Here is a 55,008-nt window from a genome sequence, read left to right as displayed (position 1 = left end):
AGGCATGACCGAACGCATCGTCATCCTCGGCGGCGGGACCGGCGGCACCGTGCTCGCCAACGACCTCGCCGACCGGCTCGGCCCGGAGCTCGACGCCGGCGACGTCGAGGTCACCCTGATCAACGACGGCCCCGACCACGTGTACAAGCCCGTCTGGCTGTACGTCCCGTTCGGGCAGCGCGAACCGGCGGACGGTCGCCGCGCGCTCGACGACCTGATCGACGACGCGGTCGACCTCCGGATCGGCCGCGTGTCCGAGATCGACACGGACGCGCAGGAGCTCCGGTTCGACGGGACCGCGCCCGCGGCGGAGTACGACCACCTCGTGCTGGCGACGGGGTCGACGCTGAGACCCGAGCGGATCCCCGGGCTCGCCGAGGGCGGGCACAATTACTACAGCGAGTCGGGCGCGACCGCCCTGCGCGACGAGCTGCTGGAGTTCACCGAGGGCGAGATCGTGTTGAGCGTCGTCGGGACGCCCCACATGTGTCCCGCGGCGCCGCTGGAGTTCGTCTTCATGGTCGACGACTGGTTCCGCGAGCGCGGCCTGCGCGAGGACGTCGGGATCACCTACACGTACCCGATCCAGCGCGTCCACGGGAACCCCCACATCGCCGAGTGGGCCCGTCCCATCATGGAGGAGCGGGACATCGCCGTGGAGACGTTCTTCAACGCGGAGTCGGTCAACCCCGAGGCGGAGACGATCACGTCGATGGAGGGGACCGAGCTCGGCTACGACCTCCTCGTGTCGATCCCGCCCCACGGCGGCGTCGACCTGATCGAGGCGGCCGGGCTCGGCGACGACGGCTGGGTCGACGTCGACAAGCACACCCTGGAGGCCGAGGCCGCGGAGAACGTGTACGCGCTCGGCGACACCGCGGACACCGGCGTCCCGAACGCGGGCAGCGTGGCCCACTACCAGGCCGGGGTCGTCGGGCGGCGCCTCGCCAGCGAGGTCCGCGGACGCCCGCCCACGGCGACGTACGACGGGAAGACCCTGTGCTTCATCGAGACGGGGATGGACGCCGCCTCGTTCGTCGAGTTCGACTACGAGCGCCCGCCGTCGCCCGCGCCGCCGTCGGAGAAGCTCCACTGGTCGAAGCTGGCGTACAACGAGTCCTACTGGCTCACCGCGCGGGGGCTGCTCTGACCATGTCCGAGACGGAAGCGCCCGAGTCGACCGACCTCGAGGCCGCGATCGCGGAGAACCCGGAGGCGGTCGCCGCGTTCGTGGAGCGGCTCGACGCGGTCAACGAGCTGCTGGACGTGCTCGCGCTGGGCGAGGGCGCGCTCTCCGACGAGATGGTCCGCGAGCTCTCGGCCACGGGCGCGACGCTCGCGGAGTCCGCCGACGGCCTGGCGACCGACGAGACCGCGGCGCTGGCCGAGGCGGTCGGCGAGAACGGCGACGACCTGCGGGCGGCGCTCGACACGCTGCTCGAACTCCAGCGGGGCGGGACCCTCGACGAGCTGGCCGAGATCGCCGAGGTCGGGTCGCTGGCGACCGCGGCCCTCGACGACGAGATGGTCGCGTCGCTGGCCGGCACCGGCGCCGCGCTCGGCGAGGTGGCGCAGACGGCGGCCGACGACGACGCCCGCGACGGCGTCGAGACGCTGCTGAAGGGCGTCGGCGAGGCGGAGCGCGAGCCGCCGGAGCGGGTCGGCGCCGTCGGCCTGCTCCGCGGCGTGCGCGACCCGGAGGTCCAGTACGGGCTCGGCTACCTGCTCGCGGTGGCGGGCGCGATCGGTCGCGAGCGCGCCGGCCGCGAGGAGAGCGAGTGATCTCGCGGGCGAGGAGAGGCGCCGGTCCGGGACGCGACCGGACGCGGTTGGTCGCGGTCGCTGACGGTTCGCGGCCGGATCGGCGGTACCGGAGCGGTCGCCTCCGGTGACAGGACGGCTAAAACAGAACCGGGCGATCGCTTCGCGGCGGTCAGACGAGCAGCTGGATGTCCGCCTCGGCCATATCTTGGAGCGCGGTGGCGGCGCCGACGCCCGTGGTGACGCCGTCGTAGAAGTCGTCCTCGTCGTAGTCCATCAGGTCGATGGTCATCTGACAGGCCTGGAACTCTACGCCCATGTCGAGGCTCGTCTCGAGGAGCTCCTCGATCGTGGCGGTGTCGTTGTCCGCGATCCGGCGCTCCATCATCTTCGTCGTGACGCGGTCCATCCCGGGCAGCGCGGCGACCGCGTTGGGAACGGGCATGTTGGGGTTGCCGACGGAGCTGAGCTTGAGGCGCTTCGACCGCTCCTCGTGGAGGATGTCGAGCCCCCAGAACGTGTGGAAGACGGTCACCTCGTAGCCGAACGCGGCCGCGGTGCTGGCGAGGATGAGCGGCGGGTACGCCATGTCGAGCGTCCCCTTGGTGGCGATGATGCTCATCTTCTTGCCGCCGTCGTCGGTGGCCTCGGCGAGCGCGTCCTCGAGCTCGTCGACGCGCGCGGCCAGCTCCGCGCGGGAGGGCGCGTCGTCGGTCGGCGCGTCCTCGGCCGACGGGTCGTCGCCCGGGGCGTCGGATGTGTCCGTGCTCATCGTTACGCCGTCTTGCGGACGTAGTGTTTGTACACGTCGTCGCCCTCCGTCTGGTCGAGGAGCTCGACCCCCGCGGTGCCGTCGGCCCACCCGTCGATGTCGCTCATGCTGCCGGGGTCGGTCGCGAGCACTTCGAGGACCTCGCCCTCGGCGAGGCCGTCGATGGCGGACTTGGTCTTCACCACTGGCATGGGGCACGATGCGCCTTTCACGTCGAGCGTCTCCGCGATGTCGAATTCGGCACTCATTGTGTATCTGCTCCGGTGTCTGTATTGGAGCTATCGCACAATACCTCCCGGTGAAGTAAAACTGTGTCGGTTCTTGGGAATTCTACTAACTACTGTATAACGCCGAACCGGTTAAGACGGTTCACAAGAGCGGTAGCGACGGACCCATCCGCGTATATCCGAATCTGCGGGCGAGTAGTATTGCTTAGAAAAGGAAATACTATGAAAATGCTTTTGTGCGTCGGTCCGGTAGGAGCGACTGCGAAACATGAACGCCGACGACTTTCCGACTCCGGACGTCGACGTCGACTCCGTCGACCCGGACTCGCTCAAAGGCCGAATCGACGCCGGCGAGGACGTCACGATCCTCGACGCGCGCATGCGGTCCGACTACGAAGAGTGGCGCATCGACGGCGAGACCGTCACGTCGATCAACGTCCCGTACTTCGAGTTCCTCGACGACGAGATCGACGACGAGGTCCTCGACCGGATCCCCGACGACCGCGAGGTGACCGTCCTCTGTGCGAAGGGCGGCGCCAGCGAGTACGTCGCGGGCACGCTCGCGGAGCGGGGCTACGACGTCGACCACCTCGAGGACGGGATGAACGGCTGGGCGAGCATCTACGACGCCGTCGAGGTCGAGCGGTACGACGGCGCCGGCACGCTCCTCCAGTACCAGCGCCCCTCCTCGGGCTGTCTCGGCTACCTCCTCTACGACGGCGGCGAGGCCGCGATCATCGACCCGCTGCGCGCCTTCACCGACCGCTACCTCGACGACGCCGACGACCTCGGCGTCGAACTGAAGTACGCGATCGACACGCACGTCCACGCCGACCACATCTCGGGCGTGCGCGACCTCGACGCCCGCGGCGTCGAGGGCGTCATCCCCGCGGCCGCCGTCGACCGCGGCGTCACGTACGCCGACGAGCTGACCACGGCCGACGACGGCGACGCGTTCGCGGCCGGCGACGCCACCGTCGAGGCCGTCTACACCCCCGGCCACACGACCGGGATGACCTCCTACCTCGTCGACGGGAGCCTGCTCGCGACCGGCGACGGGCTGTTCGTCGAGAGCGTCGCCCGCCCCGACCTCGAGGAGGGCGACGAGGGCGCCCCCGACGCCGCGCGGCTGCTGTACGAGTCGCTCCAGGAGCGCGTCCTGACGCTGCCAGACGACACGCTCGTCGGCGGCGCGCACTTCAGCGACGCGGCCGTCCCGGCCGACGACGGCACCTACACGGCGCCGATCGGCGACCTCGTCGAAGAGATGGACGCGCTCACGATGGACGAGGACGACTTCGTCGACCTGGTCCTCGCGGACATGCCGCCGCGCCCGGCCAACTACGAGGACATCATCGCGACGAACCTCGGGCAGAACGCCGTCGACGACGAGGAGGCGTTCACCCTGGAGCTCGGCCCGAACAACTGCGCCGCCAGCCAGGACTCGCTCGCGGGTGACTGACGACGCCGATGGTCGCTGACCCAGTACTGCTACAGGCGGTCGCCGACCTGTTCCCGAACGGGATCAGCCGGTACGCCGTCGGGGGGTTGCTCGTCGGCCTCGGGACCGTCGCCATCTACGCCGGGACCGGCATCGCGGCCGGGGCGAGCACGTTCCTCGAATCGACGCTGTCGTACGTCTCCGACCGGTCGCGGTTCCAGCGGTACGTCGGCTCGCGCGACTGGCGGCTCGTGTTCACGGCCGGGATCGTCCTGGGCGCGCTCGCGTTCGCCGCGACGGTCCAGTCCGGCGCGGTCGCGACCTCGCTGTACGAGCCGGGAACGACCGGCCGGCTCTACGAGGTCGCCGGCGTGACGCTGTGGACAACCGACGTCCAGCCGTGGCGGCTGTTCGTCGGCGGGATCCTGGTCGGTATCGGGACCCGGATCGGCAAAGGGTGCACCTCGGGCCACGGCGTCTGCGGCGTCGGCTCGGCGTCGCGGACGTCGCTCGTCGGCGTCGCGACGTTCCTGACCGTGGCGATCGGGACCGCGCAGGTCGTCGCCGCCTTGGGGGTGAGCCCGTAGATGGCGGACCGGCATCCCCTGTTCAAGCCGCTGGTGTTCGTCGGCGGGCTCATCTTCGGCTTCGGGCTCGGCTTCAGCCACATGGCCCGGCCGGAGGTCGTGTTGAACTTCCTCCAGTTCGAGGACCTGGGGCTCCCGTTCGTGATGTTCGGGGCCGCGATCGTCTCGGGGCTCGCGTTCGCGCTGCTGCCGCGGATCCGGGACGCGGCGCCCCTCACGGGGAGCCCGTACGAGCGCCGGCTGAAGCCGTTCGACCGGAACGTGCTCGTCGGCGGGGCCGTCTTCGGCGTCGGCTGGGGACTCTCCGGCATCTGTCCGGGCGCGGCGTACGCGAGCCTCGGGGTCGGCAACGTCGCGATCCTCTGGGCGCTCGGCGGCATGTTCGTCGGCGCGTACGCGCAGGGGTACTGGCGGAGCCGGAGCGAGTCGCGCGACGCCGCCCCGGCGGGCGCGGACTGAGACGCCGCCCCCATGGACCTCGCCTTCCTCGCCCTCTTCGCCGGCGCCGCGCTCGCGAGCCTGTTCATGGCGTGGGTGATCGGCGCCGGGTCGAGCGGCGCGACACCGTTCGCCCCCGCCGTTGGCGCGAACGCCGTCTCGACGATGCGGGCCGCCCTCCTCGTCGGCGTCTTCGGCTTCGCCGGCGCCGTCACGCAGGGCGGGAACGTCTCGGAGGCCGTCGGCAGCGGCCTCGTGGGCGGGATCAGCCTGCCCGTCGCCGGCGTCATCCTCGTGCTCCTGCTGGGCGCGGGGCTGATGGCGGTCGGCATCACCACCGGGATCCCGATCGCGACCGCGTTCACCGTGACCGGCGCTGTCGTCGGCGTCGGCCTCGCGCTCGGCGGGACGCCGGTCTGGGCGAAGTACCAACAGATCGGCGCCGTCTGGGTCCTGACGCCGTTCGTCGGCGGCGGGATCGCGTTCGGGATCGCCAGCGTGCTCCCGCGGTCCGGCGTCCCCGAGCGGTACAGCGTGGCGGCGCTCGCCGGGCTCGTCGGCGCCGTCCTCGCGAACGTCCGGTTCGGTTTTCTCGGCGAGGGGGCCGCGCCGGGGACCGTCCGCGGACTCGCACAGCGCGCCTTCTCGATCGACGGACTCGCGTCGGCGGTCGCGGTCACCGGCCTCGTGGCGCTGGCCATCGCCGCCGTCGTCTGGTGGGACGTGCGCCGCGACGAGTCGGGAGGGCTGCGGCGCGTGCTGCTCGCGCTCGGCTCGCTCGTCGCGTTCTCCGCCGGCGGGAGTCAGGTCGGCCTGGCCGTCGGGCCGCTGCTGCCGCTGCTCGACGGGGTCGGGACGGTCTCGACGACGGCCGTCCTCGTCGGCGGCGGGGTCGGGATGCTGGTCGGCTCGTGGACCGGCGCGCCGCGGATGATCAAGTCGCTGGCGCGGGACTACTCCTCGCTCGGGCCGCGCCGCTCCATCTCGGCGCTCGTCCCCTCCTTCCTGATCGCGCAGCTGGCGGTGCTGCTCGGGGTCCCCGTCTCGTTCAACGAGATCGTCGTGAGCGCGATCATCGGGAGCGGCGCGGCCGTGGGCGGTCGCGACGCGGTGGACGCGCGGAAGATCCTCGCGACGGTGGGCGCGTGGGCGGGCTCGTTCGCCCTCTCGTTCGCGCTCGCGTACGCCGTCGCGGTCGCGGTCTTGTGATCGCGGTGTCGTAACCTCCCGGCGGCGACCCCGCGGTTCGCTTTTCCATCAACCGCGCCCGGACGGTCTCGGACGCCGACACCGATCGGGACCGCCGAGCGACCTAGAGATCGAACCGATCACCGGCGGGACCGTTCGGGCCGCGCGCGACCGCGCCGCGACCGCACGCCGTAGGGGCTCGCGGACCCGCGCGACGGGGATACGTTCTCCGTAAGTTATCGGTACTCCGGTCGAGGTTACCCGAATATAGTATTGTACGATAGTCCCAAAATCGTTATAGGCACGAGGTGGGTAGGTGAGGCCGAGCAGAAATGTGCCAACAGCGAAATACCGCGGTCAGCAGCGAGAGGGAGAATCGATGGCTGGACTAGAGATACCGACGTGGGACCCGGAGACGGCCCTGCTCATCGGCGCGATCCTCGTGGAGGCGTTCGTGCTGTACGTGGGCTACGCCGGCCTCGAACGGCTCGTCGGCCCCGCTCTCATGCGGCTCCTCGTCGGAGGTGACGCGAGTGCTCGGTAACCTCCTCGCCGGGCCCGGGCTCCTGGGAACGAGTCCGGAGATGCTCGCCCTGTTCGCCGGGTTCGGCCTCGTCGTCGGCGTCCTGTTCGGGTTCTTCGGCATGGGCGGGTCGTTCCTCGTCACGCCGGCCCTGCTCATGTTGGAGTACCCGGCGCCGGTCGCGGTCGGCAGCGGGATGGCGTTCGTCTTCGGGACGGCCGTCATCGCGACGCTGAAACACCACGACCTCGGGCAGGTGGACTACAAGCTCGGCGTGATCATGATCACCGGCACGACGATCGGCATCGAGGCCGGGCGCGCCAGCGTCTACTACCTCGAATCGCTCGGGCTCGCCGGCGGCGTCATCAGCATCGCCTACGTCGTCCTGCTCGGCGGCGTCGGTGCGATGGTCACCCGCGACGCCCTGAAGGGCGACGGCGGCGGCGGCGTCGACCACGAGGCCGCCGACAAGGACCTCGACGAGTACGAGATCCCCGAGGTCGCGAAGAAGATCCAACGGACCGTCCGGATCCCGCCGATGGTGACGCTCCGCGGCGACGTCCGCGTCTCCGCGTGGGTCATCACGGCCGTCGCCTTCGCGACGGGCGTCCTGTCGGGCTTCCTCGGCGTGGGCGGCGGCTTCATCCGGATGCCCGCGATGATCTACGCGATCGGCGTCCCGGTGCCCGTCGCGGTCGGCACCGACCTCTTCGAGATCGTCTTCTCCGGCGGCCTCGGGAGCTACCTCTACGGGCAGGGCGGCGGCGTCGACCTCGGGATCGTCGTGCCGCTGCTGTTCGGCAGCGCGCTCGGCGCCCGGGTCGGGTCCGCCGCGACCGCCGTCGTCGACGCCGACGGGATCAAGGTGTACTTCGGCGGGATGCTGCTGGTCGGCGCGGTCGCGGTGGGCGTCGGCGAGGTCGGCTCCTACCTGGGTAACGCGACGCTCGAACTGCTCGGGCTGGTGCTCGTCATCGGCGCGGCGGTCGTCGTCGCGGTCGCGGTCCTCTACACGGCGATAAGCTCGCTCCGCGTGTCGCGGGACCAGCGGCCCACCGCCGCGGACTGATCCGAGTCACCGCGGTCGCGGCGCCGTTCTCACAGCCCTTCTTCGCCGCCCTCCTGCGTGAGGATGACGACCATCGAGAGCCCGGAGATTAAGAGCAGGATGAGCGTTGGAACGACCGCGTACTGGTAGAGCGCGGTCGACTGCGCTCGCCAGATCTGGGTGACGATCGTGTCGAAGCCGGACGGGCGGAGCACGAGGGTGACGGGCAGCTCCTTCATCGTCGTGAGGAACACGAGCGCGGCCCCGGCGACGATCCCGGACCGAGTGAGCGGGAACGTCACGCGGCGGAAAGCGCCGGTCGGCGACTCGCCGAGCGTGCGCCCGGCCTCGACGAGCCGCCGGTCGACCTGGAGGATCGACGTGCGGGCGGAGCCGACGGCCTGCGGGAGGAAGCGGACGACGTACGCGAAGATCAGGAGCGGCAGCGTCTGGTAGATCCACGGCACGTAGCCGGAGCCGAAGTACACTAACGCGAGCGCCAGCACGATGCCGGGCACCGCGAAGCCGACGTACGTCGCGCGCTCGAAGACGACCGCGAGCGGCGAGTCGTGGTTCGCGGCGAAGTACGCGACGGGGATGGCGGCGAGCGCGGCGACGACCGCGGCGGCCGCCGAGACCGACACCGAGTTGAGCACCTGTATCGGCTCGAACGCGAGCGAGGGGCGCCGCCCGGCCTCCGAGTTGACCAGCCACAGTCCGAGGATCCACAGCGGGACCAAGAGCGCGAACGCGGAGACGCCGGCCGGGAGCAGCGTCGCCGGCCAGCGCAGCCGCCCGAGCGACACGCGGTCCTCGGTCCGGCCCGCGTCGTCGCCGCTCGTCTCCCGGTCCGAGCGGACGGCCCACTCCAGGGCGAGCACTAAGACCACGACGACGAGCAGCTGGAGCGAGAGCAGCGCCGCGTAGTCGCGGCCGAAGGCGTTGTACTCGACGTATATCTGCCGGGTGAACACCGGGAGCCGCATGATGGAGGGGGTGCCGAAGTCCGAGACCGCGTACAGCGCCGCTAACAGCGAGCCGGCGGCGATCGCGGGTCGGATCGTGGGGAGCGTCACGCGGCGGAACGCCGCGAGCCGCCCGTGGTTCAGCGTCCGGGCGGCCTCTAAGAGCGTCGTGTCGAACGACAGCAGCGCGGCCCGGGTCGTCAGGTAGACGTACGGGTACGTGTACAGCGTGATGACGAGGATCGACCCCCATAGCCCGGATATCTCCGGGACGCGCTCGACGCCGAGCGGGGCGAGCACCTCGTGGAACTCGCCCTGCGGCCCGAACGCGGAGACGAACGAGAAGGCGCCCACGTAGCTCGGGACGACGAGCGGGAGCGCGGCGGCGACCGTCCAGAACCGCCGGAAGGGGAGGTCGGTCCGGGCGGTGAGGTACGCGAGCGGGACGCCGATCAGGATCGACGCGGCCGTGACGCCCGCCATCAGGAGCAGGCTGTTGACGAGCACGTCGGCGGTCCCGGCGCTGAAGAGGAGGTCGACGGCGCGCTCGCGCTCGACGGCGACCGCCTCGATGACGAGCCACGCCAGCGGGAAGACGAGGGTGGCGGCGATCGCCGCGCAAAGCAGCGTGAGCCCCAGCGGGAGGTCGCCGTCGCCGTCTGTCAAGCGGTCGCGGATCCGGGTTCGCAGAGTCATTGTGCGGGAGGCGGGATCGGGTTGTCGAGGCGAGGGCGCGCCCGGCGTTAGGGGTTCCGATCGCGCGGCGAGCGCGCTCCGACGGATATATGAATTTAGGGCCACCTAAACTCTTTCATGGAACTGACGCGACGCGACGCGGCGGCCGCGCTGGCCGCGATCGGCGCGACCGGCGGCGTCGCGCTGGGCGTCCGTCGGACGACCGACGACGGGGGGGCCGAGGGGGAGGCGCCCGCGTGGGACGGCGACGGGACTCCCGGCGACGAGGCGGTCCGGACGGCGATGACGGCGGTCGCGCGGACCGTCTACCCCGACGCGGTCTCGGGGGTCGAAGCGTTCGTCGAGGCGTTCCTCGAGGGGCGCCTCGACGGGTCGGCGCACGGCGAGGGGATCCGGAGCGCGGTCGCCGAGGTGGAGTCGGCGGCCCGCTCGTGGTACGGCGCGCCGGTCGCGGAGCTGTCGGCCGCGGACCGCGACGCGCTGCTCCGCGAGCTCGGCGCGGACGTGGCCGAGGAGAACCCGGACGGGACGACCGCGGAGCGGGTGCGGTACTACGTCGTGAACGAGCTGCTGCTCGCGCTGTACTCGTCCCCGACCGGGGGCGAGCTCGTCGGCATCGAGAACCCGCAGGGGCACGCGGGCGGCGCCGAGAGCTACCAGCGGGGGCCGCCGTGAGCGGCGCCGAGAGCCTGGGGGACGGGCGCGCGAGCGACGGGCGCGACGTCGACCGGACGCCCGTCCCCGACGCCGACGTCTGCGTCGTCGGCGCCGGTCCCGCGGGGGCGCTCGTCGCCGACCGGCTCGCCGGCGACCGCGAGGTGGTGGTCCTCGACGCCGGGCCGCGGTTCGATCCCGAGGATCGGCTCGCCAGGCAGGAGCGGGCGATCCGGCCCTCGTACGGCCGGCCCGACGTGTGGGGCGTGGGCGGCGCGCGCGACGCCCACGAGAACGACGGCGAGTGGTTCTACCCGCTCAACCACGCCCGCGTGAAGGGGGTCGGGGGCTCGACGCTCCACTGGCAGGGGATGGTGATGCGGCTCCACGAGGACGACTTCAACTCCGCCAGCGAGCGCGGCGTCGGCGCCGACTGGCCCATCGAGTACGCCGACCTCCGCCCCTATTACGCCGAGGCCGAGCGCGAGCTGGGCGTCGCGGGCGCGTCGGACAACCCCTACGCGCCGCCGCGCGAGGAGCCGCACCCGATGCCCGCGTTCGAGCCCTCCTACAGCGACTCGCTGTTCGCCGAGGCCTGCGAGGAGCTGGGGATCGACATGCACTCGGTGCCGAACGCGCGCAACTCCGAGCCGTACGACGACCGCTCGCCGTGCGTCGGCTACGGCACCTGCCAGCCCGTCTGCCCGAGCGGCGCGAAGTACGACGCGACGGTCCACGTCGAGCGCGCGGAGGAGCGGGGCGCGACCGTCATCGACCGCGCGCCGGTCGAGCGGCTCGAACACGACGGCGACGACCGGGTGACCGCCGCCGTCTACGCGACGCCCGACGGCGAGCGCCACCGACAGGAGGCGGACGCGTTCGTCGTCGCCGCCGGCGGCGTGGAGACGCCGCGGCTCCTCCTTCTGTCCGCGTCCGACCGCTACCCGGACGGGCTCGCGAACGGGAGCGGGCACGTCGGCGAGTTCTTCATGGACCACCTGTTCGCGGGCGCCGGCGGCACGCTCGACGAGCCGACCAGACAGAACCACGTCGGCTTCTACACCAGCGCCTGCGACCAGTTCTACGACGAGGCCGACGCCGAGCAGGCGCCGTTCAAGCTGGAGTTCTTCAACTACGCCGGCCCCTCGCCGGTGGAGATGGCGCTCACGGGCGACGACTGGGGCGACGCGCTCGCGGAGCGGCTCCGCGACGGCTACGGGAACCACGTGGCGATGGGCGGGCTCGTCGAGCAGCTGCCGGACGCCGAGAGCCGGATCACCCTCGCGGACGACCGGACCGACGACCGCGGCAACCCGGTGCCGCAGATTGAGTGGACGGTCGGCGAGCGCGCGCTCGACACCATCGAGCGCGCCAACGAGATCCAGGTGTCGATCCTCGAGGAGCTCGGCGCCGACGTGGAGTGGGTCGCCGGGCCGGACGCGACCGGGCCCGCCTACCACCACATGGGCACCACCCGGATGAGCGACGACCCCGACCGGGGCGTGGTCGACGCCGACTGCCGGACCCACGACCTCGACAACTGCTGGATCGCCTCCAGCTCCGTCTTCCCCACGAGCGGCGCGATGAACCCGACGCTCACCATCGCCGCGCTCGCGCTCCGCGTCGGCGACGACGTGGCCGGGTGGCTCGCGGGGGAGTGACCGGGTCGCGGTCGGCGGAGAACCCCTCGTCACCGGTTCGTGCGACCGATTCACAGACGCTTTAGGCAAACCTAAAACTCAAGTGCGTCCGGACTGAGATGCGGGTAATGAGCGACTCAGCACACGCGACGAACGGGTCGGCGGCGTCGGTCGCGGCGGACTCGGACGACGAGACGGACGCGGCCGCGGCCGAGAGCGGAGAGGAGGCGGCGACCGACGAGTACACCTTCGACGACCTCAGCGTCGTGATGGGCACCTACAACGAGGAGGAGGCCATCGCGACGGTGCTGGAGGACATCGACGAGGTCACCGACGGGAAGGCCGAAGTCGTCTGCGTCGACGGCTCCTCGGACCGGACGCCGGAGATCGCCCGCGAGCACGGGGCGACGGTCATCGAGCAGGAGCCGCAGGGGTACGGCGTCGCCGTCCGCGAGGCGGTCCTGACGCCCGACCGGCCGGTCGTGGTCACCACCGACTGCGACGACACCTACCCGATGGAGGCGCTGCCGGAGTTCCTCGCGGAGATCAACGACGGCGCCGACGTGGTGAGCGGCGACCGGCTCTACCACGGCGCGGAGGCGATGCCGGCGTTCAACCGCTTCGGCAACCACGCGTTCGCGGCGGTCGCGAGCCTGCTCATGGGCGAGCGCGTCCACGACACCACCACCGGGATGCGCGCGTACCGCCGCGAGGTCGTCCAGGAGATCGGCTGGACGGAGAACACCGGTCTCTCCGCCGAACTGCTCATCCGTCCGCTGATGCGCGGCTACGACGTTCGCGAGCGCCCGATCCGCTACGCGGAGCGCCTCGGCGAGACGAAGCTCGACCCGATCGGGGGCGGCGCCGCCATCGCGAAGTCGATCGTCACCGTCTGTCTCGAAGAGCAACTGCGACGCTTCTGAGGGCGCGTCGCCCTCGACGCCGTCGTCGGACGGCGGTCCGGACGTACACTGTGGGCACAGTGGACCGCCGCCGGCGACGTTTGTACACTCGTGAGCGACAGCGCCACTCAGCTTCGGACCTGAGCGATGCGGTCGGCGCGTGCCGACGAGCGCCGCAACGCGGCGCGAGTCGCACGCGCGAGGGAGTCAGTCGCCGGAGCGAAGCGACGGCGACTGACGAGGCTGGGGAGGCGTGAGGTGCGGTGCTGTGCGGTCGGGTGGGACTCAAAGGGGCAGCCGCGAGGGCGGCGCAGGCGACGTAAGCACCGCAGCGAGCGAGTAGTAGCGAGCGAGCGAGGAGCGCAACGAGCGTGCGCCGCCCTCGCGGCTGGGGCTTTGGAGGTATTCGCCGTCGATCCGCTGGCAACTATTTATAAGAAATAGACGTATCAGTCGCTCGTGTCGGCGTCAGTCTCGAAGACGACCCAGTCGGGGTGCGAGTCGGGCTCGTCGGGGAGGTACGTGCCCTCGGTCCCGCACTCGGTGACGAGCCGGCAGGTCGAGCGCTCGGGCGGCCAGACGGCCTCGACGCGCTCACCGGCGGCACCCGCCTCGCCGCCCTCGGTCACCCGCACCGTCACCTCCTGTCGGTAGGTGAACGTCGCGCCCGTGGGGTCGACGAGCGTCACGGTCACGGCGACCACGTCGCCGTCGGGGTCGAACGGGACTGGCTCGCTCGCTTCGGGCGCCCCGGCAGCCGACGCGCCGGGCAGCCGGACGCCCTCGGGCGTCACCGCCCAGTCGACCGCCAGGGAGTCGCCGGGGTCGCTCACGGTGTAGGAGACGTGGTCCGGACCGCCCGGGGCGCCCCGGCGCGGGTCGACGCGGACCTGCGCGCGGGCGACGCGGTCCGGCACGCCGACGGTCGTCTCGGCGTCGATCCGGGGGCCCGACCGCCGGTCGAGCGGCTCCAGCTTCGGCGTGACGCGGGCCTCCGGGTCCGCGGTCCAGACGCCCTGGTACCCGAAGCGGTACAGGGTGCGGTTCGGGTAGGCGTCCAGCACCGCGAAGTTCTCCTCGGGGTCGCGGTCGAGCGCGTACACGACCTCGCCGTCGAGCCCCGGCCCGTTCCGGAGGTACTGGAACGGGTGGTTCTGCCACTCGCCGTACGGCGTGGGGACGAACACCAGCCCGTCCTCGAAGGTCGTCTCGTCGAAGGGGGCGTACGCGGCCTCGTGTTTCGCGTCGACCGCGGCGTTCCGCTCGATGGGGTCCGCGGCCGCGTCGACGGCCGCGACGCCCCCGCCCGCGACCGCGAGCGCGACGACGGCGGCGACGGCGACGCGCGCGGCCGTCGGCGAGACGCCGCGCTCGATGATCCGCTCGCGGGCCGCAGTGAGTCCGCGCCAGCCGGCGGCGACGGCAAGGCCGCCGAACACCGACAGCGGGACGAGCAGGTCGAAGTGGTAGAACGGCCCGAACAGCGACGCGAGCCCGTCGGTCGGGTCCGAGAGGTCGGCGAGCGCGTTGTGGGTGCCCCAGAAGTAGAGGTTCCCGACGGCGACCGAGACCGCGACGCCGCCGAGAAGCAGCGTCGCCGTCCGCCGGAACGCGGGCGAGCCGGTGGGACCGGACTCGGCCTCGCCCCCGCCGTCGCCGCCGTCGGGGGCGGTCGCGGCGTCGGCGGCGCCGACCGCGCCGGCGAGGAGACCGCGCGGGTCGCCGCGCGCGCGCCAGCCGAGGGCCGCGACCGCGACGCCGACGAGCGCCGCGGCCGTCCCGAGCGGGCCGGCCACGAACCACCGGGTCGCGATCTCCTGGAGGGCGTACCGGTTCGACTCGAATGCCAGCCCGAGCGTGTAGTCGACCGAGTGGCCGAGGATGCGGCGCTCGCCGAAGCCGGGGCCGTCCATCGGCGCGAACACCTGGTAGGGGAACACGAGCGGCGACCCCGTCATCCGGACGTTGTACGCGAGCGTGACGCCGACGAACAGGGTGCCGAACAGCGCGGTGAGCCCGTGACGACGGACCGGGTCGGGCAGGTCGCGGGACCCGCCGACCGCGAGCGCGCGGCGAGCCAAGGCCGCCACCGCGCGGGGCGTCGACCGCCCCGTCTCGGCGCCGAAGCGCCGGACCGCCGACCCCACCCGCCACAGCGCGTGGACGATGAACGGCGCGGCGAACAGCACCGCGGTGTACGGCCGCGCGAAGAACGCGATCCCGATCGCGACGCCCGCGACGCCGGCCGCGGGGAGCGACCCGTCCCGGACGCTCCGGAGGTACGCGACCGCGAAGACGAGGTTGAAGAACGTCGTCGGGGCGTACGGGAGGAACGCCGAGGAGGTCGCGATCGCCATCGGCGACGCGGCGAAGAGCGCGGCCGCGGCGAGGCCCGCGCGGCGGCCGACCGCCTGCGACCCGAGCAGGTAGACGAGCGCGGCGTTGCCCGCGGCGACGGCGGCGAGCGTGACGCGCGGCTCCCCGAACAGCCCCATCGAGACCGCGAACATCGCCGCCGGGACGGGGTTGTACTTCGGGTAGAGCCGGCCGCCGTCCTCGATGAAGAACCACGGGTGGACGGCGTCGGCGAGCGGGCCGGCGTGGAACTCCAGTTTCCCCCCGAGCAGCAGCGCCGCCTGCGTGAGGTAGACCCCCTCGTCGTGGTTCGCGGAGTGGTGCGAGAAGACGGTGGCGGCTATCGCGAAGGTCAGGGCGCCGGCGGCGACGGCGACCAGCGCGGCCGCGACCGTCACGCGGTCAGCGCGGCCGAGCCGCTGGTGGAGTCGGGCGGCGAGCCGGCGGGGACGAACGGACGGTGGACGGAGTGACACGGGCGGGACGGTGTGGCGGTGAGAGAGCGGTGCGGGCGCGGCGCGTAGCGGCCGATCAGATCTGGACGCCGGCGTCGCGCATCAGGTCGATCGTCGGTTCGAGGTTGGACAGCTGCGAGAGGTCGATGTCCGGCACGTCCAGCTCGTCGATCGACGGGAGGTCGCCGATCGGCTCGACCTCGGGGATCAGCGGGTACTCGAAGGTGGAGCGCGCGAAGTAGTCCTGCGCCTCCGCCGACAGCAGGTGGCGGACGAAGTTCGACGCCAGGTCGGCGTCGGAGGCGGTGTCGACGACCGCGGCGCCCGCGACGTTGAACACCGCGCCCGCGTCGCCCTCGGTGAACGTGGTGGCGATCGGCGCCTCCGGGTTCCCGTCGAGCACGCGCTGGATGTAGTAGTGGTTCGTGAACGCGGCGTCGATCTCGCCATCGGCGATCTCCTGGCAGGTGCGGAACTCGTCCGGGTACGTCGCGGCGCCGCGCTCGACCATCGCCTCCAGCCACTCGCGTGTCGCCTCCTCGCCTTCGAGGATCCGCATCGCGGTGATGAACGCCTGCGCGGAGCCGTACGACGGCGCCCAGCCGAGGTCGCCGTCGAACTCCTCGGGGTACGCCATGATGTCGTCCGGGAGGTCGCTCTCCGAGTACTCGTCGGTGTTGTACGGGATGGTGCGGGCGCGCCCGGAGGTGCCGACCCACTGCTCGGTGCGGAACTCCTCGCGGACCTTCTCGGTCACGTCGTCGGGGAGCGCCTGCGTGCGCCCCGCGTCGGCGAGCGCGCCGAGCGCGCCGGCGTTGACCGAGTAGAACACGTCGGCCGGCGAGCCCTCGCCCTCGTTGACGATCTGGTTCACGAGGTCCGTCGAGTTGTTGTACCGGATCTCCAGGTCGAGGTCGTCGTACAGGTCGTCGATGTAGCTGACCAGCTCGCCGACGAGGAACTCGCCGCGGCCGGAGTACACCGTGAGCTCGCCTTCGAGCGCCGGCATCTCCGACATCGACGTGCCGCCGGGGGCGCCGCGGCCCGCGCGGCCGGAGCCGATCTGTCCCACGGCGTCGCCGGCGCCGTCGCCGCCGTCCGACTCGTCGTCCTCGCCGGTGCCGTTACAGCCCGCGATCCCCGCAGCGCCGACCGCGCCGGCGGCCGCGAGGAACTTGCGTCGTCGAACGTCGCGTCCGTCGGTGGAGGCGGAATCGTGAGTCGTCATGTGCTTTAGGCGTGCCTAAATGTTTTTAGTCGTGTCGGTTCAGTCGTCCGCGGGCGCCGGCGTCCGCCGGATCGCGTCGAGGCAGTCGAGCCAGTCGCGCATGTACTCGCCGCAGTGGTTGAGGAACGCGCCGTTGTTCCACTCGTCGAAGTCGCCCTCCGCGAGCGCGTCGGCCATCGCGTCGAAGACCGCCGCGTACGAGTCGGCGTCGGCGCCCGCGTCGTCGATGACCTCCCAGACGTGCTCGTTCAGCTCCAGCCCGGCCACCTCGTTCGCGAGGTCGTCGAACGTCGAGCGCGGGGCCTTGTTGTGTTCACACAGCGGGTCGCCGTTGTAGATGCGCTTGCCGAGCACGTCGCAGGCGCGCTTCAGGAACAGTCCCGACCAGATGTCGTCGAACCGGCCCACGTCCCACTCGTTGTCGTCCATCGGCAGCTGGTAGAACGCCGGGATCACCTCGCGGCGGAACGCGAGGTTCATCGAGCAGACGGTGAGGTAGTTGCCGCGCGCGGCGACGAAGTCGTCGCCGAAGTCGTCGACGGTCGTCCGCGTCTGCGCCTGGCCCTCCAGGTCGCCGTCCATCAGGATCCGGACCGCGTCGAGGTCGGGGACGTTCGTCCACAGCCCCTGCGAGGCGACGACCTCGCCGGACTCGACCTCGACCGCGTCGGTCTCGACCGTCTCGTCCATCGCCGAGTACGGGTAGCCGCGGGGGTAGAGGCCGTGCTCGTCGGCGTTGTCGTAGAGGACGTTGACCCAGTCCTCGTCGGAGCGGACGCGCTCGATCTCGCCGCCGAACGCGAGGTTCTCCATGTGGCGCCCGAAGTAGTCGACGTCGTCGTGGGGGAGCGTGTCGTCGTCGATGAAGACGCCGTAGTCGAACGACTCGTCGGCCCACATGTACAGCAGGCCGAAGCTCGTCTCGGCGTGGCTCGCGGCCGGGACGACGTGGCCGTACTCCGCGACGTCGTTGGCCTCGTACCACTCCTCGCGGCGGCTGCCGTCGAACACCTCGCCGGAGACGTCGAGGTCGTCGAGCATGGCGCGCATCTCGTCGGTCTCGCAGAAGTCCTCGGTGACTAAGAGGAAGTGGAGCCGCGAGACGTCGAAGCCGTGCTCGCGGGCGTTCGCGACGTACGCGCGGAGACACTCGTACTCTCGAATCGTCGGGACGATCACGCAGATGTCCTGACCGTCGCCGTCGGGGTCTGTCGGGCTCATACCCGATAGTTTTTAGGCTGACCTAAAAGACTAGCGGTCCGTCGTCGGCCGCGTCGCGCCCGCGTCGGGCTCCCGCTCGGACTCGTCGGGGGCGCGCGTCACGGAGAGGTCGAGCGCGGCCGCGACGGCCCCGCCGCCCGCGAGCGTGACGGCGTTCTTCAGCGCGTGGTCGAGCGCCGCGGCGGCGAGCGCGACCGCGGCCGGGATCGGCGTGGCGGCGACGACGATGCCGGTGAACGCCGCCTCGTACAGTCCGATGCCGCCCTGCGAGAGCGGCAGCACCTTCGCGAGGTTCCCGGCCGAGACCGCGAGGGTGCCGACGACGCAGAGCGCGACCGGGTCGACCGCCGTTCCGAACCCACCGAGGAGCGCCGCGAGGACGAGGACCGCGGTCGCCACGTCCGCCGCCCACACGACGCCGCTCGCGAGCGACACCCGCACGAGCGCGCCCGCGTCGGCGGCGACGACGCGGACCGCGGCGCCGAACCGGACGGCGGCGTCGACGGCGCCGGACAGTCGGGACTCCGCGGCGCGCTCGCGGAGCGCCGGACCGAACCGCCGGTCGCTCCGGGCGACCGCGACGACGCCGGCCGAGCCCAGCGCTGCCGCGAGCGCGAGCGCGGCGGCGGCCGCGACGGCCCGGCCCGACCCGTCCGGCGCGACGGTGCGCCCGTCGAGGAGGAGGACCGCGAACGCCGCGCCGCCGAGCGCGCCCAGCGCGACGAGGTCGAACGCGCGCTCGACCGCCAGCGACGCGACGCCGGTCGGGTACGGGACATCGCGCCGGTCGTTCAACAGGTAGGCGCGCACCCCGTCGCCGGCCCGCGCGGGGACGATCAGGTTCGCGGTCTGGCTCGCGAACACCGCCGCCGTGAGGAACGCCGTGCGGCACCGGTGGCCCATCGGCGCGAGCACGTCCCCGTATCGGCGGCCGCGGACCGGCCACGACGCGAGGTAGACGGCGAGCGCGACGGCGAGGAACGCCGGGTCCGCGTCGGTCGCCGCCGAGACGACGGCCTCGACGTCGAGGGTCCGCGTCAACACCGCGCCGCCGACGGCGAGGACGAGCACCGTCCCCGCGACCGGGAGCGCTCCCCGAGGGAGCCGCTCCCGGAGCCGGAAGAGCCGTTCGCGGAGTCGAGCGGCGGCGACGCGCGGCTTCATGCGTTCGTTTAGGTAGACCTAAAGAATAAAACGCTGGCGGTTCGGGGCGGCGACGCCGAGGGGACCGCGTGACGCCCCGTTCGCGGACTCGGACCGGGTTCGCGGGGGGCCGCCGCACACCCTTTTGGCCGCGCGGTCCCAACGGTCGCCCCATGCGCGCCACGCTCGAAACGCTCGGAATCACCCTCCTCGTCGGCGCCGCGCAGGCCCTCCTGAGCCTCGTCGGCCTCTTCGGACTCTTCGCGCTGTCGACCCCGCTCTCCGTCGCCCCGTGGACCCTCGTCACGAGCGTGTACGCGCACGGCTCCGTCGGTCACCTCGTCGCGAACGCCGTCGCGCTGCTGCTCGTCGGCCCGCTCGTCGAGCGCCGGACGACCCGCCCGCGCTTCCACGCGTTCGTGGTCGCCACGGGCGCGCTCGCGGGCGCCGCGCAGGTGACGCTCGGGGGGCTGCTCGGCCCGCCGTCCGCCGTGCTGGGGATCAGCGGCGCGGTGTTCGCGCTCGGCGGCTACCTGCTCGCCGGCAACGTCGTGAGCGCGACGCTGTTCGACCGCCTGCGGCTCTCCCCGCGGGCGCAGTTCCTCCTGTTCGGGCTCGTCGCCGTCTCCCTCACGGCGACGACCGCCGCGCCGGGCGTCGCGCTCGTCGCGCACGCGACCGGGGCGTTCTGCGGGCTCGCGGCCGGTCGCGTCGGACTGCTCGACGCGCGGTAAACGGGACGCGGCGGAGCCGAGACGGAGACGCGGTACCGCCGCGGCCGGATCCGAGAGACGGCGCCGTCGCTGGGCGGGGTGAAAAACGAAGGGGGTGAAAGAGAAACGCCCTAGCGCTCAGTCTTCGAGAACGATCTCGATGCTGACGTCGTTCGGCACTTGGACGCGCATGAGCTGGCGGAGCGCGCGTTCGTCGGCGTCGATGTCGATCAGACGCTTGTGGACGCGCATCTCCCAGTGCTCCCACGTCGCCGTCCCCTCACCGTCCGGGGACTTGCGCGACGGGATCTCGAGCGTCTTCGTCGGCAGCGGGATCGGGCCCGACAGGGCGACCCCCGTCGAGTCCGCGATCTCGCGGACGTCGTCGCAGATGTCGTCGAGGTCCTCGGGGCTCGTGCCGGCGAGGCGGACGCGTGCCTGCTGCATCGATTATCGCTCGTTGACTTCCAGCACCTTGCCGGCCGCGATGGTCTGACCCATGTCGCGGATGGCGAAGCTGCCGAGCTCCGGAATCTCGCCGGACGGCTCGATGCTGAGCGGCTTCTGGGGGCGCACGGTGACGACCGCCGCGTCGCCGGACTTGATGAAGTCCGGGTTCTCCTCGGCGACCTCGCCGGACGACGGGTCGATCTTCTGGTCGATCGACTCGATCGTACAGGCGACCTGCGCCGTGTGGGCGTGGAAGACCGGGGTGTAGCCGGCCGTGATGACCGACGGGTGCTGCATGACGACGACCTGGGCCTGGAACGTCTCGGCGACGCTCGGCGGGTCGTCGGCCGGGCCACAGACGTCGCCGCGGCGGATGTCGTCCTTGCCGATGCCGCGGACGTTGAACCCGACGTTGTCACCGGGCTCGGCCTTGGGCACCTCCTCGTGGTGCATCTCGACCGTCTTCACCTCGCCGCCCACGTCGGACGGCTGGAAGGAGACGTTGTCGCCGGTGTTGAGGATCCCGGTCTCGACGCGTCCCACGGGGACGGTCCCGATGCCGGAGATGGTGTAGACGTCCTGGATCGGCAGGCGGAGCGGCGCGTCCGTCGGCGGCTCGGCCTCCGGCAGGTCGTTGAGCGACTCCAGCAGGGTGGGGCCGTCGTACCACGGCGTGTTCTCGGACGCCTCGGCGACGTTGTCGCCCTCGAACGCCGAGATCGGCACGAACGTGGTGTCGTCGGTCGCGAAGCGGACCTGGTTGAGCAGGTCCTCGACCTCGCCGATGACCTCCTTGTAGGAGGACTCCTGGTAGTCGACCAGGTCCATCTTGTTGACGCCGATGATGAGCTCGTTGATCCCGAGCGTGCGGGCCAGGAACACGTGCTCGCGGGTCTGGGGCGCGACGCCGTCGTCGGCCGCGACGACGAGCACCGCGTTGTCGGCCTGCGAGGCGCCCGTGATCATGTTCTTCACGAAGTCACGGTGGCCCGGACAGTCGACGATGGTGAAGTAGTACTCGTCGGTGTCGAACTCCTGGTGGGCGATGTCGATCGTGACGCCGCGCTCGCGCTCCTCGGCGAGGTTGTCCATCACGTAGGCGAACTCGAAGCCGCCCTTGCCCTTCTCTTCGGCTTCCTCGCGGTGCTGCTCGATTACGTGCTCGGGGACGCTCCCCGTCTCGAAGAGGAGGCGACCCACGAGCGTACTCTTGCCGTGGTCGACGTGGCCGATGATGGCCAGGTTCTGGTGCGGTTTGTCACTCATGGGGTAATCACGCGCTAAGGCGCTCTGTGAGTAAGTTTCGGTAGATTCCACTAAAACGGTTTCGATACGGCCCACAGAGTATCGCGCCGCCGTCCGGCGATTCTCGACAACGCGGGGCACGACAGAGCGACACACGCCCCGGGCCGCGGCGACGGGACCGGCGGGCGGAGCGGCCTACTCCAACCGCCCGACGTCGCCGAGGACGGCGCTCGCGGTCTCGGGGCCGCCCGCGCCGCGGCCGGAGATGTTGAGCCGGCCGGCGTGGGTGGTCTCGATCTGGACGATGTTCTGGGTGCCGGAGACCGCGAGCGTCCCGTTCTCGGGGACGAGTCGCGGCGCGACGCGGACCGTCTCGCCGGTCGCCTCGCCGATCAGCCGCACCGTCCGCCCGTCCTCGGCCGCGAGCCGGAGCGCGGAGCCGGGCACGTCGCGAATCCCGGAGACGTCCGCGTCGTCGAGCGTGAACTCCCGGGCGTCGGCCGGGTCGTCGGCCGCGCCGAAGGACAGCACGTTCGCGAGGATGACGCACTTCAGCGCGGCGTCGGTCCCGTCCACGTCGAAGGAGGGGTCGGCCTCGGCGACGCCGAGGTCCTGCGCCTCCGCGAGCACGTGGTCGTAGTCGAGCCCCTCGGCGGCCATCCGCGTCAGGATGAAGTTCGCCGTGCCGTTGAGCACGCCCCGGACCGCGGTGACGTGGCCCGGCTCGATGTCCTCGACAGTCGAGACCGCGGGGATCGCGCCCCCGACCGTCGCCTCGAACCGGATCTCGCCGTCGCTGTCGTCGACGGCCGCCCGGAGGTCGCCGAACCGCTCCGCGACCGGGCCCTTGTTCGCGAGGACCGCGTGGCGGTCGCGCTCCAGCGCGCGGGTCACGTGCGAGAAGCCGGGCTCGGCGTCGCCCAGCGTCGTCGGCGTCGCCTCCACGAGCGCGTCGTAGTCCGCCGCGAGGGCGTCCTCGGGGTCCGCGTCGCCGACGATCCCCCGCTCCGCCTTCCGCGCGACGACCGCGTCGGGGTCGACGCCGGCATCAGCGCCCGTCCCGTCCGCGACGACCGCCGTCGAGGAGTCCGCGACCGCGACGACCTCGTGGCCGTGTTCGCCCGCCAGCTCGACGACGGAGCGCCCGACAGCGCCCGCGCCGATGACGGCGAGTCTCACGCGTCCACCCCCGTGAGCGGCTCGACGACGCGGAGGTCCTTCTCCGCCGCCAGCTCGCGGACCGCCGCGAGCGCCGCGTCCGTCTCGCCGGCGCGGGCTTCGAGCCGGAGCCGCGCGCTCGACACCTCCTCGGTGCCCTGCGGGGCCGCGAGCGACACGTCGGCGACCGACGCCGACTCGCAGGCCTCGATCCGCGAGAGGGTGTCCGAGAGGTCGGTGTCGATGAGGTGGCCGAACAGGAGCAGCGTCACCTCCTCGGCGTAGCGCTCGGTGCCCGCCTGCATCACGTTCACGCCCTCGCTGCGGAGTGCGTCGACGATCTCCTCGAACCGCTCGGGGGTCGCCTCGAAGTCGACCTCGACCGGGATTCGCCCGCGGGGCGTCTTGTTCCCGCGCTCGTGGTAGATCGACAGGAGGTTCCCGCCGTTGTCCGCGATCGGGTGGAGCGCGGCGAGCAGCTGGCCGGGCTCGTCGACCAGCTCCAGCCGCACCGTGTGCGTCGAGGGGGCCGCGGCCGCGTGGCCGCCGTCCGGGGAGGCCGCGTCCGCGCCCTCCGCGGCGTCGGTCGCGTCCTCCGCGTCGAGCGCGGCCGCCGGCGTCCCGTCGCGACGGTCGCTCACGGCGCCACCCCCGGCGCGGCGGCGCGCCCGTCCGGACCGCGCGTTCGCGGGCACGTTCCTGTCCCCGGGCCGGAGCGGTCGCTCGGTGGCTCCGTCGCGGTGCGCCGGGGTGGAGTCGTACCCGTCTGCATACCCGAACGGAGTCGGACGATCGGGTATAAGCCTTCGGCGATGGCAGGCGTTGCCTCGCCGCAGCGGGTGCCAACGTACCGCACGGATCGGGGAGCCCCCACATATTTGACCGCCGGGACTCGACGACTCCGCGTGCGACACCCTCCACGCAGTCCGCCCAGCGTCGTAACGCGGTCCGCCGCGCCGACCAAGCACTCCCCGACCCACCGCTCCCCGAACCGAGGTGTGCGCCCCGAATGAGCGACGGCCTCTCGATAGACGGCCCGAAGACGTTGAAGGGCGCGCTGCTCCTGTTGGTGGTCGGGCTCGCGGTCACCGGCTACGGCGCGTACGACTACACGCAGCAGTCGGCCGCGGTCGACGACGCGGTCGCGGTCGACGCCGCGATCACCGACGTCGGCGTCGAGTCGACCTCGACCGGGAGCAGTCCGGGCACGGACTACCGACCGACGGTCCGGTTCACCTACGAGTACGAGGGGACCGAGTACGCGAGCACCAACGTCTACCCCTCGGCGATCACGTCGAACTACGACACCGAGTCGGCGGCCCGCGAGGTCGTCGCGGCGTACGCCGCCGGCGAGTCGACCACCGCCTACGTCGACCCGGCCGATCCGGACGGGGCGTTCCTGAAAGCGCAGACGTCGAACGCGCCGCTGTTCGCGGCCGCGCTCGGGCTGTTGCTCGCCCTCGGCGGCGGAGCGTCGGCCGTCGGGCGGGTCCGGGGCTGACGGCCGCGCGGCTGGGGGAATCGAGCGCGGAAAGGAGAATAGAAACCCGACTACCGCGGACCGCGTCGTCGACTCAGAAGTAGTCGATCGACTGCGGCAGCTCCAGCTTCATGCCCTTGCGCTCGCGGATCTCCATGATCTTCTCGCGCTGGAGGTTGTCGACGAGCACGCGGAAGCCCGCGTTCTCGGTGTTCCACGAGGCGCGGCCCTCGGTGGCCGAGCGGATGTCGGAGGAGAACCCGATCATCTCCTCGACGGGCGCGATGCCCTCGACGACCATGAGGTCGCCCTCCTGGTACATGTCGTCGACGCGCCCGCGGCGGCCCTGGATCTCGCCGGACGCCGCGCCCATGTGCTCCGAGGGCACGTCGATCCGGACGTCCTGGATCGGCTCCAGCAGGCGGACCTCGCCGTCGATCAGCGCGCGGTGGACCGCGTCGCGGACCGCCGGGATGACCTGCGCCGGACCGCGGTGGATGGTGTCCTCGTGGAGCTTCGCGTCGTGGAGCCGGAACAGCGACCCCTGGACCGGCTCGGCGGCGAGCGGCCCGTCGTCGAGCGCCTCCTGAAGCCCCTCGAGGACGAGCTCCATCGTCTCGTTGAGGTGCTGAATCCCCTTCGTGTCGTCGATGAGGATGTTGGTCCGGTGGATGTCCTCGACGTTCTGCGAGGTGTCCTTGTCCATGCCGGCCTCCTGGAGCGCCTCGCGGCGCTCCAGTTCGGGCATGTCCATCGAGACCTCGCCGAGCTGGATCGCGTCGACGATGTCCTGCTCGAGCGGCTCGACGGTGATGTAGAACTTGTTGTGGCGGTTCGGCGACTGCCCCTCGACCTCGCGGGACTCCTCCTGGGGCTGCTCGCGGAACACGACGATCGGTTCGCCGGTGATGACCGGGATGCCCTGGTTGTCCTGGATCCGCTGGGTGATCACTTCGAGGTGGAGCTCGCCCTGCCCGCTGATGAGGTGCTCGCCCGTGTCCTCGTTGATCTCGATCTGGATCGTCGGGTCCTCCTTGGCGACCTGCTGGAGCGTCTCGATGAGCTTCGGCAGGTCGTCCATGTTCTGGGCCTCGACGGACTTCGTGATGACCGGCTCGGAGATGTGCTCGATCGACTCGAACGGCGTCATCTCGACCGAGGAGACCGTCGAGCCGGCGATGGCGTCGCGCAGGCCGGTGACCGACGCGATGTTCCCGGCGGGGACGCGCTCCACTTCCTCCCGCTCGGACCCCATGAAGAGGCCGACGCTCTGGATGCGGTTCTTGCCCGCGGTGCCGGAGACGTACAGCTCCTGGCCCTTCTCCAGCGTGCCGGAGAAGACGCGGCCGGTCGCGATCTCGCCGGCGTGCGGGTCCATCGAGATGTCGGTGACCATGAAGACGACCTCGCCGTCCTCGTCGACGAGCTGCATGCCCTCGGCGAGGTCGGTGTCGGGGTCGCCGCGCCAGATGCGCGGGACGCGGCGGGGCTGGGCGTCGACCGGGTTCGGGAAGTGCTCGCAGACCATGTCGAGCACGACGTTCGACAGCGGCGTGCGCTCGTGGAGCTCCTTCCGCTTGTCGTTCCGTTCGAGCTCCATGATGTCGCCGAAGTCCATGCCCGTCCGCTGCATCGAGGGCATCGAGACGCCCCACTTGTACAGCGCGGAGCCGAACCCGACCGTGCCGTCCTCAACGGAGACGGTCCAGTCTTCCGGGATGTCGTCCATGTTCTCGGCCATCCCGCGGATGAGCTCGTTGACGTCGGCGATGACGGACATCAGCCGTTCCTGCATCTCCTGGGGCCCCTCCTGGAGCTCGGAGATGAGGCGGTCGACCTTGTTGATGAACAGCGTCGGCTTCACGCCCTCGCGGAGCGCCTGCCGGAGCACCGTCTCCGTCTGGGGCATCGCGCCCTCGACGGCGTCGACGACCACTAAGGCGCCGTCGACCGCGCGCATCGCGCGGGTGACGTCGCCACCGAAGTCGACGTGGCCCGGGGTGTCGATGAGGTTGATGAGGTGGTTGGTGTCCTCGTACTCGTGGGTCATCGAGACGTTCGCTGCGTCGATGGTGATGCCGCGCTCCTGCTCGTCCTCCTTCGTGTCCATCGCGAGCTGCTCGCCCGCGGTGTCCTCGGAGATCATGCCGGCGCCCGCCAGCAGGTTGTCGGAGAGCGTCGTCTTCCCGTGGTCGACGTGGGCGGCGATGGCGATGTTCCGGATGTGCTCCGGGTTGTCCATCAGCCGCTCACATTCCTGAACGATCTTCTTGCGTCGGCCCATTATACCGACTGTTACCGAAAGCAGGGTCAAAAGGGTAGTGTTTCGTCGCGGCCGTTTCGCGGCCGAGTACCCCCGATCGCCGCCGATTTCGTGTCGACCGGTGTCACGGAGGGGCCGCGGAGCGACGCCCCGTCGCGACCGGACGGGCCGCCCGGTCGCCGGCGCCGCCCGCGCGCATCGGCGCGGTTTTAAGGACCGACTCGGGAAACGGAGAGTATGAACGAGACGCTCTCACGGCTCGTCGACAGCGGCGTCGTCGCGGTGCTGCGCGGCGTGCCCGCCGACCAGCTCATCGAGATCGCCGAGGCGCTGCGCGAGGGCGGGGTCACCGCCGTCGAGATCACCGCCGACACGCCGGACGTCGCCGACCTCATCGGCGAGGTCGCCGGCTCCTTCGACGACGAGGTCGTCGTCGGCACGGGGACGGTCCTCGACAGCGAGACCGCCCGGACCACGCTGATGGCGGGCGCCGAGTTCGTCGTCTCGCCCAGCCTCCACGAGGACGTCATCGAGACGTGCAACCGCTACGGCGCCGTCACCGCGCCGGGCGTGATGACCCCGACCGAGGCGATTCGGGGCTACGAGGCCGGCGCGGACTTCGTGAAGGTGTTCCCGGCGAAGACCGTCGGCCCGGAACACCTCGGCGCGATGAAGGGCCCGCTCGGCCAGATCCCGATGATGCCGACCGGCGGCGTGAGCCCCGACAACGCGGCGGAATACATCGACGCGGGCGCGTTCGCGGTCGGCGCCGGCGGCGCGCTCGTCGACTACGACGCCGCCGAGCGCGGCGACTACGAGGTAATCACCGAGACCGCCCGCGAGTTCACGCGGGTCGTCGAGGAGGCGCGCGGCGACGACTGACCGCTCGGTCCGCGCTATCCTGCCACCGCGTACCACACATACAAGAGCGTGGAGACGTAACGCGCGACCGACTTCCGGCCGGTCGACGAGAGGCACGGGCTGGAAGTCGCTCGCAGCACGCTGTCGGTATACCCAACCACGCTCGCCGTTTCCTCCCCGCCCGGGGAGGTCGGCCCCGCCGTCGCGGGACAGGACGCGGCGGCGGGGTCGTCACATGAAGTCCGCGATCCCGGACTGCTTGTTCGTGTCGTCCTCGAATATCGACTCCAGCGACCCCTCTAACACCTTCAGCCGCTGTTTCGTGTAGGGGCGGCAGTCGAACCGCTCGGCCACCTCGATGGCGGTGTCGACGTACTTGCTCACCGACCCCTCGTGGACCGTGAGGTTCACGCGGCCGCCGCACTCGCGGCAGTCCCCGGTCAGCGGCATGCGTCGGTACTTCTCGCCGCAGTCGAGACAGCGCGTCTCCTGCCGCGAGAACGCCCGGAGGTTGCCGATGATGTCCGGCAGGAAGTGGTACTCGATCACGCGCTCGGCCACGTCCGTCTCGTCGACCGCGCGGAGCTTCCGGGCGAGCTCCAGCTGCGCGTCCATCTTCTCCATCATGTCGCCGAGCGTCTTGTACGCCGACAGGTCCGGCCCCATCGCGATGTCCGTCGTGTCGTGGGTGTGGTCGAACCCGTGGTACTCGTCGTCGGTCCCGAGCGTGTCCTCCCCGATCTGGATCAACTCCTCGACCTCGCCCGGGTCGGCTAGCCTGCGCGACGCCTCGTACAGCTCCAGCGGGTACTCCCGCACGATGTCGACGTTGTGCGCCTCGTCGTCGATCTCCGAGGGGTCGATCCGCGAGGACATGACGAGCGGCGCGTCCATCCGCCCGCCGCGCTGGTCCGGCAGGAATTCCTTCGAGAAGTTGAGAAGTCCGTCCATCAGCAGCATTACGCAATCTTCGTCTCCGTCGCAGTTGCGACGCTTGGCGGCGTGGAAGTACGGATGAGCGTATCCCACGGCGGCCGACGTGAAACCTACCACTCTTCCGACAGTCGCGGCGCTCGTGTGGGGTGCCATCCCGAAGACGAGCTCGCCGACGAGGTCGTCGCGCTCGTTGACCTCGTAGAAGCGGTCGAGCCCGTAGAACTGTTCGAGCAGGTCGTCGACGAAGTCCGCGGTCTTCAGCATGTGCTCGGCCGCGCCGTCCGAGAGGACGATGTCCTGGACCCGGAGCTCGACCACCTGGTCGTCGTGGCGGAGGGGCTCGCCGTCGATGTCGGTCTCGTATCCGAGTTCGCGGAAGTGGTCCGCGGTGACGTCCAGCTCCTCGGGCCGGACCGCGGTGACCGGGAGGTCGGTCATGTCGTACCGGACCGTGCCGTCCTTGAACGACGTGACGCCGTTCTTCGCGCGGAGGACCCCCTTCTCGATCGGCTCCGGCGTCTTGTTCCGCGAGGTGAGCCCCTGGACCCCCTTCAGGATCTCGAAGGCGGACTCGCGCTCGCCGACCCGCTCCAGCGCGGAGCGGTACGCGTCGTTGACGTCGACCTCTTGGTAGCTCGCGGCCGTCACCTCCCACTCGCAGTTCGGGCACTCGACGCGGCCGGCCTCGTCCGGCTCGCAGACGGTGCCGCAGTCGTTACACTCGTAGTGCGGCTCCGTGTGCGTCTCGCAGTCGGGACAGAGCGCGGCGTAGGTGTGCTCGCCGCAGTCGGGGCAGACGCGGTCGGAGACCTCCAGTTCGTGTCGCCCGCGGCGGCCGGTGTCGTCCATGACGCCCGCGGCCTCCGCCACGTCGCGCTGCGGGCCCCCCGCCTCGTTGATCGGGAACAGGGTGTGGACCGCGGGCGAGAGGTCGCGGCTCTCCGACTTCTCGGGGCGGCCCATCCGGTTGCCGATCCGGGTCGGCGCGCGCTCGCGCACCTCGAAGGGGGCGACCTCGTTGACCGCGCGGATCGCGTTCTCGCCGTCGGCGTACTCGCGGGCCGCCGCCGAGAGGTCGTCCGCGTCCCACTCCCTGCGCAGGCCGTCGTCGATCCCGAGCGACCGCGCGAGCGGGCGCCACGTCGGGATCCGGAGCGCGTCCGGGGTCGCGGCGTGCTCGACCAACAGCGACTCCAGCGCGTCCCGGACCGGCTCGGTGCGCTCGATCGCGAGGACGCCGTCGGCGACCTCGCCGGCGGCGACGGCGTCGGCCAGCGCCGCGAACGCGTCGACCGAGACGTCGTGCCAGAGGTAGGTGTACTCGGGGTGGAGCGGGCAGTCGTACTCGCGCGCCCACGCGAGCGCCTGATCGATGTCCGGGTGTTCCAGGTCGACGTGCGGGTCGTCGCCCATGGCCTGCACGTCGGCGCCGGCCGCCTCGAACTCCTGGACCCACCACTCGGGGGCGTACGACGCGGGCGCGAGCGGGTGGTTGTTCTCGACGAACTCCCCGTAGTTGACGAGGTACTCGCCCAAGTCGAGCACCTTCTCGACCCCGTTGCTGACCGCCTTCGCCTCCTCGGGGTCGTCGATCCGCCGCACCTCGCCGTTCGCCAGGCGGACCGTCGGCCCCTCGATGGAGTCGACGGGGACGACGCCGTGGGCCTTCCCGGGCCGCTCGGTCTTGATCTGCGTGCCCGCCGCGAGGAAGTCGTCGACGATGTGCATGGTCGCCGGGTGGACGCCGCCGGTCGCGAACCCGTGGTTGCGCGCGCGACCGTACCGGAGGCGGAAGCCGCCCGCCTCGCTCGGGTGCGTGAAGACGGGCCGGCCCGCGATCAGGTCCCGGAGGAACTTCTGGGAGGGGTCGGCGCGGGGCGGGCCGTCGGGCGAGTCGTCGGCCGCGGGGTCGGTCGCCGGGTCGTCGGGTTCTCCGTCGTCGCCGTCCTCGTCCGCGTCGTCGTCGGCGCCCTCGGCCGCCGGCGCGTCGCCGTCGCCCGCGCCGTCCTTCCCGATCGTCCCGTCGATCAGGTCCTGGAGCCACGGCCAGTCGACCTCGTCGAGGTTCCGGGTGTACCGCTGGATCTTCGGGGCCTTCAGCGCGATCCCCTCGGCGGCGACGAGGCACATCCCCCCGCGCGCGGAGTTGGTGTCGACCCGTTCGAGGTCGCGGAAGCCCGAGACCTCCTCGTCGCTCGTCGCCTCCCCGTCGAGCATGACGGGGATGTGCTTCGCGATGAACTTCGACTCCTTGTCCTTCGGGGTGTACTGGAGCCCGGTCTCCTTGTCGTATAAGGCGATCTCCTCGGCGTAGCGCTCCACCTCCACGTCGCGGGGCTTGTACTCGTCGACGTCGAGCAGCGACCGGGCGTAGTCGGCGACGAGCACCGACAGCGCCTGCGCGGTCCCGCCCGCCGAGCGGATCGGACCCGCGTAGTAGACGTTGACGAACTCGGTGCCGTCGTCGTTCTCCAGCAGCTCCACGCGGTCGATCCCCTCGATCGGCGCGGCGACGACGCCCTCGGTGAGCAGCGCGACGGCGGTCCGGACGGCGCCCTCGATCTTCCCCTCGCGGGAGTCATAGTCGCCGACGTTCCCGTCGACGAAGTCGGTGACCAGCTCCAGGGCCGCCTCCTCGCGGGACATCTCGCCCTCCAGCTCGCGGACGCGCTCCGCGACGCCGTCGATCCCGAGGATGTTCTCGACGCGGTCGGCCATGTCGCGGGCGACCGGGATCTCGATCTCCGGTTCGGGGTCTCTCCCCTGCTTTTTGGCCGTCTCGGCCACGTCCCACGCCTCGTCGAGGCGCTCCTCGATCCGCGCGAAGTAGCGCTCGTCGTCCGGTCTCATCGTGGCTCGGTCGCGGGGGAGACGCGGTGCGCTCGGCGGGTCACAGCCACAGGTCCAGGTCGGTGGCCTCGTCGTGCGAGCGCTCCAGCGGCTCGGCGAACGCGCGCAGGTGGCACTCGCCCGCCCAGACGGTCGCGGAGTCGAGGTGCCCCGCGAGGGCCTGCCCGCTCGGGCGCGAGAGCACCGCGTGGGTGTGGGCAAACACGTCCCCCTCCAGGAGCGAGACGTTGCCCACGCAGGCGGCCACCTCCAGCGGCTCGTCGAACGTCACCGACCGGTACTCGGTCTCCTCCTGGTCGTAGAACCAGACGTCCGCGTCCTGGACCGCGCCGAGCGCCGTGAACCAGCCGGCCTCCACGTCCTCCTCGCGGGCGAGGGCCTCTATCTCCTCGCGCCAGTCGGCGCCGGTCTCGAACCGCGCGACGTACTCCGCCGTGGGTTCGACCTCGCGATGGTACATAGCAACTCCCCACGGCTGCCGGGGAGAAAAAGGCTTCAGTCGGACTGAGATCGGGGTGGTGTTCGAATTCGATATAGCGTTATGTGATTTACTCAGAGAATCGGTCGAAAACCGTATCCCACAGATTCAGGCCCGATGAGGCCGCTTCCGTACGAAATCGGCTACTGAGCGGCGAACGGCGATGTAACTCGGGAGCCGGAGAGAAAGTAGAGAGAAACCGTCGATCGGACCGATTCAGAACGGGGCCTGCGGGCCTTCGTCGTCGCCGCCGTCGTCGTCGGTCGTCTCGCCGGGGAAGGAGGGGGACATCCCGCCGCTGCTGGTCCCGCCGAGGTCGCCGTCGGCGCCGGCCGCCGCGCCGGTGTCCGCGTGGACCGTCTCGATCTCGGGGATCTCCTTGACCATCCGGGACTTGATCGCCTGGATCGTCATCGGCGAGATGCCGCAGCCGGAACAGGCGCCGCCGAGCTGGACCGTCACCTCGCCCTTCTCGCGGTCGAGGTGGGCGATGGCGGCGCTCCCGCCGTGCATCTGGATCTGCGGGAAGTTGCGCCGCAGGAAGTTCGTGATCCGCTCGCGGAGCTCGTTTTCCGCGTCAGTCGTGTCCGTGCTCATGCCCGCGAGTTGGCGGGCGGCGGGCTTATGCCTTTGGTTCGGCCGGATCCGGGCGCCGACGCGGGCCCCCGTCGCGTCGGGTCACTCCGGGCGCTCGACGCCCAGCGTCCGGTACAGCTCGGACTCGATCCGCTCGACGTACTCGTCGAGCGTCTCCTCGAACGTCTCGTCGTCGACCGCGACGGCGCCGCGGATGCGCTCGCGGGGGTTCTCCGGGAGCTCGACGCGGAACTCGCCGTCCTCGTAGAACGGCTCCGACTCGTTGAGCACGGTCTGGTCGATGCCGTGGATCAGCTCCGAGTCGTGCCGGTCGTTCATCTGGTTGAACGCGTTCTTGTACGCCCGCTGGAGCTCCTGGAAGTAGTTCGCGTACTTGTCTTCGAACTTCTCCGGGTCGAACTCGTCGGCCATGTCGCGAGCGAGGGCCTGCCGGGAAAAAAGGCGGTCGATCGCCGCCGAGACGCCGGTTCGGCCCGGGAAACCGGGCCTGCGGTCGAACGGGAGATTCGGCCGTCGGCGCAGTAATAAATCACATGTCGCGATATAGAATTCGTTGCGCACGGCGATGGCCGGGGAACCAGCCGTCCGTTACAAGCCGAGGGCTCGGCGGGCGAGAGGGTCGATTCGGGCCGCGTCGGCGAGGGAGAGCCGGAGCTACCGGAACCGCGCTACGAGACCGAAAAAATCCGACTGCGACGGGGCGTTACTCGAGGTCGAAGCGGTCGAGCGTCATGACCTCGCTCCAGACCGCGACGAAGTCCTCGACGAACTTCTCCTCGTCGCTGGCGTACACGTCGGCGATGGTGCGGAGCCGCGCGTTCGAGCCGAAGATGAGGTCGGCGCGCGTGGCCTCCCACGCGACCTCGCCGGTGTCCCGGTCGCGGACCTCGTAGACGTCCTCGGCGTCGGTGACCTCGTCCCACTCGTACTCCATGTCGAGCAGGTTCACGAAGAACTCGTTCGTCAGCGTCCCGGGCTCGTCGGTGAACGCCGTGCGGTCGCCGTAGGTCGCGCCGAGCGTTCGCAGCCCGCCGGCCAGCACGGTCATCTCGCTGGCGGTCAGGTTCAGCAGGTCGGCCTTGTCGACCATGAGGTCCTCGACGTCCTCGTCGGCGTCGCCGAGGTAGTTACGGAACCCGTCGGCCTTCGGCTTGAGCGCCTCGAACGACTCCTCGTCGGTCTGCTCGGCGGTGGCGTCGACCCGACCGGGCTCGAACGGCACCTCGACGTCGTAGCCCGCGTCGGCCGCGGCCTGCTCGACGGCCGCGGTCCCGCCCAGCACGATGAGGTCGGCGAGCGAGACGCGCACGTCGTCGGAGCGCGACTCGTTGAACTCGGCCTGTACGTCTTCGAGCGTCGAGAGAACGTCGGCGAGCCGCTCGGGCTCGTTGACCTCCCAGCTCCGCTGCGGTTCGAGGCGGATGCGGGCGCCGTTGGCGCCGCCGCGCTTGTCGCTGTCGCGGTAGGTGGACGCCGCCGCCCACGCGGTCTTGACAAGCTCGCCGGTCGAGAGGTCGGAGTCGAGGAGCGCGCCCTTGAGGTCGGAGACCTCCGCGTCGCCGATCGGTTCGTAGTCGGCGTCCGGCAGCGGGTCCTGCCAGATCATCGTCTCCTCCGGGACCTCGGGGCCGAGGAACCGCTCCGGCGGGCCCATGTCGCGGTGGATGAGCTTGTACCACGCCTTCGCGAACGTCTCCTGGAACTCGTCGGGGTCGTCGCTGAACTCCTCGAGGACGGCCCGGAAGTCGTCGTCCTCTTTGAGGGCGACGTCCGTCGTGAGCATCATGATGTCCTCCTTGTCGTCGGGGTCCGCGACGCCCGGGGCGGCGTCGTCGAGCTCGTCGTCCTTCGTGGTCCACTGCCACGCGCCGCCGGGGCCCTTCTCCGGCTCCCACTCGTGCTCGAGCAGGTTGTCGACGTAGCTCGTGTCCCAGACGGTCGGGGTGGCGTTCCACGGCCCCTCGATGCCGCTGGTGATGGTGTCGGGACCCATTCCCTCGCCGAACTCGTTGTCCCAGCCGAGGCCCTGGAGGTCGATGGGGGCGTCTTCGGGCTCCGGACCGAGGTTGTCGCCGTCGTCGGCGCCGTGGACCTTCCCGAAGGTGTGGCCGCCGGCGATGAGCGCGACGGTCTCTTTGTCGTTCATCGCCATCCGGCTGAACGACTGGCGGATGTTCTTCGCCGAGCCCTCGAGGTCGGGCTCGCCGTTCGGCCCCTCGGGGTTGACGTAGATGAGGCCCATCACGGTGTTCCCGAGCGGGGCCTTGAGGTCGCCGTTCTCGTCGAACCGGTCGGGAGAGGTCGTCTCGAACTCGCTTTCGGGCCCCCAGTCGACGGCGTCGTCGCCGCGGAAGTCGTCCGCGCGGCCGCCCGCGAAGCCGAACGTCTCGAAGCCCATCGACTCCAGCGCGACGTTGCCGGCGAGCACGATGAGGTCGGCCCACGAGAGCTTCTCGCCGTACTTCGTCTTGACCGGCTCCAGCAGCCGCCGGGCCTTGTCGAGGTTCACGTTGTCCGGCCAGCTGCTGATCGGCGGGAGCCGCTGGTGTCCGCCGGCGGCGCCGCCGCGCCCGTCGAGCGAGCGGTACGTGCCGGCGCTGTGCCACGCCATCCGGATGAACAGCGGGCCGTAGTGCCCGTAGTCGGCGGGCCACCACTCCTTCGAGTCGGTCATCACGTCTTCGAGGTCGGACTTGACCTCGGCGAGGTCGAGGTCCTCGAACGCCGCCGCGTAGTCGAAGTCCTCGTCGTAGGGACCGATGTCGCCGGCGTTCTGGTCGAGCAGCTCCAGATCCAGCTGATCCGGCCACCACTCTTTGGTGTTACTAGCCATCAAAAAATGGTCGCTCCTCTTCGCAGATAATATTGTCTAATTCGGAGAGGTAAACATCGTTATAACGGAGGGTTTCTATCGAAATAATGAAGTTCTATTTGGGGATCTGCGAAGTCGCCGTCGGAGACCGTAGCGGCGCTCCGAGCCGTTTACCGCGCGGTAAGCGTACGCTGTCGGCGGCGACGAGTCGGAGTTTCGACAGTTCGACGAGTGTGGATGAGAGTCACACGCGGGGGTCCGGCGGCCCGTCGGTTCGCCTCGTCGCGGGACCTAGGCGAGACGGGACCGGGGTCGCGCGTGAGGGGGAAGGATCGAGCGCGGTGCGCGTGAGGGGGAGGGATCGAACGCGGTCAGCGGTTCAGCGTGTGGATCGCCTGCCCGCGCGCGTTCTCCGCGGCCTCCATCACCGCCTCCGCGAGCGTCGGGTGGGTGTGGACGGTGGCGGCCACGTCCTCGAGGGTGGCGCCCATCTCGACCGCGAGCGCGACCTCGGCGATCAGCTCCGACGCCTCGGGGCCGACGATCTGTCCGCCGAGGACGAACCCGGTCTCCTCGTCGGCGACGATCCGGACGAACCCCTCGGTGTGGCCGGTCGTCATCGCCCGCCCGGAGGCGTTGAACGGCATCTCGCCGACGACGGGGTCGAATCCCTCGGCCTCGGCCTCGGCCTCCGTCATCCCGACCGTCCCGATCTCGGGGTCCGTGAACACCGCGGCCGGGACCGCCTGTCGGTCGAGCGCGGCCGGCTCGCCCGCGATCACCTCGGCCGCGACGATCCCCTCGTTCGAGGCCGCGTGCGCGAGCATCGGGTCGCCGGCCACGTCGCCGACGGCGTGGACGTGCTCGACCGCCGTGCGGGTGCGGTCGTCCGTCTCGACGAACCCGCGGTCGTCCGTCTCGATCCCGGCGTTCTCCAGGTCGAGCCCGTCGGTGACGGGCCGGCGACCGACCGCGACGAGGATCTTGTCGACGCTGTACGTCGACTCCTCGCCGTCCTCGGTCTCGGTGCGGAGGAGGTAGCCGCCGTCGGGCGCCTCCGCCCACTCGCTCGCGCCCTCGCCGAAGTTGAACTCGACGCCGAGCTCCTCGGCGCGCTTGCGGACGACGCGCTTCACGTCGTCCTCGTAGGGGTCGAGGATGTCGTCGAGCATCTCGACGACCGTGACCTCGGCGCCGAGCTTGGCGTACGTCGTCGCCAGCTCCATGCCGATGTAGCCGCCGCCGACGACGCCGAGGCGGTCCGGGACCGTGTCGGCGTCGAGCGCGTCGGCGGAGCTCCAGACGTGGTCCTCGCCGAAGTCGAAGCCGGGGACCTGGACCGGCCGCGACCCGGTGGCGATCACCGCGTGTTCGAACTCCAGCGTCTCCGAGCCCTGCCCGTCGCCGCCGTGCGCGACGCGGACGGTGTTCTCGCCGACGAACGAGGCGACGCCCTCGATCAGGTTCACGCCGTTCGCCTTACAGAGCTTCTCGACGCCGCCCGTCAGGCGGTCGACCACGCCGTCCTTCCACTCGATCATCTTCCCCATGTCGACGGCGGGGTCCGCGTGGACGCCCATGAACTCCGCGTTGCCGGCCTCGTGGGCGAGCCCGCTCCCCGTAATCAGCGCCTTCGAGGGGATACACCCGCGGTTGAGACAGGCGCCGCCGTAGGCGTCCTTCTCGACGAGGGTCGTGTCGAGCCCCTCCTGTGCGGCGCGGATGGCGGCGACGTAGCCGCCCGGCCCCGCGCCGATGACCAGTACCTCCGTTCCCGTGGTGACGTCTCCGACGACCATTATTCGTTGAGTAGCAGCAGGGGGGTTTCTAAGTGTTCCATGACGGTGTTCGCGAACTCGGCCGCGACCGCGCCGTCGACGACCCGGTGGTCGATCGACAGGGAGAGCGGCAGCGTCGGCGCCGGGACGACCTGGCTTTCGCCGCCGTCGCCCTCGCGCACGACGGGGCGCTCCTCGATGGCGCCGAGCCCTAAGATCGCGGTCTCGGGGTAGTTGATGATCGGCGTGGCGTACTCGCCGCCGATGGCGCCGAAGTTGGTGATCGAGAAGGTGCCGCCCTTCATCTCCGCCGGCTTGAGCTTCCGCTCGCGGGCGCGGGAAGCGAGGTCGTTCACCTCGTCGGCCAGTTCGAAGAGTCCCTTCTCGTCGACGTCCTCGACGACCGGGACCATGAGGCCCGCGTCGGTCGCGACCGCGATCCCGAGGTTGTAGTCGCCCTTCAACACGATCTCCTCGTCGTCCTCGCGAAGCTCGCTGTTGAGGTACGGGTACTCCTTCAGGCCGGCGACGATGGCCTTCATCACGAACGGCATGTAGGTGAGCTTCACGCCCTCGGCCTCGGCCTTCGGCTTCAGCCGCTCGCGGGCTTCGACGAGCGCGTCCACCGCGGCGGTGTCGTGGTGGGTGACGTGCGGCGCCGTGTACTTCGACCGCTCCATCTGCTTCCCGATGGTGCGCCTGACGCCGCGGTAGGGGACGGTCTCGTCGCCCGACGCGGTGCCGGCGGCGTCCGCGGCGTCGGTCGCTGCGGCCGCGTCCGGCGCGGGGTCCGCGTCGGCGGTCGCCGGTTCCGGCTCGGCGGGCGACTCCAGCGCGTCGGCGTACGCGTTCACGTCGTCGGCCGTGACGAACGCCTCGCCGTCGCGGGTCTCGTCGGTCGGCACGTCGTCGAGGTCGACGCCGCGCTCGCGGGCGACCTTCCGGGTCGCGGGGGTCGCGAGCGTCGTCTCGCGGCCCGCCGGCTCGGGCGCGCCGGCGGCGGTCGCCGACGCCCCGTCCGAGGAGCCGCCGCGCTTGCTGACCGCGGACTTCCGCCCCGCCGAGCCGGTGTCGGTCGGCGCGGGGCGGGGCTCGGGGCTGTCGTCCGCGCCGCCCGCGTCGGCGGATCCGCCGCCCTCGGCGTGGGCCCGCACGTCGGCCTCGGTCACGCGACCGCCGGGGCCGCTCCCGTCGACCGCCGCGACGTCGACGCCCAGCTCGCGGGCGAGCCGGCGGGCGGACGGCGGCGCGAAGGTGCGGCCCGAGGGCGTGTCGGGCTCGCTCGCCGCCCCGTCGGCCGCGTCGGCGGTCGCGTCCGTCGCCGACTTGTCGCCCGCGTCGGGCTCGGGCTCCGGTTCGGGTTCGGGCTCCGCGTCGGCGGCCCCCTCGTCGGCGCCGTCCTCGTCGACCCGGAACGAGATGATCACGTCGCCGACGGGGACCATCTCCCCCTCCTCGACGAACAGCTCCTCGACGGTCCCGTCGTAGCTCGACGGCACCTCGACGAGCGCCTTGTCGGTCTCGACCTCCGCGACGGGCTGGTCCTCCTCGACGCGGTCGCCGGGCGCGACCAGCCAGCTGACGAGTTCGCCCTCCGCGACGCCCTCGCCGACGTCCGGCAGCTTGAACTCCTTGACCGTCACGCGTCGGTCACCTCGGCGTTCATGGGTGTATCTCCGGCGGCCATGTTAAAATTCGACCGCCTCCAGGATCCCGTCCTCGATGCGCGCCGCGGACGGGAGGTAGTAGTCTTCCAGCGCGTACAGGGGGTAGGGCACGTCGAACCCGGTGACTCGGCCGATCGGCGCCTCCTGGTAGAGCAGCGCCTCTTCCTGGAGGATCGCCGTGATCTCGCCCGCGAGCCCGCCCGTCTTGGGCGCCTCGTGGACGACGACCGCGCGGCCGGTCTTCTCGAACGCCTCGACGACCGCCTCGCGGTCGAGCGGCGATATCGTCCGTAGGTCGACGACCTCGCACTCGATCCCCTCCTCGCCGAGCGTCTCGGCGGCCTCCAGCGTGGGGCGGGTCATCGCGCCGTAGGTGAACACCGCCACGTCGTCGCCCTCGCGGCGCGTGGCCGCCTCGCCGAGCGGGACGGTGTACGGCTCCTCCGGGACCTCCTCGCGGAACGCGCGGTAGATCAGCTTCGGTTCGAGGAAGATCACCGGGTCGGGGTCGCGGATCGACGCCGCGAGCAGCCCCTTCGCCTCGCGGGGTGTCGAGGGGATCACCACCTTCAGCCCCGCCTCGTGGGCGTAGAACGCCTCCTTCGACTCGGAGTGGTGCTCCGGCGCGCGGATGCCGCCGCCGTAGGGCGCCCGGAGCGTCATGGGGAGCGTGAACCGCCCGCGGCTGCGGGTGCGGAACCGCGCCATGTGCGAGACGATCTGGTCGAAGCCCGGGTACATGAACCCGGAGAACTGTATCTCCGGGACCGGGCGCATCCCCATCGCCGCCATCCCGACCGCGGTCCCGATGATGCCCGACTCGGCGAGCGGCGTGTCGATCACCCGGTCGCCGCCGAACTCGTCGTAGAGCCCCTCGGTGGCGCGGAAGACGCCCCCGTTCTTCCCGACGTCCTGGCCCATCACGACCACGTCGTCGTCCTCGCGCAGTTCGGTGTGTAGTCCGTCTCGTATCGCCTGTACCAACGTGAGGTTCTGTGTCTCGCTCATTCAGTCCTCCAGGAACGCTTCGTCCCCGCGCTCGTCGCGCAGCGCGGCGAACTCCTCGTACTGCCGCTCCAGTTCGGGCGGGAGCTCCGCGTAGGCGTGCTCGAACAGCTCCCGCGGGTCGGGCCGCGCCATCGACTCCGCCGCGTCGATGGCGTCCGCGACCTGCGCCTCGACCGACGACTCGACCTCGGCGACGCGCTCGTCGTCGAGGACCCCCTCGTCCCGGAGGTACGCCTCCAGCCGGTCGATCGGGTCCTTCCGCTTCCAGCGCTCGACCTCGTCGTCGTCGCGGTAGACCGTCGGGTCGTCGGCGGTCGTGTGCGCGCCGAAGCGGTACTGGACCGCCTCGATGAGCGTCGGCCGCGGCCGGTCGGCGTCGGGGTCGCGCGCCTTCTCCAAGGCCGCCTCCGTGACGCTGTACACCGCGAGCGGGTCCATCCCGTCGACCTGGACGCCGTCGATGCCGTACGCCTCCGCCTTCTGCGCCAGCGTCGCGCTCCGGGTCTGCCGCTCGCGGGGGACGGAGATGGCCCACTGGTTGTTGTTACAGAAGAAGACGGTCGGCGTGTCGAACACGCCGGCGAAGTTGACCCCCTCGTGGAAGTCTCCCTCGCTCGTCGCGCCGTCGCCGAAGTAGCAGATGAACGCGTCCTCCTCGCCGCGGAGCTTCGAGGCCCACGCGGCGCCCGTCGCGTGGGGCACCTGCGACGCGATGGGGACGGCGACCGGGAAGACGTTGACGTCGTCCGGCGCGCGGTTGCCGTCCTCGTGGCCCATCCAGTAGAGCAGCGTCTGTTTCAGCGGGAGCCCGTGGACCAGGGCGGCGCCGTGTTCGCGGTACGACGGGATCATCCAGTCGTCGTCGTCGAGCGCGTACGCCGAACCGATCTGGGCGCCCTCCTGGCCGGAGAGCGGGGGGTACGTCCCCATCCGGCCCTGCCGTTGGAGGCTCACCGCGCGGCCGTCGAAGTGCCGCGCCAGCCGCATGTGCCTGTACATCTCGACGAGCGACTCGTCGTCGAGGTCGGGGACGTCGCCGACGACCTCGCCGTTCTCGTCGAGGACGCGAACCGTATCGTCGTACGCCCTGTCGAACACGGTCACGGTCGAACCCACCTTCGCATGTCCGATCCGTTCACCGCCCGGGTAATATCGTTTTCGTAAATAATTTAGTATAATCAGAAATAGCGCCTTCGCACTGAGAAACCGTCCATCGCACTGGAAGAGAATCGGACGTTTCTGAACAAACTCGGAGCTGTTCGGCAATATTTTCGCCAAGATGGGCGGTTCGGCGGTCAGTAACGGACGAACAGGAAGGTTTTCGCGCCGGGGGCCGCCGGTAGAGGCGGAACCCGGGCGGCGCGGCGCCGCGGCTCGGCGGTCGAGCGCGGCGAGAGAAGCACTGGGTCGGACGGTCTCGGTCGGAGCGGAAGGCGGTCCGGGGCGGCGTGTGACCCTAACCGAGGCGGAACGAGGGCTCGTCCGACTCGCCGTCGAGGTCCTCCAAGTGGATCACGTCCTCGTCGTCGCCCTCGACCTGCTCCCGAAGGTGGTTGATGTACCGCTTGTGCTCTTCGAGCTGTTCGCGGAGGTGTTCGGCCTCGAGTTCCAGCCGCTCGTGTTCCCGGACGAAGCTCTTCGGGACCTCGACCCGGGGCGGGAAGGCCTCGCCGTCGCCGTCCGCGTCGGTCAGCTCGTGTTCCGGGACGACCCGGACCTGACCGTCGTGGGCAACGAGCATGTCCACGTAGTCCCGGAATACCGCCGACAGCGAGATGTCCCGCTCCTCGGCGATGTCGCGGAGCGCCTCGAACGCGTCCTCGTTGACGCGGAACGAGACCGTCTTGTTCTTGTTGCCCATTAGCGGGTCGTAGGTCCCGCTGCGTACTTAACAGTTTGTCAGACGGTCGCACGGCGGACGGCGCCGTCGGGGCGCCGGGCCGGCGTCCCGATCAGGGCTCCGGCCCGCTCGCCTCAGGGCTCCGGCGCGCCGGCCGGGTCGGACCCGTCGGGAGCGTCGCCGAGCGCGGCGTCGTCGCCGGCGAGCTCGTCGCCGCTCTCGTCGAGGTCTTCGAGCGCCGACAGCGCGGCGGCCTTGTACGTCTCGGGGTCGAGGTCGTACTCATCGCGCGCCATGCGCGCGTACTCGTTGCCCTCGTCGTCGAACGCGGCGACGCGCTCGACGGTGCGACGGGCGGTCTCCGCGACCCAGCGGTCGCGGGTGGCGGCGTCGACCTCGGTGATCGACTCGGGGCGGACGGAGACCCGGACCGTGCCGTCGTCGGTCTCGTAGGTCCGGGGCTTCCCCACGACTGCGACGTAGGCCGGGGGCTCCAGGTCCCGGAGTTTGGAAGCGGCTTCCGGCTGGTACTGGCCGGCGTACACGAAGAACGTGCCCGTCGGGTCGACGATGCGGCCGCGCCAGTACTCGCTGTCCTCGCCGACGTCCTCCTTCTCCGTGAGCGTGCCCACGAAGAACACGCGGTTCGAGGACTCGCCGGTCGGGAGCAGCGCGTAGACGGGGGCGCGCTCGTCGTCGGACTCGGTGAACGTGTAGCCGGCGTCGTTGAACTCGCTCGCGAACACGCGCCGGGCGACCTCTCGGGTGGGTGCTGACTGGCTCATTTCAGATCGACCTCGCTTCGATCAGCGCACTTTCAACGTCGACCGCGCCGGGATCCTCCATCTCGTCGACCAGGACGTACCGGCCGAACGTCGGGCCGGTGACCCGGTAGTAGCGGCCGAGCACGTCCTCGCCCATCTCCTCGGCGACGACGGTGGTGTCGAGCGCGTCCATCGCCATGTCCTTGGCTTCCTCCAGGGTCATGCCGGTGAGCTCCTCGGTGGCCTCGCGGTCGAAGATGACCTCGGTGACCGTCTCGCCGTCGTCTAAGACGCCCTTGATCCGGAGGTCGAACTCGCCTTCGACCTGGCCGTGTTCGGAGCAGCGCCCGTTCTGGAGGACGCGCGTACAGTCCTCCTCGGGGCACCGCTTGATCAGGCCGGAGCCGGACTGGATGTCCACGAGGGCGCCCTCGACGGTGTCGGCGTTGTCGCCGACCTCGATCTCGTCGTCGATCTCGGTGATACCGGTCGTCCGGTTGAGCTTCACCGAGTAGCTCCCCTCGTACTCGTCGGTGACGACGTTCGAGAGCTCGTACGCCCGCCCCTCCGTCAGCTCGGGGAGGTCGGAGGTCTCGAAGGCGACGAACTTGATCGTGCCCGACTCGTCGCCGAGCAGGCCGACCTGCGAGATGGAGTCGCTGCGCGGCTCCCAGAGGTCGACCAGCTTCACGCGTAAGTCGACCCACTGCTCGTCCTCGTCGATGTCGTTGACGAGGACCTCCTCGCTGCCGCCGCGGCCGAGCTCGTCGCGCTCCATGCCGGCGTCCTCGAGGTAGCTGTTGGTGACGCTCCGGCTCGCCTCGTCGAGCGGCACGCGGTACTCGTCGACGAGCGTTTCGAGGCGCTCCTCGACGTCGTCGGGGTCGACGTCGGTGTGGTCCGAGAACTGTTCCGCTATCGCTTCCGCTTCCTGTCGCAGTTCGCTCATGGGGTGTCTCCGCCTCCGGTCTTGTTTTCAGTGGGAGGCGTACGACGGTTGGGTCCAGATGGTATTAAAACGTACGTGACCGCGGTGAAAGTGGAACGAAACGCCCGCCTGAGGCCCGCTACGCGGTGTTCTTTCGATCCGCGGAGATCGACCGACGGGACGACCCCGCTCGCGTCAGACGCCCGTCAGCCGTGCGCGGGCTTCGTTTCAAGTGGAACGATCACACGGATCGCGGCCTCACGAGACGGAGATCCGGCAAGCGTGACGAGAACGATGGCGGTGGCGCGCGCCTCCGAGCGCCCAACGGGCGCGAGGAGCGCGTGCGAGGGAGTCGGCGGCGACCGACGGGAGCCGCCGACGAGGCTGGGGAGGCGTGAGGTGCTGTGCGGAGCGGTGCGGGGTGGGACTCAAAGGGGCAGCCGCGAGGGCGAAGGCGTGCGACGCAAGGACCGCAGCGAGCGAGCGGAGCAAGCGACGAGGACCGCAGCGAGCGCACCGAGCCCTCGCGGCTGGGGCTTTGGTGGTGTTCGCCGCCGATCGGCAGTCGATTATTTATAAGCGAACGGATGAGAATTTGGCGGCGGCCTCCGTATCGTTCGCAGAGCCGTCCGCGTCGTGCTGACCGCACGAACCGTTAACGCCTCAGTCGTCGGCGTCGGGGAACGGCACCTCGATCAGGTCGCCGTCGTCCGGGAGCAGGCACTCGCCGTCGAACGCCTCGCGCGCGTCCCGGAGTATCGGGCTCGGGTCCGCCGCGTAGCGCGAGGAGATGTGGACCAAAGCGAGCCGTTCCGCGTTCGCGCGGTCGGCGATCGACCCCGCCTCGCGGCCGGTCGAGTGGGCCGTGTCGCGGGCGCGGTCGGCCATGTCGTCGGCGAAGGTGGCGTCGTGGATCAGCAGGTCGGCGCCCTCGGCGGCCTCGACGGTCGCCTCTCGCGGGCGCGTGTCCGCGGTGTAGACGAGTTTTCGACCCGGACGCGGCGGGCCGACGACCTGCTCCGGCTCGACGACCGTGCCGTCCTCGGCCTCGACCGCCTCGCCCTCGTGGAGGCGGCCGAACTTCGGGCCGACGGGGACGCCGAGCGCCTCCGCCTTCGGGCGGTCGAACCGGCCGGGGCGGTCGTCCTCCTCTAAGACGTACCCTTGCGAGACGGTCCGGTGTTCCGTCTCGAAGGCGCGGACCGCGTACTCGTCGGTCTCGTGGGCCACCTCGCCGGGCGCGACCGGCTCGATCCGGACCGGGAACGCCGGGTCGTGGCCGACCGCGTGGACGAGGTCGCGGAGGTGGTCGTCGGTCCCCGGCGGGCAGTGGACCGTCAGCGGGTCGGTGCGGTCGTTGAACCCGAGCGTCTGGACGAGGCCCGGGATCCCGAGGACGTGGTCGCCGTGGAGGTGCGAGACGAACACGCGGTCGACGGCGAACCCCGTGCCGCTGCGCATCATCTCGCGCTGGGTGCCCTCGCCGCAGTCGAAGAGGAAGCGGTCGCCCTCGCGGTTGACGAAGACGGCGCTGGCCGCGCGTTCGACGGTCGGGACGGCGCCGCCCGTCCCGAGGAACGTGACGCGAAGAGACATGGCGAGTCATCGGGACGGCGGTTGTAAACCGGTGTCGATGCGGGCGGAGCGGGGAAACGGCGACGAGCGCACGGGCGAGTAGCCCCGGTCGCGGCCCCGGCCGACACCCACATGTGTCCGGGCGCCCGAGCGCGGCCATGCGAGACCCGATCGCCGCCTTGGTCAGACAGGAGGGGTGGCGCGCGGAGGGCGCGGCCGCCCGCGTCCACTACGAGGGAGGCAGCGACCGATACGCGGTGGAGTTCTACGCCGAGACGCCCCGCGTCCTCTACTGGTCCGTCCCGACCGACGACGAGGGCGAGACGGCGGCGCCGGTCCCCCGCGACGGGGTGCCGGACCCGCTTCGCCGGCGCATCCGGGAGGACCTCGACGAGGCCGGGATCGACCCCGACGTGGAGCGGCGCGAGCTGTGAGGCCGATCCCGGGTCGCGGGGAGCGAGTCCGCGGCGCGGTCGACGGAGCCGGGACCGGCGCGCGCGACGGTCCGATTCTCGGATCGGCCGAGGCGTCCGCGCGACGACCGCGGTTGATCGGGCAAAATCGCCCGAACGGCCGCGCGCTACCGGCGTTTTCTGCCGATGTATTTCGGTTCGAAGGAAACCTATTTGCCCGCCTACCTGATACGACCGTGTGATGAGTGGCGTCGAATGGGAGGAAGACGATCCCTTCGAGGAGCAGCGGGACAAGATCGAGAATCCGATGAAGCGGCTGTTCGTCGAGTACGGCCGCGACTACGTCCCGCAGGTGACGGTGGGGATCCTCGCGAGCGTCTTCGCGCGGCTGCTCGACCTGCTCCCGCCGCTGATGCTCGGGATCGCCCTCGACGCGATCTTCCGCGGCGAGGCCGCGTTCAACGAGCAGATCCCGCTGGTGTTGCTGCCCGACGCGTGGCTCCCGACGGAGCAGGCGGCGCAGTTCTGGTTCACGATCGCGGTGCTGGCCGGCGCGTTCGCCTTCGGCGCCGGCTTCCACTGGGTCCGGAACTGGGGGTTCAACGCCTTCGCCCAGAACATCCAGCACGACGTCCGGACCGACACGTACGACCAGATGCAGCGGCTCAACATGGACTTCTTCTCGGACAAGCAGACCGGCGAGATGATGTCCATCCTCTCGAACGACGTGAACCGGTTGGAGCGGTTCCTCAACGACGGGATGAACTCCGTGTTCCGGCTGTCCGTGATGGTGATCGGGATCGGCGTGCTCCTGTTCTGGATCAACTGGCAGCTCGCCTTGGTCGCGCTGCTCCCCGTCCCCGTCATCGCCGGGTTCACCTACATGTTCATCAAGATCATCCAGCCGAAGTACGCCGAGGTGCGGTCGACGGTCGGCAAGATGAACTCCCGGCTGGAGAACAACCTCGGCGGCATCCAGGTGATCAAGGCGGCCAACACCGAGTCCTACGAGTCCGACCGCGTCGACGACGTCTCCTTCGACTACTTCGACGCCAACTGGGACGCGATCGAGACGCGGATCAAGTTCTTCCCCGGCCTCCGCGTGCTCGCGGGCATCGGCTTCGTCCTCACGTTCGTCGTCGGCGGGCTCTGGGTGTTCCAGGGGCCGCCGGGACCGTTCACGGGCGAGCTCTCCGAGGGGATGTTCGTCGTGTTCATCCTCTACACCCAGCGGTTCATCTGGCCGATGGCGCAGTTCGGGCAGATCATCAACATGTACCAGCGCGCCCGCGCCTCCTCCGCGCGGATCTTCGGGCTGATGGACGAGCCCTCGAAGCTGGAGGAGGACCGCGACGCCGAGGAGCTCGTCGTCGACGACGGCCGCGTCGTGTACGACGACGTCTCCTTCGGCTACGACGACGAGACCATCGTCGAGGACATCGACTTCGAGGTCGAGGGCGGCGAGACGCTCGCCTTGGTCGGCCCGACCGGGGCCGGCAAGTCGACCGTGCTCAAGCTGCTGCTCCGGATGTACGACGTCGACGACGGGGAGATCCGGATCGACGACCAGAACGTCAGCGACGTGACGCTGCGGTCGCTGCGCCGCGCGATCGGCTACGTCGGGCAGTCGTCGTACCTGTTCTACGGCACCGTCCGCGAGAACATCACCTACGGCACGTTCGACGCGACCGACGAGGAGGTCCGCGAGGCGGCCGAGGCGGCCGAGGCCCACGACTTCATCCAGAACCTCCCCGACGGCTACGACACGATGGTCGGCGAGCGCGGCGTGAAGCTCTCCGGCGGCCAGCGCCAGCGGATCACCATCGCGCGCGCCGTGTTGACCGACCCGGACATCCTCATCCTCGACGAGGCGACCTCCGACGTCGACACGGAGACCGAGATGCTGATCCAGCGCTCGCTCGACCGCCTCACGGAGGACCGGACGACGTTCGCGATCGCCCACCGGCTCTCGACGATCAAGGACGCGGACACCATCCTCGTTCTGGAGGGCGGGAAGATCGCCGAGCGCGGCACGCACGACGAGCTGCTCGACAACGACGGGCTGTACGCGCACCTCTGGGGCGTACAGGCCGGCGAGATCGACGAGCTGCCACAGGAGTTCATCGACCGGGCGCAGGAGCGCACCGCCCGGATCGTCGAGGACGCCGAGAGCGACGACGACTGACCGCGGCCGGTCGGGGCGGCCCGTCTGACCGGTCGACCGTCACCGGGGGAGCCGGGTCCACTCGTCGGCGGACGCCGGGGAGTCGTCGGCGTACCCGAGCGCGTCGAGGACGGCCTCGCGGACCTCCGCGGGGTCGCGGAACTGCGTCTCCTCGCGGCCCTCGAGCAGGCTGTCGAGCCGCTCCGTCGTCGTCCCCGCCTCCAGCGTCGCGGCGCCGTACTGCTCTATCAGTTCCGCCGCCGTCACCGGGTAGCGGTGCTCGCGGAGCGCCCGCTTCAGCGGGCCGAAGGTCACGGCGGGGGCCGGCTCGTGCGCCTCCGAGTCGTGGTCCGCGTTGTCACCGCTCATGCGGTCCGGATCCACGGGGAGGGGCATAATACCTCGGGAGCGCCCGCGACACCGGTCTCTCCGCGAGCGTCCGCCGGACGGCGGCGTTGGCGGTGACCGCCGCCTATACCACGACGCGCGCCGAGGTGCGGGTATGCGCCTCAGCGAGGTCACGTGGACCGACGTCCGCGACGCCGACGTCGACGTCGCGTTCCTGCCGGTCGGCAGCACGGAACAGCACGGGCCGCACGCCCCGCTCGGTACCGACGCCCTGAACGCCGTCGCGGTCGCCGAGGCGGGCGCAGACGCCTACGAGCGGGCGGGGTCGGACGAGGCCGCCGACGCGGAGCGCGGGGAGGTCGCGGTCGCGCCGCCGGTCCCGGTCGGCGTCGCCGAGGAACACCGCGCGTTCGACGGGACGATGTGGGTCTCGCCGGAGACGTTCCGGGCGTACGTCCGCGAGTCCGCCGAGTCGCTGGTCTCGCACGGGGTCGACCGCGTCGTGTTCGTCAACGGCCACGGGGGGAACGTCGAGGCGCTCGCGGAGGTCGCCCAGCGGTTCTCGCGCGACGACGCCCACGCGGGGTACGGCGTCGCGTTCACCTGGTTCGAGGCGGTCGGTGACCACGCGAGCGACATGGGTCACGCCGGGCCGCTGGAGACCGCGCTGTTGCGCGCGACGAACCCGGATCTGGTCCGCGAGGAGCGCGTCGACGAGGCGGGCGCGGGCGCCGCCGACCGGTGGGGCGAGTGGGTCGCCGGGGTGAACCTCGCGCACGACTCCGACGAGTTCACCGACAACGGCGTGGTCGGCGACCCGCGGGCGGGCGACGCGGAGCGCGGGCGGGAGCTGCTCGACCGCGCGAGCGCGTCGCTCGCCGAGCTGGCGGCGGCGGTGGTCGAGCGGGACGCCTGAGGAAGAGGGGTTACTCCTCGTCGGCCGCGTCCTGGAGCGCGCCGCGGATCGCGGGGACGGTGCCGGTGAGGGAGGCCACCTCGTCGGCCGCGCTCTCGATGTCGCCGACGAGCGACTCCAGCTCCTCTATCTCCGCCTTCAGGTCGTCGGCGTCCTCGAAGGCGTCGGCGCGCTCGCCGAGGACGTACGCCTTCTTCGCCGAGCGCACGCTGTCGACCGCGTCGCCGGCGTCGAGCGCGGACTTCAGCCCGTTGAGCGCGCCGAGGACGTTGTCCGCGTCCGTCTCCCACACCGCGTCCGGGTCGGGGAGCTGGTCGCGCGCCGCCGCGAGGTGCTCTTCGACCTCCGCGCGGGTCTCCTCGGCCGCCTCGCCGAACAGGTCGTCGTCGTCGAACGTGGACTGAGCCATGTCCGAATCGTCGTGCCCGCACCTTTTAAAAACGCGCCCGAAAGCGGAAGTGAAACCGCCGGGGAGGACGGATCCGCCGGCGGATCGGGGGGATCTGGCGTTCAGTTTCGGTCCGGCGGCGGACGGCTCAGAGCCGGACGAGCAGCTCCGCCGCGATCAGCGTCAGCAGGAGACCGAGGAGGCCCGCGAGGGCGGCGAGCGTCCGGAGCCGGTCCGACACCGCCGCCGCGTCGGGCGTGGCGGCCAGGAGGGCCGGGCGGTCGCGGGGGGCGGACTCGCCGTCCGCGTCGCCGTCGGCTTCCGGGGCGGGGCCGCGGTCGGACCGAGGGCTCGACTCCGGCACGGGTGACCGCTCGGCCGGGAAGACCGTTAAACCGACTATGAGGTGACAATAGCGGTATTGAGCGCTCCGGAGCGCGGGCTCAGTTCCAGGGGGCCTCCGCGAAGTCGACGACCCGCTCGCCGCGGTCGAGCCCGTCGATCCGGGCGATCTGCTCGTCGGTCAGGTCGATCTCGCGGGCGGCCCAGTTCTCCTCGACGTGACCGTGGTCGGCCGCCTTCGGGATCGGCGCGACGCGCTCCTTGGAGAGCAGCCACGCGAGGCTCACCTGCGCGGGGGTCGCGTCGTGGGCCGCGGCGACCTCGCGGAGGGCGTCGACGTCGGCGACGCGGTTGCGCGCGATCGGCGAGTAGGCGACGAGCCAGTGGCCGTCCTCGACCGCGTACTCGCGGAGCCGCTCCTGTTGGAGCAGGGGGTGACACTCGACCTGGTGGGCGAACACGTCGTGGTCGAGGCGGTCGATCGCCTCGTCCAGCTGGTCCGGCTCGAAGTTCGAGAGCCCGATCCGGTCGATCACGCCGTCGTCGACGAGGTCGTCGAGCGCGGGCAGCGTCTCCTCGGGGTCGTAGCTGTTGATCGGCCAGTGGACGTACAGCAGGTCGATCGAGTCGACGCCGAGCCGGTCCCGGCTGGCGCGGGCGGTCTCGACGGCGTCGTCGTACGAGAGGTTGTCCGTCGAGAGCTTCGTCGCGACGAACAGGTCGTCGCGGTCGACGCCGCTCCGGTCGATCCCGTCGCCGACCGAGGCCTCGTTGTCGTACCCCTGGGCGGTGTCGACGTGGCGGTAGCCGGTCTCGACCGCGTGCGCGACCCCGGCCGCGCACTCCTCGCCGTCCGCCAGCTTGTACGTCCCGTATCCGAGCCTGTCGAAGGCGGTCGTCATGTCTCACCCTGCGGCCGGCGGCGGCCTCAACGTACCGGTCCGGACCCCCGTAACCGCCGGGCGCCGCGCCGGGAGTGATTATCATCGTTAATATCCGGGAGGAGGTTATTATCACGGGGGGATCCCTGCGGTCGAGTACACATGCACACAGGATCGGCCCCGGGCGTCCGATCGAGCTACGGCGCGAAGCTCGCTCTGTCGCTGATCGGGGTCATGGGGGTCTCAGTCTCATACGGAGTTGTCGTCTACCTTCGCGCCGACGCGGCCGGCGCCGCCGGCGAAGCGGTTCGGTCCGGGCTCGTCGGGATGACGCTGTTGACGGTGATCGGGCTCGCGCTCATCGGGGTCACGATCGGATCGAACACGGTCATCTCCCTGCGGCAGCTCACGGGCAAGGCCGAGCGGATGGCCGAGGGCGACCTCGACGTGCGGCTCGACACGGGCCGGACCGACGAGATCGGGCGGCTGTTCGGGGCGTTCGACGAGATGCGCGGCTCGCTGCGCTCGGAGATCGCCGACGCCGAGTCGGCCCGCGAGGAGGCGGAGCGGGCGCGGCGGGAGGCCGACGCGCGCGCCGAGACGGTCGAGGAGAAGGCGACCGAGTACGAGACCGCGATGCGAGCGCTCGCCGACGGCGACCTGACGCGGCGGGTTGACCCGGAGAGCGACAACGAGGCGATGGCGCGCGTCGGCGCCGCGTTCAACGAGATGGCCGACGAGCTGGAGGGGACGGTCGCGTCCGTCGCGACCGTCGCCGAGGACACCGCCGACGTGGCCGGGACCGTCGACGACCGCACGGACGACCTGCGGGCGACGACGGGGACCGTGAGCGAGGCGGTCTCGGAGATCGCCGAGGGGGCCCGCACCCAGCGCGACGACCTCCAGGCGGCGACCGACGAGGCCGAGAACCTCGCCTCGTCCGCCGAGGAGGTCGCCTCCACCGTCACCGACGTCGCGGAGACCGCGGAGCACGCGGCCGAGGTCGGCGAGGAGGGCCGCGAGGCCGCCGAGGAGGCGCTCGCGGAGATGGACGCGGTCGAGGAGACGACCGCGGAGACGACCGCGGAGGTCGAGGCGCTCGCGGCGGAGGTCGAGGAGATCGGCGAGGTGGTCGACACCATCTCGGAGATCGCCGAGCAGACGAACCTGCTCGCGCTGAACGCCTCCATCGAGGCGGCCCGCTCCGGCGCCGACGGCGCCGGCTTCGCGGTCGTCGCCGAGGAGGTGAAGTCGCTGGCCGAGGAGACGCAGGCGTCGGCCAGCGAGATCGAGGCCCGGATCCACGCCGTCCAGGAGCGCGCGGAGACGGGCGCCGACGCGATGGCGCGCACCGAACAGCGGATCTCCGCCGGCGTCGACACGGTCGAGACGTCGATCGACGCCTTAGAGCGCCTCGCGGAGGCCTCCGAGCGCACCGACGCCAGCATGACCGAGATCACCCGCGCCACCGAGACGCAGGCGGACTCGGTCGACGCGGTCGTCGGCCACGTCGAGGACGTCTCCGCGATCAGCGCGCAGACGGCCAGCGCGGCCGGCGACGTGACCGGCGCGGTCGACGAACAGGAGCGGACCCTCGGGGCGGTCGAGACCGCGGCCGGGTCGCTCTCCGACCGCGCGCTCGCGCTGCGCGACGCGGTCGACGACTTCGAGTTCGCGACCGACGAGGGCCTCGACGGCCCGGGCCGCGCGACGGGGCGCGGCGCGGCGCCCGACGCCACCGCGGTCTCCGACGGGGGGACCGCGGGCGGCGCCGGGACCGAGTTCGAGTTCTCCCGTGACGACGGCGACGACGCGGTCGCCGGGGAGGAGGTGAACTGAGATGCTCGTCGACACCGCCGTCTGGGCGTGGATCGGGGCCCTCGCGATGGGCGCCGGGACGGTCCCCCCGCTGTGGGCGTGGTACTCGCGGTCGTCGGCGACCGGCGGGTCGCACGCCGTCTACTACGGCACCCTCGCCGGCGTCACCGGCGTCGCGGCGCTCGCGTACCTCGCGATGGCGCTCGGCGTGGGGACGCTGTCGACGGCCGTCGGCGAACTGGAGGTCGTCCGATACGTCGACTGGCTCGTGACGACGCCGCTCATCCTGCTGTACCTCGGACTGCTCGCTCGGCCGTCGCGGCGCGTGCTCGCCGGGCTGATCGGCGTGGACGTGGTCGTCATCGCCGGCGGCGTCACCGCCGCCGCCACCGGCGGAACGGTCTCGTGGGTCGCCTTCGGCGTCGCCGGGGCGGCGTACCTCGCGCTCGTCTACGGGCTCCTCGTCTCGCTCCCGCGGTCGGCCTCGGCGGCGGGCGACCGGGTCCGCGCCGTCTTCGGCACGCTCCGGAACATCACGGTGGTGCTGTGGACGCTGTACCCGGTCGTGTGGCTGCTCGCGCCGACCGGGTTCGGTCTGCTGACGCCCGCGACGGAGATGCTCGTGTTCGTCTACCTCGACATCGTCTCGAAGGTCGGCTTCGTCGTCGTCGCGGTCGCGGGCGCCGACGCGCTCGACCGCCTCGGCGCCGACCGCGGCGTCGCCGTCGGCGACAGCGTCGGGGCAGACGCCGCCGGCGAGCGGACGACCGCCCTCGGCGACGACTGAGCCGCGGTCCGGTCCGGCTCGCGTCGCCCGTCCGGTCCCTCCCGCTCCCCGCAGCCGGTCAGTCCCCGTCCGCGACCAGGTCCTCGTACCGCGCGCCGGTCTGTTTCAGCGTCTCGGTCGAGTAGAGCCGCTCGTGGGCGAACGGGAGGTGGTCGGCCGCCAGCTCGTCGATCTTCGCGTCGACCGCCTCGGCCTCGCGGCCGTGGATCATGGTGAACATGTTGTACGGCCAGTCCTGGTCGGGGCGGCGCGGGCGGTGGTAACAGAGGGTGACGTACGGGAGGCTGCCGACCGCCTCGCCGCGCTCGTCGAGCTCGTCGTCGGGCACGTCCCAGACCACCATACAGTTGTTCGTGAACCCGGTGACGACGTGGTTGACGATACAGCCGACGCGCTTGATACAGCCGTCGGCGAGCAGGCGCTCGACCGCGGCGAGCACGTCGTCGACGGGGGCGCCGATCTCCGCCGCCACGTCCGCGTAGGGGGTCGCCGAGAGCGGGAAGCCGTCCTGGATCGCCAAGAGGAGGTCGGCGTCGAGCGCGGAGAGGTCGCCGCGCGCGTCCTCGGAGATCCGGGTGGCCGACACGTCGGTCTCGTCGAGGGACTCCCGCGCGAACCGGTCGGCGTTGACGACGGGGAACTCCAGGTCGATGTAGTAGTCCGTGAGCATCGGCAGGGCGAGCACCTCGCAGCCCGTCCGTTCCTCGATCTCTCCGAGGATCTCGTCGCGTCGCTCGCGCGATCCGGCGGTGACGACGAACCACTGGTTCCACTCGTGGTCGCGGCGGTAGTTGTGGTTCACCTGCCGGTAGCCGTTGATGACCTCGGCGACCTCGTCGAAGCGGTCCTCGGGGGCGCGCACCGCCGCCAGCGTCGAGGAGCCGATGACGGGCGGGTTGAGCACCGCGCCGAACCGGCGGAACACGCCGCGCTCGCGGAGGTCGCGGACGCGTCGGAGGACCTCGTCGGCGTCGACCGCGGCGCCCGTCTCGGCCGCTATCTCGTCGGCGACCCGTTCGAACGGGCGCCGCTCGACGGGGAAGCCGCTCTGGTACTCGTCGATGAGGGCCGCGTCGACGGCGTCGACGTCGGCCCGCCAGTCGGCGTCCAGACTCATTACCTCGGGTAGGGGCCGGGCGTACCTACGGGTTTCGGAGGGCGTCGAGCGTCAGCGGGAGCGTGTCGAGCGTCAGCGGGAGCGCGTCGAACGTCAGCGGGACGGGTGTCGGTGCGGACGAGCGCGCGTCAGTCGTCGGCGGGGGCCTCGCCCGGCGTCGGCGCGAACGCCCGGGCGCTCTCCTCCAGTTGCGCCGTCGAGCAGCCGCCGACGGTCGCGGCCTGTTCGAGCGTCAGCGTGCGGGACCGGTACAGCGTGAGCGCGGTGGCGACGGATTTGGACGTCATCGGGTACAACCAGCCAGTAGATGGACGAACATATAACTCTGGCGCTGATTCGACCCCGATACAGAATTAGAAAAGCATAGAGTGACCGAATTGTATGAAAGATACCTGTATAAGCGGACGTTCATGCGGTTATTGTTTGCGAACGAGTACCACGATTCCGGAGAGAGCGACCCGGTCGTCCGGGCCTGGCGCTCGCGCGCGGTGCGAGGCGGACCGGCGCGCGTCGTCTCGGTCGCGTTCCAGAGGAACTGTCCCCGCTCGACGTGTTCCCGACGCGCGGGAGTCGAACGGGGGACTTTTCGTCCGAGAACCCGAACGGCGCGTATGGCTCAGGCGACCCAGGAGTTCGGCGACTGGCCCCTCAAGCGGCTGATGACCGAGGTCTGCGGCTCCGGCCACAAATCGGCCGACGACCTGACGCGCGCGCAGGCGACCGAGGCGTTCGAGCGCATCCTCGCGGACGAACCGGACCCGACGACGCTCGGGGCGTTCTGGCTCGCGAACCGCTGGAAGCGGAACACGCCCGAGGAGCTCGGGGCGTACGTCGACGTGATGTGCGACCGCGTCGAGTACGCCGAGCCCGACGCCGACCCCGTCGACTGCGGCGCCAACTACGACGGGAAGGGCCGGACCGCGATCTTAGGCGTCGCCGCGGGCGCCGTCGCGGCCGCCGCGGGCACCCCGGTCGTGGTCCACTCCGGCGACCGCGTGCCGACCCAGAAGCAGGACGCGTACAAGCACGTCTTAGACGAGCTGGGCGTCCACACCGAGCTGACGCCCTCGGACTCCGCCGACATGGTCGACGAGACCGGCTTCGGCTTCTACTACCAGCCCGCGTTCAACCCCGCCATCGACGACCTGTTCGAGCGCCGCGACATGATGGGCGTCCGCACGTTCGTC

General features: G+C 71.0%; 52 protein-coding genes (2 of these 52 cut by a window edge). 21 read left to right on the top strand and 31 right to left on the bottom strand.

Annotated features, from left to right (window positions below; genetic code table 11):
- The 3 genes in view from DVK05_RS11825 to DVK05_RS11815 are tightly spaced (at most 2 nt apart) and all read left to right on the top strand, a layout consistent with a single transcriptional unit that may run on beyond the window.
- Positions 1-8, top strand: partial view of a sulfurtransferase TusA family protein gene (locus tag DVK05_RS11825; RefSeq protein WP_121563533.1) — the final stretch only. It extends 229 nt beyond the left edge of the window; only the last 8 of its 237 coding nucleotides appear in the window; its start codon lies off the left edge, out of view; it ends in the stop codon at positions 6-8.
- On the top strand, positions 5-1,150 hold the full coding sequence (locus DVK05_RS11820) for an NAD(P)/FAD-dependent oxidoreductase (protein WP_121563532.1): 1,146 nt from the start codon (positions 5-7) through the stop codon (positions 1,148-1,150). The genes DVK05_RS11825 and DVK05_RS11820 overlap by 4 nt, the downstream gene beginning before the upstream one ends.
- A gap of 2 nt (positions 1,151-1,152) precedes the next feature.
- Positions 1,153-1,782, top strand: coding sequence for a DUF1641 domain-containing protein (locus DVK05_RS11815; RefSeq protein ID WP_121563531.1), 630 nt, complete (start codon positions 1,153-1,155; stop codon positions 1,780-1,782).
- A 151-nt stretch (positions 1,783-1,933) separates the two neighbouring features.
- On the opposite strand, the gene DVK05_RS11810 is transcribed toward DVK05_RS11815, so the two are convergent.
- Together DVK05_RS11810 and DVK05_RS11805 are read right to left on the bottom strand one after the other, a co-directional pair.
- Positions 1,934-2,533: a DsrE/DsrF/DrsH-like family protein gene (locus DVK05_RS11810; RefSeq protein WP_121563530.1), complete on the bottom strand. Its 600-nt coding sequence runs from the start codon at positions 2,531-2,533 to the stop codon at positions 1,934-1,936.
- A 2-nt stretch (positions 2,534-2,535) separates the two neighbouring features.
- Positions 2,536-2,781 carry a sulfurtransferase TusA family protein gene (locus tag DVK05_RS11805; protein WP_121563529.1) on the bottom strand — a complete coding sequence of 82 codons (246 nt, stop codon included), beginning with the start codon at positions 2,779-2,781 and terminating at the stop codon, positions 2,536-2,538.
- A 247-nt stretch (positions 2,782-3,028) separates the two neighbouring features.
- Here DVK05_RS11805 and DVK05_RS11800 point away from each other — a divergent pair, with 247 nt between their 5' ends.
- From DVK05_RS11800 to DVK05_RS11780, 6 genes are all read left to right on the top strand, one after another.
- Positions 3,029-4,222, top strand: coding sequence for an MBL fold metallo-hydrolase (locus DVK05_RS11800; RefSeq protein WP_121563528.1), 1,194 nt, complete (start codon positions 3,029-3,031; stop codon positions 4,220-4,222).
- A gap of 8 nt (positions 4,223-4,230) precedes the next feature.
- A complete protein-coding gene (locus DVK05_RS11795; RefSeq protein WP_121563527.1) occupies positions 4,231-4,788 on the top strand; it encodes a YeeE/YedE family protein in 558 nt (185 codons plus the stop codon).
- Positions 4,789-5,247, top strand: coding sequence for a YeeE/YedE family protein (locus DVK05_RS11790; RefSeq protein WP_121563526.1), 459 nt, complete (start codon positions 4,789-4,791; stop codon positions 5,245-5,247).
- A gap of 12 nt (positions 5,248-5,259) precedes the next feature.
- A complete protein-coding gene (locus tag DVK05_RS11785; RefSeq protein ID WP_121563525.1) occupies positions 5,260-6,435 on the top strand; it encodes an inorganic phosphate transporter in 1,176 nt (391 codons plus the stop codon).
- A 358-nt stretch (positions 6,436-6,793) separates the two neighbouring features.
- Entirely contained in the window at positions 6,794-6,958 is a 165-nt protein-coding gene (locus DVK05_RS17365; protein ID WP_173229098.1) for a hypothetical protein, read from the top strand.
- Positions 6,948-8,006, top strand: coding sequence for a sulfite exporter TauE/SafE family protein (locus DVK05_RS11780; RefSeq protein ID WP_121563524.1), 1,059 nt, complete (start codon positions 6,948-6,950; stop codon positions 8,004-8,006). The genes DVK05_RS17365 and DVK05_RS11780 overlap by 11 nt, the downstream gene beginning before the upstream one ends.
- Positions 8,007-8,035: 29 nt before the next feature.
- On the opposite strand, the gene DVK05_RS11775 is transcribed toward DVK05_RS11780, so the two are convergent.
- A complete protein-coding gene (locus DVK05_RS11775; RefSeq protein WP_121563523.1) occupies positions 8,036-9,646 on the bottom strand; it encodes an iron ABC transporter permease in 1,611 nt (536 codons plus the stop codon).
- A gap of 117 nt (positions 9,647-9,763) precedes the next feature.
- Between DVK05_RS11775 and DVK05_RS11770 the strand changes: the two genes are divergently transcribed.
- The 3 genes from DVK05_RS11770 to DVK05_RS11760 all read left to right on the top strand — a co-directional run bounded on the left by DVK05_RS11770 (position 9,764) and on the right by DVK05_RS11760 (position 12,863).
- Entirely contained in the window at positions 9,764-10,321 is a 558-nt protein-coding gene (locus DVK05_RS11770) for a gluconate 2-dehydrogenase subunit 3 family protein (RefSeq protein ID WP_121563522.1), read from the top strand.
- Positions 10,318-11,961 (top strand): GMC family oxidoreductase, encoded by a 1,644-nt coding sequence (locus DVK05_RS11765; RefSeq protein WP_121563521.1) that lies wholly within the window; start codon positions 10,318-10,320, stop codon positions 11,959-11,961. Before DVK05_RS11770 ends, DVK05_RS11765 begins: the two co-directional genes overlap by 4 nt.
- Positions 11,962-12,209: 248 nt before the next feature.
- Positions 12,210-12,863 (top strand): dolichyl-phosphate hexose transferase, encoded by a 654-nt coding sequence (locus tag DVK05_RS11760; protein ID WP_233559389.1) that lies wholly within the window; start codon positions 12,210-12,212, stop codon positions 12,861-12,863.
- A 428-nt stretch (positions 12,864-13,291) separates the two neighbouring features.
- Here DVK05_RS11760 and DVK05_RS11755 read toward each other — a convergent pair whose 3' ends face one another.
- The 4 genes from DVK05_RS11755 to DVK05_RS11740 are packed head-to-tail and all read right to left on the bottom strand — an operon-like array spanning position 13,292 to position 19,265.
- Positions 13,292-15,673: a glycosyltransferase family 39 protein gene (locus tag DVK05_RS11755; protein ID WP_121563519.1), complete on the bottom strand. Its 2,382-nt coding sequence runs from the start codon at positions 15,671-15,673 to the stop codon at positions 13,292-13,294.
- Positions 15,674-15,728: 55 nt separating this feature from the next.
- Entirely contained in the window at positions 15,729-16,880 is a 1,152-nt protein-coding gene (locus DVK05_RS11750) for an extracellular solute-binding protein (protein WP_121563518.1), read from the bottom strand.
- Between the two features lie 39 nt (positions 16,881-16,919).
- Positions 16,920-18,101: an alpha-1 4-glucan-protein synthase gene (locus tag DVK05_RS11745; protein WP_121563517.1), complete on the bottom strand. Its 1,182-nt coding sequence runs from the start codon at positions 18,099-18,101 to the stop codon at positions 16,920-16,922.
- 30 nt (positions 18,102-18,131) lie between these two features.
- Entirely contained in the window at positions 18,132-19,265 is a 1,134-nt protein-coding gene (locus DVK05_RS11740; protein WP_121563516.1) for a lysylphosphatidylglycerol synthase transmembrane domain-containing protein, read from the bottom strand.
- A 152-nt stretch (positions 19,266-19,417) separates the two neighbouring features.
- Here DVK05_RS11740 and DVK05_RS11735 point away from each other — a divergent pair, with 152 nt between their 5' ends.
- Entirely contained in the window at positions 19,418-19,978 is a 561-nt protein-coding gene (locus DVK05_RS11735; protein WP_121563515.1) for a rhomboid family intramembrane serine protease, read from the top strand.
- A gap of 117 nt (positions 19,979-20,095) precedes the next feature.
- Here DVK05_RS11735 and rpsJ read toward each other — a convergent pair whose 3' ends face one another.
- The 4 genes from rpsJ to DVK05_RS11715 all read right to left on the bottom strand — a co-directional run bounded on the left by rpsJ (position 20,096) and on the right by DVK05_RS11715 (position 23,451).
- A complete protein-coding gene (gene rpsJ, locus DVK05_RS11730) occupies positions 20,096-20,404 on the bottom strand; it encodes a 30S ribosomal protein S10 (protein WP_004048854.1) in 309 nt (102 codons plus the stop codon).
- Between the two features lie 3 nt (positions 20,405-20,407).
- On the bottom strand, positions 20,408-21,673 hold the full coding sequence (tuf, locus tag DVK05_RS11725) for a translation elongation factor EF-1 subunit alpha (RefSeq protein WP_053770129.1): 1,266 nt from the start codon (positions 21,671-21,673) through the stop codon (positions 20,408-20,410).
- A gap of 174 nt (positions 21,674-21,847) precedes the next feature.
- Positions 21,848-22,831 (bottom strand): homoserine dehydrogenase, encoded by a 984-nt coding sequence (locus DVK05_RS11720; RefSeq protein ID WP_121563514.1) that lies wholly within the window; start codon positions 22,829-22,831, stop codon positions 21,848-21,850.
- Positions 22,828-23,451: an amino acid-binding protein gene (locus DVK05_RS11715; protein ID WP_121563513.1), complete on the bottom strand. Its 624-nt coding sequence runs from the start codon at positions 23,449-23,451 to the stop codon at positions 22,828-22,830. Before DVK05_RS11715 ends, DVK05_RS11720 begins: the two co-directional genes overlap by 4 nt.
- A 368-nt stretch (positions 23,452-23,819) precedes the next feature.
- Here DVK05_RS11715 and DVK05_RS11710 point away from each other — a divergent pair, with 368 nt between their 5' ends.
- Positions 23,820-24,311, top strand: coding sequence for a DUF3592 domain-containing protein (locus tag DVK05_RS11710; RefSeq protein ID WP_121563512.1), 492 nt, complete (start codon positions 23,820-23,822; stop codon positions 24,309-24,311).
- Between the two features lie 73 nt (positions 24,312-24,384).
- Here DVK05_RS11710 and DVK05_RS11705 read toward each other — a convergent pair whose 3' ends face one another.
- A complete protein-coding gene (locus DVK05_RS11705) occupies positions 24,385-26,574 on the bottom strand; it encodes an elongation factor EF-2 (RefSeq protein WP_121563511.1) in 2,190 nt (729 codons plus the stop codon).
- 216 nt (positions 26,575-26,790) lie between these two features.
- Here DVK05_RS11705 and DVK05_RS11700 point away from each other — a divergent pair, with 216 nt between their 5' ends.
- Positions 26,791-27,435, top strand: coding sequence for a bifunctional 4-hydroxy-2-oxoglutarate aldolase/2-dehydro-3-deoxy-phosphogluconate aldolase (locus DVK05_RS11700; protein WP_121563510.1), 645 nt, complete (start codon positions 26,791-26,793; stop codon positions 27,433-27,435).
- A 210-nt stretch (positions 27,436-27,645) separates the two neighbouring features.
- Here DVK05_RS11700 and DVK05_RS11695 read toward each other — a convergent pair whose 3' ends face one another.
- The 13 genes from DVK05_RS11695 to rnz all read right to left on the bottom strand — a co-directional run bounded on the left by DVK05_RS11695 (position 27,646) and on the right by rnz (position 44,668).
- Complete coding sequence (locus DVK05_RS11695; RefSeq protein ID WP_121563509.1) at positions 27,646-31,200, bottom strand: DNA polymerase II large subunit; 3,555 nt, start codon at positions 31,198-31,200, stop codon at positions 27,646-27,648.
- 40 nt (positions 31,201-31,240) lie between these two features.
- Entirely contained in the window at positions 31,241-31,660 is a 420-nt protein-coding gene (locus DVK05_RS11690; protein ID WP_053770135.1) for a PPC domain-containing DNA-binding protein, read from the bottom strand.
- Positions 31,661-31,894: 234 nt separating this feature from the next.
- Complete coding sequence (locus DVK05_RS11685) at positions 31,895-32,275, bottom strand: iron-sulfur cluster biogenesis protein NfuA (RefSeq protein WP_053770136.1); 381 nt, start codon at positions 32,273-32,275, stop codon at positions 31,895-31,897.
- A gap of 81 nt (positions 32,276-32,356) precedes the next feature.
- Positions 32,357-32,686: a DUF5783 family protein gene (locus DVK05_RS11680; protein WP_121563508.1), complete on the bottom strand. Its 330-nt coding sequence runs from the start codon at positions 32,684-32,686 to the stop codon at positions 32,357-32,359.
- A gap of 292 nt (positions 32,687-32,978) precedes the next feature.
- Entirely contained in the window at positions 32,979-35,108 is a 2,130-nt protein-coding gene (gene katG / locus DVK05_RS11675) for a catalase/peroxidase HPI (protein WP_121563507.1), read from the bottom strand.
- Between the two features lie 350 nt (positions 35,109-35,458).
- The gene (gene lpdA, locus DVK05_RS11670) at positions 35,459-36,886 is read right to left on the bottom strand and encodes a dihydrolipoyl dehydrogenase (protein ID WP_121563506.1); all 1,428 of its coding nucleotides are present in this window, start codon (positions 36,884-36,886) and stop codon (positions 35,459-35,461) included.
- Complete coding sequence (locus tag DVK05_RS11665) at positions 36,886-38,508, bottom strand: 2-oxo acid dehydrogenase subunit E2 (protein WP_121563505.1); 1,623 nt, start codon at positions 38,506-38,508, stop codon at positions 36,886-36,888. Before DVK05_RS11665 ends, lpdA begins: the two co-directional genes overlap by 1 nt.
- Positions 38,509-38,553: 45 nt before the next feature.
- The gene (locus tag DVK05_RS11660) at positions 38,554-39,540 is read right to left on the bottom strand and encodes an alpha-ketoacid dehydrogenase subunit beta (RefSeq protein ID WP_121563504.1); all 987 of its coding nucleotides are present in this window, start codon (positions 39,538-39,540) and stop codon (positions 38,554-38,556) included.
- Entirely contained in the window at positions 39,541-40,644 is a 1,104-nt protein-coding gene (gene pdhA, locus DVK05_RS11655) for a pyruvate dehydrogenase (acetyl-transferring) E1 component subunit alpha (protein ID WP_121563791.1), read from the bottom strand.
- Between the two features lie 352 nt (positions 40,645-40,996).
- Positions 40,997-41,401 carry a CopG family transcriptional regulator gene (locus DVK05_RS11650; protein WP_053770142.1) on the bottom strand — a complete coding sequence of 135 codons (405 nt, stop codon included), beginning with the start codon at positions 41,399-41,401 and terminating at the stop codon, positions 40,997-40,999.
- A 113-nt stretch (positions 41,402-41,514) separates the two neighbouring features.
- On the bottom strand, positions 41,515-42,165 hold the full coding sequence (locus tag DVK05_RS11645) for an RPA family protein (RefSeq protein ID WP_121563503.1): 651 nt from the start codon (positions 42,163-42,165) through the stop codon (positions 41,515-41,517).
- 1 nt (position 42,166) lies between these two features.
- Complete coding sequence (locus tag DVK05_RS11640; protein ID WP_121563502.1) at positions 42,167-43,093, bottom strand: replication factor A; 927 nt, start codon at positions 43,091-43,093, stop codon at positions 42,167-42,169.
- 642 nt (positions 43,094-43,735) lie between these two features.
- A complete protein-coding gene (rnz, locus tag DVK05_RS11635) occupies positions 43,736-44,668 on the bottom strand; it encodes a ribonuclease Z (RefSeq protein WP_121563501.1) in 933 nt (310 codons plus the stop codon).
- Between the two features lie 137 nt (positions 44,669-44,805).
- Between rnz and DVK05_RS11630 the strand changes: the two genes are divergently transcribed.
- Together DVK05_RS11630 and DVK05_RS11625 are read left to right on the top strand one after the other, a co-directional pair.
- Positions 44,806-45,081, top strand: coding sequence for a hypothetical protein (locus DVK05_RS11630; RefSeq protein WP_121563500.1), 276 nt, complete (start codon positions 44,806-44,808; stop codon positions 45,079-45,081).
- Between the two features lie 220 nt (positions 45,082-45,301).
- On the top strand, positions 45,302-47,245 hold the full coding sequence (locus DVK05_RS11625) for an ABC transporter ATP-binding protein (protein WP_121563499.1): 1,944 nt from the start codon (positions 45,302-45,304) through the stop codon (positions 47,243-47,245).
- Between the two features lie 39 nt (positions 47,246-47,284).
- On the opposite strand, the gene DVK05_RS11620 is transcribed toward DVK05_RS11625, so the two are convergent.
- Positions 47,285-47,593, bottom strand: a complete 309-nt coding sequence (locus DVK05_RS11620) for a hypothetical protein (protein WP_121563498.1) — start codon at positions 47,591-47,593, stop codon at positions 47,285-47,287.
- Between the two features lie 133 nt (positions 47,594-47,726).
- Here DVK05_RS11620 and DVK05_RS11615 point away from each other — a divergent pair, with 133 nt between their 5' ends.
- Complete coding sequence (locus DVK05_RS11615) at positions 47,727-48,488, top strand: creatininase family protein (protein WP_121563497.1); 762 nt, start codon at positions 47,727-47,729, stop codon at positions 48,486-48,488.
- A 10-nt stretch (positions 48,489-48,498) separates the two neighbouring features.
- On the opposite strand, the gene DVK05_RS11610 is transcribed toward DVK05_RS11615, so the two are convergent.
- The 3 genes from DVK05_RS11610 to DVK05_RS11600 form a co-directional block, all read right to left on the bottom strand.
- Entirely contained in the window at positions 48,499-48,897 is a 399-nt protein-coding gene (locus tag DVK05_RS11610) for a DUF5790 family protein (protein WP_121563496.1), read from the bottom strand.
- A 127-nt stretch (positions 48,898-49,024) separates the two neighbouring features.
- Entirely contained in the window at positions 49,025-49,240 is a 216-nt protein-coding gene (locus tag DVK05_RS11605) for a hypothetical protein (protein ID WP_121563495.1), read from the bottom strand.
- Between the two features lie 79 nt (positions 49,241-49,319).
- Positions 49,320-50,120, bottom strand: a complete 801-nt coding sequence (locus tag DVK05_RS11600; RefSeq protein WP_121563494.1) for an aldo/keto reductase — start codon at positions 50,118-50,120, stop codon at positions 49,320-49,322.
- 141 nt (positions 50,121-50,261) lie between these two features.
- On the opposite strand from DVK05_RS11600, the gene DVK05_RS11595 reads away from it, so the two are divergent.
- Both DVK05_RS11595 and DVK05_RS11590 read left to right on the top strand, forming a co-directional pair.
- Positions 50,262-51,938, top strand: coding sequence for a methyl-accepting chemotaxis protein (locus DVK05_RS11595; RefSeq protein ID WP_121563493.1), 1,677 nt, complete (start codon positions 50,262-50,264; stop codon positions 51,936-51,938).
- A 1-nt stretch (position 51,939) separates the two neighbouring features.
- Entirely contained in the window at positions 51,940-52,704 is a 765-nt protein-coding gene (locus tag DVK05_RS11590) for a bacteriorhodopsin (RefSeq protein WP_121563492.1), read from the top strand.
- Positions 52,705-52,762: 58 nt separating this feature from the next.
- On the opposite strand, the gene DVK05_RS11585 is transcribed toward DVK05_RS11590, so the two are convergent.
- Together DVK05_RS11585 and DVK05_RS17360 are read right to left on the bottom strand one after the other, a co-directional pair.
- Positions 52,763-53,821, bottom strand: coding sequence for an Lrp/AsnC family transcriptional regulator (locus DVK05_RS11585; RefSeq protein ID WP_121563491.1), 1,059 nt, complete (start codon positions 53,819-53,821; stop codon positions 52,763-52,765).
- Positions 53,822-53,949: 128 nt separating this feature from the next.
- A complete protein-coding gene (locus DVK05_RS17360) occupies positions 53,950-54,108 on the bottom strand; it encodes a hypothetical protein (RefSeq protein WP_199712321.1) in 159 nt (52 codons plus the stop codon).
- Between the two features lie 324 nt (positions 54,109-54,432).
- Here DVK05_RS17360 and DVK05_RS11580 point away from each other — a divergent pair, with 324 nt between their 5' ends.
- Positions 54,433-55,008, top strand: the 5' portion of a protein-coding gene (locus tag DVK05_RS11580; RefSeq protein ID WP_121563490.1) for an anthranilate phosphoribosyltransferase. It continues 522 nt past the right edge of the window; only the first 576 of its 1,098 coding nucleotides appear in the window; it begins with the start codon at positions 54,433-54,435; its stop codon lies beyond the right edge, outside the window.

Source organism: Halorubrum sp. Atlit-8R (assembly GCF_003666025.1).
GTDB classification, from domain to species: Archaea; Halobacteriota; Halobacteria; order Halobacteriales; family Haloferacaceae; genus Halorubrum; species Halorubrum salinarum.
This window is presented reverse-complemented; position numbering and strand designations above follow the sequence as displayed.

What these genes read in the sequence shown, in the direction of transcription:
- DVK05_RS11820 (WP_121563532.1), top strand. Translation starts at nt 5, where the DNA reads ATGACCGAACGCATCGTCATCCTCGGCGGCGGGACCGGCGGCACCGTG.
- DVK05_RS11815 (WP_121563531.1), top strand. Translation starts at nt 1,153, where the DNA reads ATGTCCGAGACGGAAGCGCCCGAGTCGACCGACCTCGAGGCCGCGATC.
- DVK05_RS11810 (WP_121563530.1), bottom strand. Translation starts at nt 2,533, where the DNA reads ATGAGCACGGACACATCCGACGCCCCGGGCGACGACCCGTCGGCCGAG.
- DVK05_RS11805 (WP_121563529.1), bottom strand. Translation starts at nt 2,781, where the DNA reads ATGAGTGCCGAATTCGACATCGCGGAGACGCTCGACGTGAAAGGCGCA.
- DVK05_RS11800 (WP_121563528.1), top strand. Translation starts at nt 3,029, where the DNA reads ATGAACGCCGACGACTTTCCGACTCCGGACGTCGACGTCGACTCCGTC.
- DVK05_RS11795 (WP_121563527.1), top strand. Translation starts at nt 4,231, where the DNA reads ATGGTCGCTGACCCAGTACTGCTACAGGCGGTCGCCGACCTGTTCCCG.
- DVK05_RS11790 (WP_121563526.1), top strand. Translation starts at nt 4,789, where the DNA reads ATGGCGGACCGGCATCCCCTGTTCAAGCCGCTGGTGTTCGTCGGCGGG.
- DVK05_RS11785 (WP_121563525.1), top strand. Translation starts at nt 5,260, where the DNA reads ATGGACCTCGCCTTCCTCGCCCTCTTCGCCGGCGCCGCGCTCGCGAGC.
- DVK05_RS17365 (WP_173229098.1), top strand. Translation starts at nt 6,794, where the DNA reads ATGGCTGGACTAGAGATACCGACGTGGGACCCGGAGACGGCCCTGCTC.
- DVK05_RS11775 (WP_121563523.1), bottom strand. Translation starts at nt 9,646, where the DNA reads ATGACTCTGCGAACCCGGATCCGCGACCGCTTGACAGACGGCGACGGC.
- DVK05_RS11770 (WP_121563522.1), top strand. Translation starts at nt 9,764, where the DNA reads ATGGAACTGACGCGACGCGACGCGGCGGCCGCGCTGGCCGCGATCGGC.
- DVK05_RS11760 (WP_233559389.1), top strand. Translation starts at nt 12,210, where the DNA reads ATGGGCACCTACAACGAGGAGGAGGCCATCGCGACGGTGCTGGAGGAC.
- DVK05_RS11750 (WP_121563518.1), bottom strand. Translation starts at nt 16,880, where the DNA reads ATGACGACTCACGATTCCGCCTCCACCGACGGACGCGACGTTCGACGA.
- DVK05_RS11745 (WP_121563517.1), bottom strand. Translation starts at nt 18,101, where the DNA reads ATGAGCCCGACAGACCCCGACGGCGACGGTCAGGACATCTGCGTGATC.
- DVK05_RS11740 (WP_121563516.1), bottom strand. Translation starts at nt 19,265, where the DNA reads ATGAAGCCGCGCGTCGCCGCCGCTCGACTCCGCGAACGGCTCTTCCGG.
- DVK05_RS11735 (WP_121563515.1), top strand. Translation starts at nt 19,418, where the DNA reads ATGCGCGCCACGCTCGAAACGCTCGGAATCACCCTCCTCGTCGGCGCC.
- rpsJ (WP_004048854.1), bottom strand. Translation starts at nt 20,404, where the DNA reads ATGCAGCAGGCACGCGTCCGCCTCGCCGGCACGAGCCCCGAGGACCTC.
- tuf (WP_053770129.1), bottom strand. Translation starts at nt 21,673, where the DNA reads ATGAGTGACAAACCGCACCAGAACCTGGCCATCATCGGCCACGTCGAC.
- DVK05_RS11710 (WP_121563512.1), top strand. Translation starts at nt 23,820, where the DNA reads ATGAGCGACGGCCTCTCGATAGACGGCCCGAAGACGTTGAAGGGCGCG.
- DVK05_RS11705 (WP_121563511.1), bottom strand. Translation starts at nt 26,574, where the DNA reads ATGGGCCGACGCAAGAAGATCGTTCAGGAATGTGAGCGGCTGATGGAC.
- DVK05_RS11700 (WP_121563510.1), top strand. Translation starts at nt 26,791, where the DNA reads ATGAACGAGACGCTCTCACGGCTCGTCGACAGCGGCGTCGTCGCGGTG.
- DVK05_RS11695 (WP_121563509.1), bottom strand. Translation starts at nt 31,200, where the DNA reads ATGAGACCGGACGACGAGCGCTACTTCGCGCGGATCGAGGAGCGCCTC.
- DVK05_RS11690 (WP_053770135.1), bottom strand. Translation starts at nt 31,660, where the DNA reads ATGTACCATCGCGAGGTCGAACCCACGGCGGAGTACGTCGCGCGGTTC.
- DVK05_RS11685 (WP_053770136.1), bottom strand. Translation starts at nt 32,275, where the DNA reads ATGAGCACGGACACGACTGACGCGGAAAACGAGCTCCGCGAGCGGATC.
- DVK05_RS11680 (WP_121563508.1), bottom strand. Translation starts at nt 32,686, where the DNA reads ATGGCCGACGAGTTCGACCCGGAGAAGTTCGAAGACAAGTACGCGAAC.
- katG (WP_121563507.1), bottom strand. Translation starts at nt 35,108, where the DNA reads ATGGCTAGTAACACCAAAGAGTGGTGGCCGGATCAGCTGGATCTGGAG.
- lpdA (WP_121563506.1), bottom strand. Translation starts at nt 36,886, where the DNA reads ATGGTCGTCGGAGACGTCACCACGGGAACGGAGGTACTGGTCATCGGC.
- DVK05_RS11660 (WP_121563504.1), bottom strand. Translation starts at nt 39,540, where the DNA reads ATGAGCGAGACACAGAACCTCACGTTGGTACAGGCGATACGAGACGGA.
- DVK05_RS11650 (WP_053770142.1), bottom strand. Translation starts at nt 41,401, where the DNA reads ATGGGCAACAAGAACAAGACGGTCTCGTTCCGCGTCAACGAGGACGCG.
- DVK05_RS11645 (WP_121563503.1), bottom strand. Translation starts at nt 42,165, where the DNA reads ATGAGCCAGTCAGCACCCACCCGAGAGGTCGCCCGGCGCGTGTTCGCG.
- DVK05_RS11640 (WP_121563502.1), bottom strand. Translation starts at nt 43,093, where the DNA reads ATGAGCGAACTGCGACAGGAAGCGGAAGCGATAGCGGAACAGTTCTCG.
- rnz (WP_121563501.1), bottom strand. Translation starts at nt 44,668, where the DNA reads ATGTCTCTTCGCGTCACGTTCCTCGGGACGGGCGGCGCCGTCCCGACC.
- DVK05_RS11630 (WP_121563500.1), top strand. Translation starts at nt 44,806, where the DNA reads ATGCGAGACCCGATCGCCGCCTTGGTCAGACAGGAGGGGTGGCGCGCG.
- DVK05_RS11625 (WP_121563499.1), top strand. Translation starts at nt 45,302, where the DNA reads ATGAGTGGCGTCGAATGGGAGGAAGACGATCCCTTCGAGGAGCAGCGG.
- DVK05_RS11620 (WP_121563498.1), bottom strand. Translation starts at nt 47,593, where the DNA reads ATGAGCGGTGACAACGCGGACCACGACTCGGAGGCGCACGAGCCGGCC.
- DVK05_RS11615 (WP_121563497.1), top strand. Translation starts at nt 47,727, where the DNA reads ATGCGCCTCAGCGAGGTCACGTGGACCGACGTCCGCGACGCCGACGTC.
- DVK05_RS11610 (WP_121563496.1), bottom strand. Translation starts at nt 48,897, where the DNA reads ATGGCTCAGTCCACGTTCGACGACGACGACCTGTTCGGCGAGGCGGCC.
- DVK05_RS11600 (WP_121563494.1), bottom strand. Translation starts at nt 50,120, where the DNA reads ATGACGACCGCCTTCGACAGGCTCGGATACGGGACGTACAAGCTGGCG.
- DVK05_RS11595 (WP_121563493.1), top strand. Translation starts at nt 50,262, where the DNA reads ATGCACACAGGATCGGCCCCGGGCGTCCGATCGAGCTACGGCGCGAAG.
- DVK05_RS11590 (WP_121563492.1), top strand. Translation starts at nt 51,940, where the DNA reads ATGCTCGTCGACACCGCCGTCTGGGCGTGGATCGGGGCCCTCGCGATG.
- DVK05_RS11585 (WP_121563491.1), bottom strand. Translation starts at nt 53,821, where the DNA reads ATGAGTCTGGACGCCGACTGGCGGGCCGACGTCGACGCCGTCGACGCG.
- DVK05_RS17360 (WP_199712321.1), bottom strand. Translation starts at nt 54,108, where the DNA reads ATGACGTCCAAATCCGTCGCCACCGCGCTCACGCTGTACCGGTCCCGC.